The organism is Halomonas borealis (assembly GCF_004798905.1).
Taxonomy (GTDB): Bacteria; Pseudomonadota; Gammaproteobacteria; order Pseudomonadales; family Halomonadaceae; genus Halomonas; species Halomonas borealis.
Map to the genome: position 1 here is coordinate 227,948 of NZ_SDMO01000002.1, position 54,783 is coordinate 282,730.

Annotated in this window: 48 protein-coding genes, 4 pseudogenes and 1 other annotated feature (1 of these 53 running past the window's edge); of the genes and pseudogenes, 45 read left to right on the plus strand and 7 right to left on the minus strand. The window is 63.7% G+C overall.

Translation table 11 applies throughout. From position 1 onward, the window contains the following. From argC to glmS, 23 genes are all read left to right on the plus strand, one after another. A protein-coding gene (gene argC, locus ETC07_RS04025) for an N-acetyl-gamma-glutamyl-phosphate reductase (RefSeq protein WP_136247216.1) crosses the window boundary here: on the plus strand, positions 1-690 show its 3' portion. 345 nt of this gene lie to the left of the window's left edge; only the last 690 of its 1,035 coding nucleotides appear in the window; the start codon falls outside the window, past its left edge; its stop codon occupies positions 688-690. A gap of 132 nt (positions 691-822) precedes the next feature. Beyond that, the gene (gene erpA, locus ETC07_RS04030; protein WP_136247217.1) at positions 823-1,176 is read left to right on the plus strand and encodes an iron-sulfur cluster insertion protein ErpA; all 354 of its coding nucleotides are present in this window, start codon (positions 823-825) and stop codon (positions 1,174-1,176) included. A 111-nt stretch (positions 1,177-1,287) separates the two neighbouring features. Then, positions 1,288-2,049, plus strand: coding sequence for a transporter substrate-binding domain-containing protein (locus tag ETC07_RS04035; RefSeq protein ID WP_136247218.1), 762 nt, complete (start codon positions 1,288-1,290; stop codon positions 2,047-2,049). A 98-nt stretch (positions 2,050-2,147) separates the two neighbouring features. Further along, complete coding sequence (locus ETC07_RS04040; RefSeq protein ID WP_136247219.1) at positions 2,148-2,819, plus strand: amino acid ABC transporter permease; 672 nt, start codon at positions 2,148-2,150, stop codon at positions 2,817-2,819. Positions 2,820-2,831: 12 nt separating this feature from the next. Then, positions 2,832-3,605 carry an amino acid ABC transporter ATP-binding protein gene (locus ETC07_RS04045; RefSeq protein WP_136247220.1) on the plus strand — a complete coding sequence of 258 codons (774 nt, stop codon included), beginning with the start codon at positions 2,832-2,834 and terminating at the stop codon, positions 3,603-3,605. Between the two features lie 525 nt (positions 3,606-4,130). Then, positions 4,131-6,026 carry a tRNA uridine-5-carboxymethylaminomethyl(34) synthesis enzyme MnmG gene (gene mnmG / locus ETC07_RS04050; RefSeq protein ID WP_136247221.1) on the plus strand — a complete coding sequence of 632 codons (1,896 nt, stop codon included), beginning with the start codon at positions 4,131-4,133 and terminating at the stop codon, positions 6,024-6,026. Continuing rightward, a complete protein-coding gene (rsmG, locus tag ETC07_RS04055) occupies positions 6,023-6,676 on the plus strand; it encodes a 16S rRNA (guanine(527)-N(7))-methyltransferase RsmG (RefSeq protein WP_136247222.1) in 654 nt (217 codons plus the stop codon). The genes mnmG and rsmG overlap by 4 nt, the downstream gene beginning before the upstream one ends. A gap of 63 nt (positions 6,677-6,739) precedes the next feature. Further along, positions 6,740-7,510: a ParA family protein gene (locus ETC07_RS04060; RefSeq protein WP_136247223.1), complete on the plus strand. Its 771-nt coding sequence runs from the start codon at positions 6,740-6,742 to the stop codon at positions 7,508-7,510. A gap of 37 nt (positions 7,511-7,547) precedes the next feature. Next, on the plus strand, positions 7,548-8,474 hold the full coding sequence (locus tag ETC07_RS04065) for a ParB/RepB/Spo0J family partition protein (RefSeq protein ID WP_136247224.1): 927 nt from the start codon (positions 7,548-7,550) through the stop codon (positions 8,472-8,474). 228 nt (positions 8,475-8,702) lie between these two features. After that, a complete protein-coding gene (locus tag ETC07_RS04070; RefSeq protein ID WP_136247225.1) occupies positions 8,703-9,089 on the plus strand; it encodes an ATP synthase subunit I in 387 nt (128 codons plus the stop codon). Between the two features lie 14 nt (positions 9,090-9,103). Then, positions 9,104-9,928 (plus strand): F0F1 ATP synthase subunit A, encoded by an 825-nt coding sequence (atpB, locus tag ETC07_RS04075; protein ID WP_136247226.1) that lies wholly within the window; start codon positions 9,104-9,106, stop codon positions 9,926-9,928. A 58-nt stretch (positions 9,929-9,986) separates the two neighbouring features. Beyond that, positions 9,987-10,214, plus strand: a complete 228-nt coding sequence (atpE, locus tag ETC07_RS04080) for a F0F1 ATP synthase subunit C (RefSeq protein ID WP_136247227.1) — start codon at positions 9,987-9,989, stop codon at positions 10,212-10,214. 75 nt (positions 10,215-10,289) lie between these two features. Then, positions 10,290-10,760 (plus strand): F0F1 ATP synthase subunit B, encoded by a 471-nt coding sequence (locus ETC07_RS04085; RefSeq protein ID WP_136247228.1) that lies wholly within the window; start codon positions 10,290-10,292, stop codon positions 10,758-10,760. Between the two features lie 14 nt (positions 10,761-10,774). After that, positions 10,775-11,314, plus strand: a complete 540-nt coding sequence (locus tag ETC07_RS04090) for a F0F1 ATP synthase subunit delta (protein WP_136247229.1) — start codon at positions 10,775-10,777, stop codon at positions 11,312-11,314. A gap of 16 nt (positions 11,315-11,330) precedes the next feature. Beyond that, the gene (gene atpA, locus ETC07_RS04095) at positions 11,331-12,875 is read left to right on the plus strand and encodes a F0F1 ATP synthase subunit alpha (protein ID WP_136247230.1); all 1,545 of its coding nucleotides are present in this window, start codon (positions 11,331-11,333) and stop codon (positions 12,873-12,875) included. Positions 12,876-12,947: 72 nt separating this feature from the next. Next, positions 12,948-13,832: a F0F1 ATP synthase subunit gamma gene (atpG, locus tag ETC07_RS04100; RefSeq protein ID WP_136247231.1), complete on the plus strand. Its 885-nt coding sequence runs from the start codon at positions 12,948-12,950 to the stop codon at positions 13,830-13,832. Positions 13,833-13,897: 65 nt separating this feature from the next. Continuing rightward, complete coding sequence (gene atpD / locus ETC07_RS04105; RefSeq protein ID WP_136247232.1) at positions 13,898-15,274, plus strand: F0F1 ATP synthase subunit beta; 1,377 nt, start codon at positions 13,898-13,900, stop codon at positions 15,272-15,274. A gap of 24 nt (positions 15,275-15,298) precedes the next feature. Beyond that, positions 15,299-15,730 carry a F0F1 ATP synthase subunit epsilon gene (locus ETC07_RS04110; protein ID WP_136247233.1) on the plus strand — a complete coding sequence of 144 codons (432 nt, stop codon included), beginning with the start codon at positions 15,299-15,301 and terminating at the stop codon, positions 15,728-15,730. Between the two features lie 173 nt (positions 15,731-15,903). Beyond that, on the plus strand, positions 15,904-17,265 hold the full coding sequence (gene mgtE / locus ETC07_RS04115; RefSeq protein ID WP_136247234.1) for a magnesium transporter: 1,362 nt from the start codon (positions 15,904-15,906) through the stop codon (positions 17,263-17,265). Positions 17,266-17,347: 82 nt separating this feature from the next. Next, complete coding sequence (locus ETC07_RS04120) at positions 17,348-18,145, plus strand: undecaprenyl-diphosphate phosphatase (protein ID WP_136247235.1); 798 nt, start codon at positions 17,348-17,350, stop codon at positions 18,143-18,145. Between the two features lie 215 nt (positions 18,146-18,360). Continuing rightward, complete coding sequence (locus ETC07_RS04125) at positions 18,361-19,467, plus strand: FAD:protein FMN transferase (protein WP_136247236.1); 1,107 nt, start codon at positions 18,361-18,363, stop codon at positions 19,465-19,467. 45 nt (positions 19,468-19,512) lie between these two features. Further along, a complete protein-coding gene (gene glmU, locus ETC07_RS04130) occupies positions 19,513-20,880 on the plus strand; it encodes a bifunctional UDP-N-acetylglucosamine diphosphorylase/glucosamine-1-phosphate N-acetyltransferase GlmU (RefSeq protein ID WP_136247237.1) in 1,368 nt (455 codons plus the stop codon). Positions 20,881-20,890: 10 nt separating this feature from the next. Continuing rightward, positions 20,891-22,723, plus strand: a complete 1,833-nt coding sequence (glmS, locus tag ETC07_RS04135; protein WP_136247238.1) for a glutamine--fructose-6-phosphate transaminase (isomerizing) — start codon at positions 20,891-20,893, stop codon at positions 22,721-22,723. A gap of 44 nt (positions 22,724-22,767) precedes the next feature. Here glmS and ETC07_RS16505 read toward each other — a convergent pair. Beyond that, a pseudogene (locus ETC07_RS16505) lies at positions 22,768-22,908 on the minus strand (IS30 family transposase); the annotation flags it as partial. 39 nt (positions 22,909-22,947) lie between these two features. Between ETC07_RS16505 and ETC07_RS04145 the strand changes: the two are divergent. Continuing rightward, positions 22,948-24,182 (plus strand): annotated as a pseudogene (locus ETC07_RS04145) (IS3 family transposase). Continuing rightward, positions 23,235-23,351 (plus strand) — a sequence feature (AL1L pseudoknot). Its footprint overlaps the pseudogene before it by 117 nt. A gap of 32 nt (positions 24,183-24,214) precedes the next feature. On the opposite strand, the pseudogene ETC07_RS15855 reads toward ETC07_RS04145, so the two are convergent. From ETC07_RS15855 to ETC07_RS04165, 4 genes and pseudogenes are all read right to left on the minus strand, one after another. Beyond that, positions 24,215-24,364: pseudogene (locus ETC07_RS15855) on the minus strand (helix-turn-helix domain-containing protein); the annotation flags it as partial. A gap of 76 nt (positions 24,365-24,440) precedes the next feature. Next, positions 24,441-26,030 carry a BCCT family transporter gene (locus ETC07_RS04155; RefSeq protein ID WP_136247239.1) on the minus strand — a complete coding sequence of 530 codons (1,590 nt, stop codon included), beginning with the start codon at positions 26,028-26,030 and terminating at the stop codon, positions 24,441-24,443. A 218-nt stretch (positions 26,031-26,248) separates the two neighbouring features. Then, the gene (locus tag ETC07_RS04160) at positions 26,249-27,460 is read right to left on the minus strand and encodes a M24 family metallopeptidase (protein ID WP_205742500.1); all 1,212 of its coding nucleotides are present in this window, start codon (positions 27,458-27,460) and stop codon (positions 26,249-26,251) included. A gap of 44 nt (positions 27,461-27,504) precedes the next feature. Continuing rightward, positions 27,505-28,365 (minus strand): HalD/BesD family halogenase, encoded by an 861-nt coding sequence (locus ETC07_RS04165; RefSeq protein WP_136247240.1) that lies wholly within the window; start codon positions 28,363-28,365, stop codon positions 27,505-27,507. Positions 28,366-28,420: 55 nt separating this feature from the next. Here ETC07_RS04165 and ETC07_RS04170 point away from each other — a divergent pair, with 55 nt between their 5' ends. From ETC07_RS04170 to ETC07_RS04215, 10 genes and pseudogenes are all read left to right on the plus strand, one after another. Next, entirely contained in the window at positions 28,421-29,356 is a 936-nt protein-coding gene (locus tag ETC07_RS04170) for a LysR family transcriptional regulator (RefSeq protein WP_168709161.1), read from the plus strand. A 348-nt stretch (positions 29,357-29,704) separates the two neighbouring features. After that, positions 29,705-30,567: pseudogene (locus ETC07_RS16510) on the plus strand (IS30 family transposase). A gap of 89 nt (positions 30,568-30,656) precedes the next feature. Next, entirely contained in the window at positions 30,657-31,685 is a 1,029-nt protein-coding gene (locus ETC07_RS04180; protein ID WP_136247242.1) for a LacI family DNA-binding transcriptional regulator, read from the plus strand. 317 nt (positions 31,686-32,002) lie between these two features. Beyond that, on the plus strand, positions 32,003-33,610 hold the full coding sequence (locus tag ETC07_RS04185; RefSeq protein ID WP_136247243.1) for a sodium:solute symporter family transporter: 1,608 nt from the start codon (positions 32,003-32,005) through the stop codon (positions 33,608-33,610). A 221-nt stretch (positions 33,611-33,831) separates the two neighbouring features. Further along, positions 33,832-35,142 (plus strand): histidinol dehydrogenase, encoded by a 1,311-nt coding sequence (gene hisD / locus ETC07_RS04190; protein ID WP_136247244.1) that lies wholly within the window; start codon positions 33,832-33,834, stop codon positions 35,140-35,142. Positions 35,143-35,164: 22 nt separating this feature from the next. Further along, a complete protein-coding gene (locus ETC07_RS04195; RefSeq protein ID WP_136247245.1) occupies positions 35,165-35,917 on the plus strand; it encodes an SDR family NAD(P)-dependent oxidoreductase in 753 nt (250 codons plus the stop codon). A 74-nt stretch (positions 35,918-35,991) separates the two neighbouring features. Then, positions 35,992-36,963: an ester cyclase gene (locus ETC07_RS04200; protein WP_136247246.1), complete on the plus strand. Its 972-nt coding sequence runs from the start codon at positions 35,992-35,994 to the stop codon at positions 36,961-36,963. Further along, positions 36,960-37,973, plus strand: a complete 1,014-nt coding sequence (locus ETC07_RS04205) for a cupin domain-containing protein (protein WP_136247247.1) — start codon at positions 36,960-36,962, stop codon at positions 37,971-37,973. The genes ETC07_RS04200 and ETC07_RS04205 overlap by 4 nt, the downstream gene beginning before the upstream one ends. 18 nt (positions 37,974-37,991) lie before the next feature. After that, the gene (locus ETC07_RS04210; RefSeq protein ID WP_136247248.1) at positions 37,992-38,738 is read left to right on the plus strand and encodes an alpha/beta fold hydrolase; all 747 of its coding nucleotides are present in this window, start codon (positions 37,992-37,994) and stop codon (positions 38,736-38,738) included. Positions 38,739-38,741: 3 nt separating this feature from the next. Continuing rightward, on the plus strand, positions 38,742-39,467 hold the full coding sequence (locus tag ETC07_RS04215; protein ID WP_136247249.1) for an RraA family protein: 726 nt from the start codon (positions 38,742-38,744) through the stop codon (positions 39,465-39,467). A 311-nt stretch (positions 39,468-39,778) separates the two neighbouring features. Here ETC07_RS04215 and ETC07_RS04220 read toward each other — a convergent pair whose 3' ends face one another. Continuing rightward, the gene (locus tag ETC07_RS04220) at positions 39,779-40,624 is read right to left on the minus strand and encodes a helix-turn-helix domain-containing protein (RefSeq protein ID WP_136247250.1); all 846 of its coding nucleotides are present in this window, start codon (positions 40,622-40,624) and stop codon (positions 39,779-39,781) included. 146 nt (positions 40,625-40,770) lie between these two features. On the opposite strand from ETC07_RS04220, the gene ETC07_RS04225 reads away from it, so the two are divergent. The 8 genes from ETC07_RS04225 (at position 40,771) to ETC07_RS04260 (ending at position 49,988) form a co-directional block, all read left to right on the plus strand. After that, positions 40,771-41,298, plus strand: a complete 528-nt coding sequence (locus tag ETC07_RS04225; protein ID WP_136247251.1) for an ester cyclase — start codon at positions 40,771-40,773, stop codon at positions 41,296-41,298. A gap of 376 nt (positions 41,299-41,674) precedes the next feature. Beyond that, complete coding sequence (locus ETC07_RS04230; RefSeq protein ID WP_136247252.1) at positions 41,675-42,694, plus strand: ester cyclase; 1,020 nt, start codon at positions 41,675-41,677, stop codon at positions 42,692-42,694. Between the two features lie 168 nt (positions 42,695-42,862). Further along, positions 42,863-43,870: a nuclear transport factor 2 family protein gene (locus tag ETC07_RS04235; protein WP_136247253.1), complete on the plus strand. Its 1,008-nt coding sequence runs from the start codon at positions 42,863-42,865 to the stop codon at positions 43,868-43,870. Between the two features lie 421 nt (positions 43,871-44,291). After that, on the plus strand, positions 44,292-44,558 hold the full coding sequence (locus ETC07_RS04240) for a DUF997 family protein (protein WP_136247254.1): 267 nt from the start codon (positions 44,292-44,294) through the stop codon (positions 44,556-44,558). An 18-nt stretch (positions 44,559-44,576) separates the two neighbouring features. Beyond that, on the plus strand, positions 44,577-46,097 hold the full coding sequence (locus tag ETC07_RS04245; RefSeq protein ID WP_136247255.1) for a sodium/pantothenate symporter: 1,521 nt from the start codon (positions 44,577-44,579) through the stop codon (positions 46,095-46,097). 109 nt (positions 46,098-46,206) lie between these two features. Beyond that, a complete protein-coding gene (locus ETC07_RS04250; RefSeq protein WP_168709162.1) occupies positions 46,207-47,199 on the plus strand; it encodes a nuclear transport factor 2 family protein in 993 nt (330 codons plus the stop codon). Between the two features lie 246 nt (positions 47,200-47,445). Next, positions 47,446-48,312, plus strand: coding sequence for a DUF72 domain-containing protein (locus ETC07_RS04255; RefSeq protein WP_136247257.1), 867 nt, complete (start codon positions 47,446-47,448; stop codon positions 48,310-48,312). 329 nt (positions 48,313-48,641) lie between these two features. After that, a complete protein-coding gene (locus ETC07_RS04260; protein ID WP_136247258.1) occupies positions 48,642-49,988 on the plus strand; it encodes a sodium-dependent transporter in 1,347 nt (448 codons plus the stop codon). Positions 49,989-50,074: 86 nt separating this feature from the next. Here the strand turns inward: ETC07_RS04260 and ETC07_RS04265 are convergent, their stop codons facing one another. Then, entirely contained in the window at positions 50,075-50,284 is a 210-nt protein-coding gene (locus ETC07_RS04265; protein ID WP_136247259.1) for a PA3496 family putative envelope integrity protein, read from the minus strand. A gap of 200 nt (positions 50,285-50,484) precedes the next feature. Between ETC07_RS04265 and hexR the strand changes: the two genes are divergently transcribed. The 3 genes from hexR (at position 50,485) to ETC07_RS04280 (ending at position 54,414) form a co-directional block, all read left to right on the plus strand. Continuing rightward, positions 50,485-51,345 (plus strand): transcriptional regulator HexR, encoded by an 861-nt coding sequence (gene hexR / locus ETC07_RS04270; protein ID WP_136247260.1) that lies wholly within the window; start codon positions 50,485-50,487, stop codon positions 51,343-51,345. A 132-nt stretch (positions 51,346-51,477) separates the two neighbouring features. Further along, positions 51,478-53,676 carry a DNA helicase II gene (uvrD, locus tag ETC07_RS04275; RefSeq protein ID WP_136247261.1) on the plus strand — a complete coding sequence of 733 codons (2,199 nt, stop codon included), beginning with the start codon at positions 51,478-51,480 and terminating at the stop codon, positions 53,674-53,676. A 219-nt stretch (positions 53,677-53,895) separates the two neighbouring features. Continuing rightward, positions 53,896-54,414: an Hcp family type VI secretion system effector gene (locus ETC07_RS04280; protein ID WP_136247262.1), complete on the plus strand. Its 519-nt coding sequence runs from the start codon at positions 53,896-53,898 to the stop codon at positions 54,412-54,414. Positions 54,415-54,783 lie beyond the last annotated feature (369 nt).

Genomic DNA, 54,783 nt, shown 5'->3' on the forward strand with positions numbered 1-54,783 from the left:
CAGCCCCACGGCGCGCCCGAGCTGCTCGAGCAAGCCGTCTACGGCCTGCCGGAGGTCAACGCCGAGCGTATCCGCCAGGCGCGCCTGATCGCCGTGCCCGGCTGCTATCCCACCGCCGTGCAGCTCGGGCTGCTGCCGCTGCTGGAGGCCGGGCTGATCGACGTCGAGCGGGTGATCGCCGACTGCAAGTCCGGCGTGACCGGCGCCGGCCGCGGGGCCAAGGTGGCGTCGCTGATGGCCGAAGCCAGCGAATCGATGAAGGCCTACGGCGCCTCGGGGCACCGCCACCTGCCCGAAATCCGGCAGGGTCTGGGCGATGCCGCGGGTAGCCCGGTGGGGCTCACCTTCGTGCCCCACCTGACGCCGATGATCCGTGGCATCCATGCCACCCTCTACGGCCGGCTGACCGGCGACGCGGGCGATCTGCAGACGCTGTTCGAGCGGCGCTTCGCCGATGAGCCCTTCGTCGACGTCATGCCGGCAGGCAGCCATCCCGAGACACGCAGCGTCAAGGGCGCCAATGTCTGTCGCCTGGCCGTGCATCGCCCCGGCGACGGCGACACCGTGGTGGTGCTGGCGGTGATCGATAACCTGGTCAAGGGCGCCTCCGGCCAGGCCGTGCATAACCTCAACCTGATGTTCGATCTCGATGAGTTCGCCGGCCTCGACGCCCCGGCGATGATGCCCTGACACCACCGCACCCGCGCGGAGGCCTGCCCCGGAATCGCTCCGAAAGGCCTCCTCAATAGTTGACCCTTTTGCTAAGGGTTATGGATAATCGTCGTCCTGTACGACATTCACCGATTCCCGGGGAGGTCACCCATGAGCGGTGCCGCATCCTTCGTTCCCACCCCTCTGCTGCTCTCCGACAGCGCCCAGGCGCGGCTCCAGGGCCTCGGTGAAGCCGAGGGCAAGTCCGGCCTGACGCTTCGGGTCTACGTGACCGGCGGCGGCTGTTCCGGTTTCCAGTACGGTTTCGACCTCGCCGAAGAGGTCGCGGAAGACGATACCCTGATCGAGTTCGGTGAGGTGGCCCTGGTGGTCGACCCCCTCTCCTACCAGTATCTGGTAGGGTCCACCGTTGACTTCGAGGAAGGGCTGGCCGGCGCGCGTTTCCTGATCCAGAACCCCAACGCCACCACCACCTGCGGCTGCGGCGCCTCCTTCATGGTCTGACGCGATGCGTTGAAAGCGCCGCACCGCGTCACCTGCCGAGACTTGACGCTCTCACGACAACTCGCCATGGTTGATTAGGTACTTCATAACAATCACGCCATGGAGAGTCACATGAAGCGTCAACTGAAGGCGGTATCGCTGGCCTCTTGCGTTGCCCTCGGCCTTGCCAGCACGGCCCAAGCGCAGGACACGACCCTAGACGTCGTCACCGACCCGAGTTTCGTGCCGTTCGAAATGCTGGATCAGGAATCCGGCGAGATGGTCGGCTTCGACATGGACATCATCCGCGAAGTCGCCGATCGTGCGGGGTTCGACTACAACCTGCGCACCATGGACTTCAACGGCATCATCCCCGCCATCCAGACCGGTAACGTCGACATCGCCATCGCCGGCATCACCATCACCGATGAACGCGCCGAGATCGTCGACTTCTCCGCCCCCTACTACGACAGCGGGCTGCGCCTGCTGGTCGATGCCGACGACGACAGCATCCAGAGCATCGATGCCCTCGAGGGCCAGAAGGTCGGCACCAAGATCGGCTCCACCAGCTACGACTTCCTCCAGGAAAACCTGGGCGACTCCGCCGACATCACGCCCTATCCGGGTTCCAGCGACATGTATATGGCGCTGCTGGGCGGCAGTGTCGATGCCGTCTTCTACGACGCTCCCAACGTCGGCTACTTCTCCCAGACCCAGGGTGAAGGCCGCGCCAAGGTCGTCGGCCCGCTCTACGAGGGCCAGCAATACGGTATCGCGCTGGTCAAGGGCAGCGAGTGGGTCGAGCCCGTCAACGAGGCCCTGGCGGCCATGAAAGAAGACGGTACCTACGACGAGATCCACAGCAAGTGGTTCGGCGGCTCCAGCGCCGAATGACCCTCGCGCGAGGCTGAACGGGGTCGGGTCGATTGGCCCGGCCCCGTTGTGTTACGTCGCGGCTCACCTCCCTCCTATGCATCCCCACGGAGCCCCTTGTGGACGTCACTTTTCAATTCGACTGGCAGGCGGCTTTCGCCTCCATTCCCCATCTGCTGACGGGGATTCCCTATACCCTGCTGATCTCCTTCTCCGGGCTGGCCATCGGCTTTTTCATCGGCATCTTCTTCGGCCTGCTGCGTATCAGTCCCACGCGCTGGCTGAAATGGCCCGCCGTGGCCTACATCGAGATCTTCCGCGGCACCCCGGTCCTCGTGCAGGTGCTGTTCATCTTCTATGGCCTGCCGCAGCTGCTCGGCGGCCCCATCAATGCCCTGGTCGCCGGCATCGCCGCGATCGCCGTCAACTCCGGCGCCTATATCTCGGAGATCGTCCGCGGTGGCGTGCAATCCATCGAGCGTGGCCAGCGCGAGGCGGGCCTGTCACTGGGCCTGTCACGACACCAGACCTTCCGCTACATCATCTGGCCTCAAGCCCTGCGCCGCATGATCCCGTCGCTCGGTAACCAGGGGATCATCAGCATCAAGGACACCTCGCTGTTCTCGGTGATCGGCGTCGGCGAGCTGGTCCGCCAGGGCCAGGTCTATATCGCCACCACCTTCAATGCCCTCGAGGTCTACCTGATGGTCGCCATGCTCTACCTGGTGGTCACCCTCTCGCTGTCGGTGGCATTGCGCCTGCTGGAGCGCCAGGGCCTGGTCGGACAATAAGGAATGCACGAGATGACTCAACAGACGTCACAACCCGGCGGCGAGCCCATCGTGCGCCTGAACAAGCTCAACAAGTCCTTCGGGACCCTGCACGTGCTCAAGGACATCGACCTTGAGGTCACCCCCGGCGAAGTGGTGGTGATCATCGGCGCCAGCGGTTCCGGCAAGTCGACGCTGATCCGCTGCATCAATGGCCTGGAAGAGTTCCAGCAAGGCGAGCTCGAGGTAGATGGCAACCCCCTTAAACCTCACGGAAAGGCCACCAGGGCGCTACAGAAGATCCGTACCGAGGTCGGCATGGTCTTCCAGCAGTTCAATCTGTTCCCCCACCTGAGCGTGCGCGACAACGTGACCCTGGCGCCCATCAAGGTGCGCAATCTATCCCGCCAGAAAGCCACCGAGGCGGCCGAACGCCTGCTCGAACGCGTGGGCATCAGCGACCAGGCCGAAAAGCTGCCTACCCAGCTTTCCGGCGGCCAGCAGCAGCGTGTGGCACTGGCCCGAGCACTGGCCATGGAACCCCGACTGATGCTGTTCGACGAGCCGACGTCGGCGCTGGACCCGGAGATGATCGGCGAGGTGCTGGATGCCATGCGCGAGCTCGCCAACGAGGGCATGACCATGCTGATCGTCACCCATGAGATGGGCTTCGCCCGCGAGGTCGCCGATCGAGTGATCTTCATTCACAAGGGTGAGATCGCCGAGGAAGGACCGCCGAAGACGATCTTCGATGCCCCCCAGGCCGAGCCGACTCGTCACTTCCTGTCGCGGGTACTCAAGCACTGATAGCGACGATTTTTCTCGCTGTACCAGGCCCTGTCGTCATCGACAGGGCCTTTTTTTGGCCTGTGGACAAGATTCTTGGCGGTTCGCCGCTGCGTCCCACCATCACGGGCTGGGGATGGATCGGCGCGGTTGTTCACACCCACGGTGACAAGCCCGGTAGAATCGCGTGGATAAGCCGTGTTCAGCGAGGCTTGTGGTTAACCCGGGCATTTACCCACAGGCCTCCAACATCCCCTCCGCAGGAGATCCGCGCCTTTTCCGCTCATCAGTCAACACTGTAAGAACTTGATATTTGTTGTTTTGTTTCGGTTATCCACGGGAAATGTCCACACCAATAATAACTACAACAACAGAACCCCTTTTTATTTATATGCTTTTATATTTAGGTCAATCGAATGACGAACCCAGCTTGGCTTCCCCGGTGTGGAAAACCCTGACGATTACCCACAAGGACGTTATACTGGCCGGCTGATTACACCCCTGTATCCGCAACATTCGGCGCGACGGCGCCGATCGAGGTGAACCTTGGAGTACCCCGACCGCTTCGACGTCATCGTCATCGGCGGTGGCCATGCCGGGACCGAAGCCGCCCTGGCCTCGGCCCGCATGGGCCGCCGGACCCTGCTGCTGACCCACAACATCGAGACCCTGGGTCAGATGTCCTGCAATCCCGCCATCGGCGGGATCGGCAAGAGTCATCTGGTCAAGGAGATCGATGCGCTCGGCGGTGCCATGGGACTCGCCACCGACCGGGGCGGAATTCAGTTTCGGGTACTCAACTCCCGCAAAGGCCCCGCCGTACGGGCGACTCGCGCCCAGGCCGATCGCGTTCGCTACAAGGCGGCGATCCGCGGAATGCTGGAGAACCAAGCCAACCTGACGATCTTCCAGCAGGCCGCCGGCGACCTGATCGTCGACGGTGACACCGTGCGCGGCGTGACCACCGAGACCGGCGTGCGCTTCATGTCCGAGACCGTGGTGTTGTGCACAGGCACCTTCCTTGGCGGGGTTATCCACATCGGGCTGGACAATAGCCGTGGCGGCCGGGCCGGCGATCCGCCTTCCAATGCCTTGGCGGAACGCCTGCGTGCGTTGCCATTCCGCGTCGATCGGCTTAAGACCGGCACGCCACCGCGTATCGACGCCAAGAGCGTGGATTTCTCGATGCTCGAGGAGCAGCCCGGAGATACCCCGACACCGGTGATGTCCTATCGCGGCAACCGCGCCATGCACCCACGCCAGGTCAGCTGCCACATCGCTCAGACCAACGAGCGCAGCCACGAGATCATCCGCGCCAATCTCGAGCGTTCGCCGATGTTCTCGGGCACGATCGATAGCGTCGGGCCCCGTTATTGCCCCTCGATCGAGGACAAGGTGCACCGCTTCGCCGACAAGTCGAGCCACCAGGTCTTCATCGAACCGGAGGGGCTGGATACCCACGAGCTGTATCCCAACGGCATCTCGACCTCGCTGCCGTTCGACATCCAGCTGCAGGTCGTGCGCTCGATGAAAGGCATGGAAAACGCCCATATCACGCGGCCTGGTTACGCCATCGAATACGATTTCTTCGACCCTCGCGATCTCAAGCACTCGCTGGAAACGAAGTTTATCCACAACCTGTTCTTCGCCGGGCAGATCAACGGCACCACCGGCTATGAAGAGGCCGGCGCCCAGGGGCTCCTGGCCGGACTCAATGCGGCGCGCCGAGCCGGCGGGCTCGATGCCTGGTGGCCGCGCCGCGACGAGGCCTACCTCGGGGTGCTGGTGGATGACCTGATCACCCAGGGCACCAAGGAGCCCTATCGGATGTTCACCTCGCGGGCCGAATATCGGCTGCTGCTGCGTGAGGACAACGCCGATCTGCGTCTCACCGAGGCCGGGCGTGAGCTTGGGCTGGTGGATGAGCGTCGCTGGGCCGACTTCAGCGCCAAGCGCGAGGGAATCGAGGCCGAAAGCGCGCGGCTCAAGGCCAGCTGGGTACAGCCCGGCACCGAGGCCGCCCATAGCGTCGCCGAGCGGACCGGGCAGCCCCTGCCCCGCGAGTACAACCTGCTCGACCTGCTGAAGCGCCCGGAGCTCGGTTACTCAGACATCGCAGGCCTCGTCGGTGAACCGGTCGATGATGAACGCGTCGCCGAACAGGTGCAGATCCAGGCCAAGTACCAGGGCTATATCGATCGTCAGCAGGACGAGATCGACAAGCTCAAGCGCCACGAGGCCACCCCGCTGCCCGAAAACTTCGACTACGAGAGGGTCGAGGGCCTGTCCAACGAGATCCGCCAGAAGCTCACCGAGGCGCGTCCGGAAACCCTGGCTCAGGCCGGACGGATCTCCGGTGTCACCCCCGCGGCGGTCTCGATCCTGCTGATCCACCTCAAGAAGCGTCGCCTGCTGGACGACAGCCGGGTGGCCAACGGATGACCCCCGACGAGACGATCCTGAACGATCGCCTGGAACGCGGCCTGGCCGAGCTTGGCCTCGAGGTGGCAGACCGGCGCCGGGGGCAGCTGCTGGCCCTGGTGGGCCTGTTGCACAAGTGGAACCGCGCCTATAACCTCACCGCGGTACGCGATCCCGAGGAGATGGTCGCCCGGCATGTGCTCGACAGCGCCGCCGTGCTGCCCTTCGTGAAGGGCCCTAGCCTGCTCGACGTGGGGGCCGGCCCGGGGCTGCCGGGACTGGTGCTGGCGATCCTCGCCCCCGAGCTCGAGGTCACGCTGCTCGACAGCAACGGCAAGAAGGTACGCTTCCAGCGTCAGGCAGTGATGGAGCTCGGGCTCGAGCGTGTCAGCCCGGTCCAGGCGCGCGTGGAGGCCTTCGAGGCGCCGCCCGGCGGTTTCGATCAGGTGATCTCGCGCGCCTTCGCCAGCCTCGAGGACTTCATCGCCCTGAGCCGTGAGCTACCCGGCGAAGGTGGCCAATGGCTGGCCATGAAGGGCCCGGCCGTGGAGGACGAGCTCGCCGGCCTGCCGGAAGGGATCGCCGCGGTGGGGCGCCATACGCTGAGGGTGCCCTTCTCGGACGGCGACCGCCGCCTGGTCATCCTCGAGCGCACCCCCGGCGACCGCTAGCCACGCCCGGGGAGGCCGCCGGATGCTGCCGTGAACCCTGTCTGCTAACGCAAGGATGTCGCCGTGACCAAGATTATCGCCTTGACCAACCAGAAGGGCGGCGTGGGCAAGACCACTTCCGCCGTCAACCTGGCCGCCAGCCTGGCCTCCCTGGAACGGCGCGTGTTGCTGGTCGATCTGGATCCCCAGGGCCACGCCACCATGGGCAGCGGCATCGACAAGCACTCCCTCGATGGCAGCGTGCTCGATGTGTTGCTCGGCGAGCGTCGCCCCAGCGAGGTGATCCTCGACTGCCCCGAGGCCGGTTATGCATTGCTGCCTGGCAACGGCGACCTGACCGCCGCCGAGGTCGAGCTTCTCGACCGTGAAGAAGGTCGCGAGCAGGGCCTGGTCAAGGCCCTCGGCGAGGTCTCCGGCGAGTACGACGTGGTGCTGATCGACTGCCCTCCGTCGCTCAACATGCTGACCGTCAACGGCCTGACCGCCGCCGATGGCGTGTTGATCCCGTTGCAGTGTGAGTTCTATGCCCTCGAGGGGTTGTCGGCACTGCTCGATACCGTTGAGCAGATCAAGGCCAGCGTGAACCCGGATCTCGAGATCCATGGCATCCTGCGTACCATGTTCGATTCGCGCAACAGCCTGACTCGCGATGTCAGCAAGCAGCTGCGCGATTACTTCGGCGACGCCCTGCTCAAGACCACGATCCCGCGTAATGTCCGGGTCGCCGAGGCGCCGAGCCATGGCCTGCCGGTCACCAAGTATGCCCGCTTCTCACGGGGCAGCCAGGCGCACCGGGTGCTGGCCAAGGAACTGATCCGTCGCCTGTCGTTGTAGCCGATACCGCTTGGCGCTTACAGATGAGGGAAACTCGATGACGCGCAAACAACGCGCCCTGGGACGCGGGCTGGATGCCCTGATCGGTGCCGGTGCCCGTCACCGCGAAAGCCTGGATCTCCCCGGGGGAGAAGAGACGTCGCAGGTGGATGAGGCCAACGACGCCGAGCCGTCGGCGCCCGCCGGCGATGAGCGCCTGGAGCGCCTGCCGCTGGGCCAGCTCTCCCGCGGCAAGTATCAGCCGCGCCGCGATATCCAGCCCGAGGCCCTCGAGGAGCTGGCCGACTCGATCCGTGCCCAGGGCGTGATGCAGCCGATCGTGGTGCGTCCGGCCGGCGAGGCACGCTACGAGATCATCGCCGGCGAGCGTCGCTGGCGGGCCGCCCAGCTTGCCGAGCTGGACGTGATCCCGGCCGTCATCCGCGAGGTCACCGACGAGGTCGCGCTGGCCCTGGCGCTGATCGAGAACATCCAGCGTGAGAACCTCAACCCCATCGAGGAGGCGCTGGCGCTCAAGCGGCTGCTCGACGAGTTCGAACTCACCCAGCAGCAGGCCGCCGATGCGGTGGGACGCTCGCGGGCCCAGGTGGCCAACCTGCTGCGCCTGCTGGCGCTGGACCCCGAGGTCCAGACCCTGCTCGAACGTGGCGATCTCGACATGGGCCATGCCCGGGCACTGTTGGCGCTGTCTGGCCCCAAGCAGCGCCAGGCCGCCCACGAGGTGGTCAACAAGGACCTCACCGTGCGTGCCACCGAGGCGCTGGTGAAACGACTCGCGGAAGGGCAGCCGGCCAAGGCCGAGGCGCCGCCCCAGGCCCCCGATGTGGCGCGCCTGGAATCACGCCTGGCCGACCTTCTGGGGGCGCCGGTGAACATCCAGCACGGGCGTGGTGGCAAGGGGCGAGTGACCATTCGCTACGCCAGCCTCGACGAACTGGATGGCATCCTCGAGCACATCAAGTAAACGGCGGGGACCAAGTTAGGTTGCTAAACGGTTTGGCGAAACTTATCGACTTTTCGTCATAAGCTGGCTCGATTTCGCGCGATATCGGGTCGTGATCGGTTGAAGGCATCGAGGGGGTTCCCTATAATCCCGCCGGGCCCGTCGTTGGGAAGCCGCGAACGGCGGGTCGAAAAGTCACGGGAGGCTGAACGTCGACCCGAATGTCGACTAGAGTGCACGGAGGCCTCCATGGCAGCCAGGTACAGGCGCCCGATCTTCGGATGGTTGATGGTCGCGCAGATGATGATTCTGGGTGCGCTGTCCGGTCTGGGGTGGCTCCTGGGCAACCTGGGAGACGCGGTCTCGAGCCTGCTAGGCGGCGGTGTCGCGCTCATCGCCAATGGCTACTTCGCCTGGCGAATGTTTCGCCACCGTGGCGGCCGGCAGGCGCGCCGGATGGTGATCGGCCTGTATCGTGCGGAAGCAGGCAAGTTTGGTTTGACGGTGGCTCTGTTTGCGACGGTCTTCATCGCAGTGCCCCCCTCAAATCATGCTTTATTCTTTGGCGTTTATGTGGTGATGCTGTTCGTTCACTGGCTGGCCGCCTGGCTGGGCACGCGACCATTACCCCACTGAAATCGAGGCAGCTCATGGCAGGCAATAACCCGACTCCTGTGGAGTATATCCAGCACCATCTGCAAAATCTGACATATGGCTACCACCCCGAGAACGGCTGGTCCATCGCGCACTCCGCTGCCGAGGCCCAGGACATGGGGTTCTGGGCCATTCACCTGGATACCATGGGCTGGTCGCTGGCCATGGGGGTGTTGTTCATCTGGCTGTTTCGCATGGTCGGCAAGGCGGCGACCACCGGCGTGCCCGGCAAGCTGCAGAACGCCGTCGAGATGATCTTCGAGTTCATCGAGTCGACGGTGAATGGCGCGTTCAACGGCAAGAACCCCCTGGTTGCCCCGATCGCCCTGACGCTGTTCGTGTGGATCTTCCTGATGAACCTGCTCAAGCTGGTGCCGGTCGATTTCGCGCCCGCCCTGTTTGCCCGCTTCGGGGTCGAGTACATGAAGCTCGTGCCGACCACCGACGTCAACGCGACCCTGGGCATGGCATTGGGCGTGTTCTGTCTGATCATCTACTACAGCATCAAGGTCAAGGGCCTCGGTGGCTTCGCCAAGGAGCTGTCGCTGACTCCCTTCAACCATTGGCTGCTGATCCCCTTCAACCTGGTGATGGAAATCATCGGCCTGCTCGTCAAGCCGCTCAGCCTTGGCCTGCGTCTCTTCGGTAACATGTTTGCCGGCGAGGTGATCTTCATCCTGATCGCCCTGCTGCCGTTCTGGGTGTCTTGGACCCTCAACGTCCCTTGGGCCATCTTCCACATCCTGATCATCACCTTGCAGGCGTTCATCTTCACCGTGCTGACGGTGGTCTACCTGAACGCTGCTCACGAGCATCACTGAATCGCGTAATATCCGATAAACCCTTGAAACTTAACTTCAACTCGTAAGGAGTATCATCATGGAACTCGTCTACATCGCCGCAGCCCTCATGATCGGCCTGGGTGCTCTGGGTACCGGTATCGGCTTCGCCCTGCTGGGCGGCAAACTGCTCGAAACCACCGCGCGTCAGCCGGAGCTGGGCAACCAGCTGCAGACCAAGACCTTCCTGATGGCGGGCCTGCTGGACGCCGTGCCGATGATCGGCGTGGGTATCGCGATGTACCTGATCTTCGTTGTCGCCGGCTAACGATTGGCATACCGAGCGTACTGCGCTCGGTTTGCTTGTTTCCGGTCGCCACGAATCTGTCAGAGGTACGCCCCTGTGAATATCAACATGACGCTTATCGGGCAGATGATCGCGTTCGCGATTTTCGTCTGGTTTTGCACAAAGTACGTGTGGCCGCCGATCAGCAATGCGCTCCATGAGCGCCAGAAGAAGATTGCCGACGGCCTCGACGCTGCCAGCCGTGCTTCTCGTGACCTCGAACTGGCCGAACAACAGGCCAACGAGACCCTGCGTGAAAGCAAGGAGCAAGCGGCCGAAATCCTGGAGCAGGCTCACAAGCGGTCCACTCAGATGATCGACGAGGCGCGCGACCAGGCACGCCAGGAAGGCGAGCGCATGATCGCTCAGGCCAAGTCCGAGATCGATCAAGAAGTGAACCGCGCGAAGGAAGAGTTGCGCGGCCAGGTCTCGCGGCTCGCCATCGTCGGCGCGGAGCGGGTCCTGGAAGCCTCCATCGACGAGAAGCAGCACGGCAAGCTCGTTGACCAACTTGCCGAAGAGCTTTGAGGAGGAGGTGACCCATGGCGGAACTGTCTACCGTCGCTCGCCCCTACGCCAAGGCGGCCTTCGAACACGCCGTCGGACGTAAGGCGCTCGAGGACTGGGCCGGCATGCTTACCACCGTGGCGCATGTCGTCGAAGACGACGACATGCGCCGTCGAGTGCTGGGCAATCCGCGACTCTCCAGCGCACAGAAAGTGGATGCGATCGTCGAGATCTGCGGCGATGCCGTCGATGACGATATGCGCAACTTCCTGAGCCTGGTCGGCCAGCGAGGCCGCCTGACGGCCCTGCCGGTCATCGTCGAGCAATTCGCGCTGCTCAAGGCCCAGGAGGAGAAGCGCATGGACGTCGATATCGTCTCTGCCTTCCCGCTGGACGAAGCGCAGCAGGACAAGCTCGCGAGCGCGCTGGCCAAGCGTCTGAACCGCGAAATCTCCATTACCACTCAGGTGGATTCCACCCTCCTGGGCGGCGTGATCCTGCGTGCCGGCGACACCGTCATCGACGGTTCGGTACGTGGTCGACTCAACCGCCTCCACGAGGCCCTTTCCGCCTGAGTCTGAGGGACATGGCATGCAGCAACTGAATCCTTCCGAGATCAGCGACATCATCAAGCAGCGTATCGAGAAGCTGGATGTCGCGACCGAAGCCCGTAACCAGGGCACCATCGTCAGCGTGTCTGACGGTATCGTGCAGATCCACGGCCTCACCGACGCGATGTTCGGCGAGATGCTCGAGTTCCCCGGCGGTGTCTACGGCATGACGCTGAACCTCGAGCGCGACAGCGTCGGCGCCGTGGTGCTGGGCGACTACCTGCAGCTCGAAGAGGGCATGACCGCCCAGTGCACCGGGCGCATCCTCGAGGTGCCGGTGGGCCCCGAGCTGTGCGGCCGCGTGGTCGATGCCCTGGGTAACCCGATCGATGGCAAGGGCGACCTTGGCACCGATCAGACCGACGCGGTAGAGAAGGTCGCCCCGGGTGTCATCACCCGTGAGCCCGTCGACCAGCCGATCCAGACCGGTTTCAAGGCCATCGATGCCATGGTGCCGGTCGGTCGTGGCCAGCGTGAGCTGATCATCGGCGACCGCCAGATCGGCAAGACCGCGATCGCCGTCGATGCGATCATCAACCAGAAGGGCACCGGCGTCACCTGTGTCTACGTGGCCATCGGTCAGAAGCAGTCGACCATCGCCAACATGGTGCGCAAGCTCGAAGAGCATGGCGCCATGGAGCACACCATCGTGGTCGCCGCCGGCGCCGCCGATCCGGCCCCGATGCAGTTCCTGGCGGCCTACGCCGGTTGCACCATGGGCGAGTACTTCCGCGACCGCGGTGAAGACGCCATGATCGTCTATGACGATCTCTCCAAGCAGGCCGTGGCCTATCGTCAGGTCTCCCTGCTGCTGCGTCGTCCGCCGGGCCGCGAAGCCTTCCCGGGTGACGTCTTCTACCTCCACTCCCGCCTGCTCGAGCGTGCCGCTCGCGTGAACGCCGACTACGTCGAGAAGTTCACCAATGGCGAAGTGAAGGGCAAGACCGGCTCGCTGACCGCGCTGCCGATCATCGAGACCCAGGGGGGCGACGTCTCGGCGTTCGTGCCGACCAACGTGATCTCGATCACCGATGGCCAGATCTTCCTCGAGACCGATCTGTTCAACGCGGGTGTCCGTCCGGCCATCAATGCCGGCCTCTCGGTGTCGCGTGTCGGTGGCTCCGCCCAGTCCAAGATCATCAAGAAGCTCGGCGGCAGCGTGCGTCTGGCACTGGCCCAGTACCGTGAGCTGGCGGCCTTCGCCCAGTTCGCTTCCGATCTGGATGCGGCCACTCGCAAGCAGCTGGAGCACGGTCAGCGCGTCACCGAGCTGATGAAGCAGGCTCAGTATGCGCCGATGTCCGTGGCCGAGATGGCCGTTTCCCTGTATGCCGCCAACGAGGGCTACTTGGAAGAGGTCGAGGTCAGCAAGGTGCTGGACTTCGAGCGTGCCCTGCAGGACTACATGAAGGCCGAGCATGCCGAGCTGCTCGACCAGATCAATGAGTCCGGCGCCTACAGCGACGAGATCAAGAGCGGCCTCAAGGCCGGTCTCGATAAGTTCAAGGCCACTCAGAGCTGGTGACCCCTGACGGCCCGTTTCCTTCGGGGAGCGGGCCCTGGAGCTTTCTGAGGGCCACGAACGGAGTAGATCGCTATGGCAGCTGCAAAAGAGATACGCACCAAGATCGGCAGCATCAAGAACACGCAGAAGATCACCAGTGCCATGGAGATGGTCGCTGCGTCGAAGATGCGCAAGGCGCAGGACCGGATGAAGGCCAGCCAGCCCTACGCCCAGCAGATCCGCAAGGTGGTCGGCCATGTCGCCGATGCCAACCCCGAGTACACCCATCCGTGGATGCTCGAGCGTGAGGTCAAGCGGGTCGGCTACATCGTGGTGTCCAGTGACCGCGGGCTGTGCGGTGGCCTGAACGTCAACATGTTCAAGGCCGTCGTCAAGGATGCCCAGGCCTGGCGCGACAGTGGCGCGGAGCTCAACTTCTGCGCCCTGGGCAGCAAGGCCACCACCTTCTTCCGCAAGTACGGCGGTAGCCTGGTCGCGGCCAGGAGCGGCCTGGGTGAAGCGCCGCAAGCCGATGACCTGATCGGCAGCGTGAAGGTGATGCTGGACGCCTATGACGAGGGCAAGCTGGATCGTCTGTACGTGGTGTACAACGAATTCGTCAACACCATGACGCAGAAGCCGGTGGTTCGCCAACTGCTGCCGCTGTCGGCCGATATGGGTGCCGAACAAGCGCAGAACGAAGAACACAAGCGTCCCGGAAGCTGGGACTACCTGTATGAGCCGGATGCCAAGGAGCTGCTGGACAGCTTGCTCGTGCGTTTCGTCGAGGCGCAGGTCTATCAGGCGGTAGTCGAGAACGTGGCCTGCGAACAGGCCGCGCGGATGATCGCCATGAAGAGCGCTACCGACAATGCCGGCAATCTGATCGACGACCTGGAGCTGGTGTACAACAAGGCCCGTCAGGCGGCCATTACCCAGGAAATCTCCGAGATCGTCGGTGGCGCCGCCGCCGTATAACGCCGAGGAAGGGCGATCCCTTCCGGCAACCGGGTTTCATTTGCAGGTATTTGAGAGGAACCAAGATGAGCGGACGTATCGTACAAATCATCGGCGCGGTGATTGACGTAGAGTTTCCGCGGGACGATGTTCCCAAGGTCTACGACGCGCTGAACGTCTCGGAAGCCGAGACCGTTCTCGAAGTTCAGCAGCAGCTGGGCGACGGCGTGGTGCGTACCATCGCCATGGGCTCCACCGAGGGGCTCAAGCGTGGCATGGATGTCACCAACACCCAGGCCGCCATCTCCGTGCCGGTCGGCAAGGAGACCCTGGGTCGTATCATGAACGTGCTCGGCGAGCCCATCGACGAGGCGGGCGAGATCGGCGAAGAAGAGCGCATGCCGATCCACCGCAAGGCACCGGGCTACGCCGACCAGGCCGCCACCAGCGAGCTGCTGGAGACCGGCATCAAGGTCATCGACCTGGTGTGCCCGTTCGCCAAGGGCGGCAAGGTCGGCCTGTTCGGCGGCGCCGGCGTCGGCAAGACCGTCAACATGATGGAGCTGATCCGTAACATCGCCACCGAGCACAGCGGTTATTCCGTGTTCGCCGGTGTCGGCGAGCGGACCCGTGAGGGTAACGACTTCTATCATGAGATGACCGAATCCAACGTCATCGACAAGGTGTCGCTGGTCTACGGTCAGATGAACGAGCCGCCCGGGAACCGCCTGCGCGTGGCCCTGACCGGCCTGACCATCGCCGAGAAGTTCCGCGATGAAGGCCGCGACGTGCTGTTGTTCGTCGACAATATCTACCGCTACACCCTGGCCGGTACCGAGGTGTCTGCACTGCTGGGCCGCATGCCGTCCGCGGTGGGCTATCAGCCGACCCTGGCCGAAGAGATGGGCGTCCTGCAGGAGCGCATCACCTCCACCAAGGACGGCTCCATCACCTCCGTGCAGGCCGTCTACGTGCCCGCGGATGACCTGACCGACCCGTCTCCGGCCACCACCTTCTCGCACCTCGATGCCACCGTGGTACTGGCGCGCTCGATCGCCGAGCTGGGTATCTACCCGGCCATCGATCCGCTGGATTCCACCTCGCGTCAGCTGGATCCGCTGGTCGTCGGCGAGGAGCACTACAAGACCGCCCGCGGCGTTCAGGGCGTGCTGCAGCGCTACAAGGAACTCAAGGACATCATCGCCATCCTGGGCATGGATGAGCTGTCCGACGAGGACAAGCTGGCCGTCAACCGGGCGCGTAAGATCCAGCGCTTCCTGTCGCAGCCGTTCTTCGTCGCCGAGGTCTTCACCGGTGCGCCCGGCAAGTACGTGTCGCTGAAGGAGACCATCCGTGGTTTCCAGGGCATCCTGGACGGCGAATACGACGAGCTGCCCGAGCAGGCCTTCTACATGGTCGGCACCATCGACGAGGCCGTCGAGAAAGCCAACCAGATGAAGTAATCCCTCCACCTGGGAGACGTCATCATGACGAAAACCTTCAAGTGCGAGATCGTCAGCGCCGCGGCCTCGATCTTCTCCGGCGAAGCCGAGCAGATCGTGGCGGCCGGTCGCGAGGGGGATCTCGGGGTGCTGGCGGGGCACACGCCGCTGCTCACCGAACTGGCCCCCGGCCCGGTGCGCATCGTGCGTGGCGGAGGTGAAGAGGATCACTTCTATGTCTCGGGCGGCTTCCTCGAGGTGCAGCCCGAGGTCGTGACCGTGCTCGCCGACACCGCCGTGCGTGCCGATGACCTGGACGAGGCCGCCGCCGAGGAGGCTCGCCAGCAGGCCCTCAAGGCCATGCAGGATAAGTCCGCCGAGCTGGATTACAGCCGCGCCACGGCCGAACTGGCCGAGGCCGCGGCCCAGCTGCGGACCATCCAGCAGTTGCGTCGCAAGGTAGGCCGCAGCAGCTAGGCCGATGCTTCGCTCGCGCGATGAAAACGCCCCCCGACGCTGTCGGGGGGCGTTTTTTTGTGAGCCCCGTGACGCCAAGGAGCGACAGCTGACGCCTTCCCTGCCCTGTGCGATCATGGCGCCTCAGACCGGGTGGCGCTTGCGTTCGCGCCGGCACAGCAAGGACCAGGATCATGCCACTCAGCGATGCCCTGAATCGTCATAAGGAAGCCCTGCTCGCCGCCCTCGAGGTGGACGATCGTTCGTCCCTGGCTGCCCGCTTGCCCGAGCTGCGCTCCGCGGATATCGCCGAGATCCTTCAGGACCTGCTCGAAGGCGGCCAGACGCTGCGAGCCCGAGCCCTGTTGGACGGTCTGCCGATTGAGCGACGCGCGAACGTCATCGGGTATCTGTACGGCGAGGAGCAGCTGGCGATCGCCGCGGGCATGAGCGATGACCGCCTGCAGGCGGTACTCGAGGAGATGGGCGGTGACGAGCGGACGGACCTGTTCAAGGCGCTCGATGACGATCGGCGTGAGACGCTGCTACGGCGCATGGCTCACCGGGAGCGCGAGGAGCTCAAGCGCCTGGCGAGCTACGCGGAGGGCACCGCCGGCGCGTTGATGACCGCCGACTATGTGGCGATTCCCGCCGGGATGACGGTCTCGCGAGCGATGATGCGGGTCCGCCAGACCGCCCCCGATGCCGAGACGGTCTATCAGCTCTACGTGGTCGATCTCGAGGGCCGCCTGGCCGGTACCCTGTCGCTTCGCCAGCTGATGGTGGCGCGGCCCGGGGCCCGGGTCGACGACATGATGATTCATGGTGTCATCCATGCCGCGGTGGAGACGCCTCAGGAGGAGGTGGCGCGGATCGTGGCCCGCTACGATCTGCTGGCGCTGCCGGTGGTCGACGAGGCACGCCGCCTGGTGGGGATCGTCACCCACGATGACGCCCTGGACGTGATGGAGTCCGAGGCCACCGAGGATATCCACAAGGGGATGTCGATCGGCGCCCTGGAGGGCGGTGTCAGCCGCGTGCCGTTATGGAGCCTGTATCGCAAGCGCGTCACCTGGTTGGTGTTGCTGGTGTTCGGCAACCTGCTATCGGGGGCCGGGATCGCCCACTACGAGGCCATCATCTCGGCCCAGGTGGCACTGGTGTTCTTCCTGCCGCTGCTGATCGGTAGCGGCGGCAACGCCGGCGCCCAGGCCGCCACCCTGACGGTACGCGGCATGGCCACCGGCGATGTCGGGGTTCGCGACTGGAGCAAGCTGTTCGGTCGCGAGCTGTTGGTCGCCGGCGCACTGGGGGTGACCATGGCGCTCGCCGTGGCGCCGATCGGGGTGTTCCGCGGCGGCGAGGCGGTGGCCATGGTGGTGGCGATCAGCATGATCGCCATCGTGCTGTTCGGCAGCCTGCTGGGGATGTGCCTGCCCTTCGTGCTCGATCGCCTGGGCTGGGACCCGGCCACCGCCTCGGCGCCGCTGGTGACCACCCTGATCGATGCCAGCGGGGTGCTGATCTACTTCGGCATCGCGAGCCTGGTGTTGTGACGGAACGGATCACCCCGGCCAGGGTCTGTTGTCCTTTGATCCGCACCGATAATCCTTCATTCCGCTGACCGAGATCGCTTCCATGGATTGGCTACAGATCATTGTGCTCTCCCTCGTGCAGGGGGTGACCGAATTCCTGCCGGTGTCCAGCTCCGCGCATCTTATTCTGGTGCCGGTACTCTCCGACTGGCCCGACCAGGGGCTGGCATTCGACGTGGCCCTGCATCTGGGTAGCCTGTTGGCGGTGGTGCTCTACTTTCGCCATGAGCTCGTGAGCATGACGGCCAGCTGGGGGCGCAGCGTCACCGGTCGGGGCACCGATGACGATGCTCGGCTGGCCTGGTGGGTGATCCTGGCGACCATACCGGTCGGGCTGGCGGGGCTCGCCTTCGCCGATACCATCTCGCAGGTGATGCGCTCACCGTTGGTGCTGGCCGGAGGCCTGATCGTCTTCGGGGTGGTGCTCGGCGTGGCCGACTGGCGCCATCGCGGCACGCGCAGTGAGTATCGCTTGAGCGGGCGTGATGCCCTGTGGATCGGCCTGGCTCAGGTGCTGGCGCTGATTCCCGGCACCTCGCGCTCGGGCATCACCATGACCGCGGCGCTGATGCTGGGCCTGTCCCGGGAGGCGGCGGCGCGTTTCTCCTTCTTGCTGTCGATCCCGGTGATCGTGCTGGCCGGTGGCCTCGAGGCCCTGGAGCTGACGAAGGCCTCGACGCCGGTGGCCTGGAGCGACCTGGCGGCGGGTACCGTGTTGTCGGGTATCAGCGCCTATCTGTGCATCCACTTCTTCCTCGCCTTCATCCGTCGCATCGGCATGCAGCCCTTCGTGCTCTATCGGCTGTTGCTGGGGGTGGCCCTGATCTGGCTATTCGGCTGAGGACACACGGATTTATTGCTGCGCTCGACGACCCACATATCCGTGGGAAGTGCGTCGGTTCGCCGGGAGCGAACCTAGCGATCCTGGCTGCCGGCGCCGCTCGCGTTCTTCATGCAGCAGGCTACATTCCAGGCGCTGCGCTCCGGCGGCAACCAGCCTCTCTTCGCTCGCGACATAAATCAGCGCAACCTTTTCGTTCATTTGTGGGAGTTTCCATGTCACTGCCTCGCTGTCGCTTCGCCTTCCTGATGCTTGCGCTAGTCGCCCTGATGGCCGGCTGCTCGGAGCGGACCCTGGAGACGCCGGTCACCTTGAAGGGCGACATCTTCGGCACCTTCTATCAGGTCGAGATCGCCGATCCGATCACCGCATCACGCCGCGATGAGCTGGAGGAGGGCATCCTCGACGAACTCGAGCGGGTCGATGCCTCGATGTCCACCTATCGTGACGATGCCGAGCTGGTGGCCTTCGACCATGCGCCGCTGGATGAATGGCAGACGCTCTCGGCGCCGTTGATCGAGGTGCTGTCGATCGCCCGCCAGGTCGGCGAGGCCAGCGGTGGGGCCTTCGATGTCACCGTGGGCGGGCTGGTCAACCTGTGGAGCTTCGGCCCCGAGGCGCGCCCCCGGGAGGTACCCGAAGACGACCTGATCGAGGCACGACTCGCCGAGGTCGGCATGGAGACCCTCGAACTGGATGCTCCACAACGCCGGGCGCGGCGCCTGAAGGATGTCTTCGTCGACCTCTCCGGCGTGGCCAAGGGCTATGCCACCGACCGGGTGGCGGCCTACCTGGCCGAACAAGGCATCGACGATGTCTTGGTCAATCTTGGTGGCGAGCTGAAGGTCGCCGGGCATCGCGATGGTGAGGCCGAGCCATGGCGCATCGGCGTCGAGATCCCCCGCGACGGCCGCCCCCAGGCCAAGTACGTTCTGCCGCTGGAGGGTGGCTCGGTGGCCACCTCCGGCGATTATCGCAATTACTTCGAGGCGGACGGGAAGCGCTACTCGCACACCATCGATCCGCGCACCGGCCGGCCGATCGAACACCGCCTGGCCTCGGTGACGATGGTGGATGTCTCCAATACCCGCGCCGATGCCTGGGCCACGGCCATGTCGGTACTCGGCGAAGACGAGGGCATGAAGCTGGCCGTCGAGCATGACCTGGCGGTGCTGATGCTGGTACGCAACGTGGCCGGGGATGGCTGGATCAGCCAGGCGAGCCCGGCCTTCGCGGCGCGCTTCGGTCACCACAAGCTCGCGGAGATGGGCATCGAGATCGTCGATGAAACGGCCGTCGGCGTGGCAGGCGAGGCCCCCTAAGCACTAGAATGGCCCGATTCAACGATTGATCGACAAGGAGTCACGATGAGTCTCGACGTGGTGATACTGGCGGCCGGTCAAGGGACCCGGATGCGTTCGACCCTGCCCAAGGTATTGCATCGCCTGGCCGGCAGGCCCCTGGTGCGCCATGTGATCGACACCGCCGCCGGCCTCGAGGCCGAACGGACCCACGTGGTGGTCGGCCACGGTGCCGAACGCGTGCGCGAGGCGCTGGCCGACTGCTCGCTGCGTTTCGCCCGTCAGACCGAGCAGAAGGGCACCGGCCATGCCGTGGCCCAGACCCTGGAAAACCTCGGTGACGGCAAGGTACTGGTGCTCTACGGCGACGTGCCGCTGACCCGTCTCGAGACCCTGCGCGACCTGCTCGCGCGGGTCGACGAGCAGCACCTGGGCCTGCTCACCGTGACCCTCGACGACCCCACCGGCTATGGCCGGATCCTGCGTGACGAGGCCGGCGAGGCGGTGGCCATCGTCGAGCACAAGGATGCCTCCGAGGACGAGCGCCGGGTGCGCGAGTGCAATACCGGCATCATGGCCCTGACTGCGGCCCAGCTGCGCCGCTGGCTGCCACGGCTGTCCGCCGACAACGCCCAGGGCGAGTATTATCTGACCGATGTCATCGCCATGGCCGCCGCCGAGGGGGTGAAAATCGCTACCGCCCAGCCGGCGCAGGCGCTGGAGGTCGAGGGCGTCAACAATCGTGCCCAGATGGCGCGCCTGGAGCGCGCCCACCAGCATGACATCGCCGAGTCGTTGATGACCGCCGGGGTGGCGCTGGCCGATCCCGGGCGCCTCGATGTACGCGGTACCCTGAGCTGCGGCCACGATGTCGAGATCGATGTGGGCTGTGTGTTCGAGGGCGATGTTGTGTTGGGCGAGGGTGTGCGTGTCGGCCCCTACTGTGTGATCCGCGATAGCCATGTCGGTGCCGCGACGCTGATCGAGCCGCACAGTGTGCTCGAAGGCGCGGTGATGGCCGGGAGCAACCACATCGGTCCCTTCGCGCGCCTGCGTCCCGGCTCGCGTCTGGCGGTGAAGGCCAAGGTCGGCAATTTCGTCGAGACCAAGAATGCCGAGGTGGGTGAAGGCAGCAAGATCAATCACCTGAGTTACGTGGGTGACGCCCGCCTGGGTCGCGGCGTCAACGTGGGGGCCGGTACCATCACCTGCAACTACGACGGCGCCAACAAGCACCGCACCGAGATCGCCGACGACGCCTTCATCGGCTCGAATACCGCCCTGGTGGCACCGCTGCGCATCGGCCGCGGCGCCACCGTGGGCGCCGGCTCCACGCTGAGCCGCGACGTGGCGGATGACACCCTGGCGGTGAGTCGCGGACGCCTGATCAGCAAGGACGACTGGCAACGGCCGGTCAAGCAAGACGACCTCTGAGGAGCGAACCATGTGTGGCATCGTCGGCGCCGTCGCCCAGCGCAACGTGCAGGGTATCCTGCTGGAAGGGCTCAAACGGTTGGAGTATCGCGGCTATGATTCCTCGGGCATGGCCGTGTTGGAACACGACGGTCGGCTCGCCCGTCGTCGCGCCTTGGGCAAGGTGGTGGCCCTGGAGGACCAGCTCGCGGCTTCGCCCCTGGCCGGCCACAGCGGCATCGCCCACACCCGCTGGGCGACCCACGGGCGGCCCAGCGAGGAGAACGCTCATCCGCATCGGTCCGGCGAGCGTCTGGCGCTGGTGCACAACGGCATCATCGAGAATCACGAGGCGCTGCGGGCCGAGCTCGAGGCCGAGGGCTATGCCTTCACGTCCGAGACCGATACTGAGGTGATGGCGCATCTGATCGCCCGCGAGGCCGAGCAAGGCGACCCTCTGGGTGCCGTGCAGCGCGTGCTGGCACGGCTCGATGGCGCCTATGCGCTGGGCGTGGTCCACGCCGATGCACCCGGCGTGGTGATCGGCGCCCGTCAGGGCAGCCCGCTGGTGGTCGGTGTGGGCATCGAGGAGGCCTTCCTGGCTTCCGACCCGCTGGCGCTGCTGCAGGTCACCGACCGCTTCATCTACCTGGAAGAGGGCGACGTGGTACGCCTCTCCGGTGGTGGCAAGGTGGAGGTCTTCGACGCCGATGGCACGCCGGTCGAGCGCCCGGTGCAGACCTTCGAACACGGCGATGGGGCCGCCAGCAAGGGTGACTATCGTCACTTCATGCTCAAGGAAATCCATGAGCAGCCGGCGGTGATCGCCGCGGCCCTCGAAGGGCGGCTCGGCGATCGCGGGGTGCTGGTGGAGAGCTTCGGCCCCGAGGCCGAGGCGCTGTTCGGCGAGGTGCGCCAGATCCATCTGGTGGCCTGTGGCACCAGCTATCACGCCGGGATGGTGGCGCGCTATTGGCTGGAGCGCTACGCCGGGGTACCGGTACAGGTCGAGGTGGCCTCGGAGTTCCGCTATCGCCGGGTGGTGGTGCCCGAGGGGACGCTGTTCGTGACGCTATCCCAGTCCGGTGAGACCGCCGATACCCTGGCGGCACTGCGCTTCGCCAAGCGGCTGGGATACCTGGGTAGCCTGGCGATCTGCAACGTGCCGGGAAGCTCGCTAGTGCGTGAGTCGGACCTGACGCTGATGACCCACGCCGGCCCCGAGATCGGCGTGGCCTCGACCAAGGCCTTCACTACCCAGCTGACGGCGCTGATGCTGCTGACCCTGGCGATGGGACGCGTGCGCGGGCAGGACGCCGACGAACAGGCGGCGCTGGTCGAGGCGTTGCGCCGCCTGCCGAGCCAGGTGGCCGAGGTGCTGGCGCTGGACCCGGCCGTCGAGGCGCTGTCTGCGGCCTTCGCCGAGAAGCATCATGCGCTCTTCCTGGGCCGTGGCCCCCATTTCCCGGTGGCGCTCGAGGGCGCGCTGAAGCTCAAGGAAATCTCCTACATCCACGCCGAGGCCTATCCGGCCGGCGAGCTCAAGCACGGCCCGCTGGCGCTGGTCGACGGCGAGATGCCGGTGATCGCGGTGGCGCCCAACGATGCGCTGCTCGACAAGCTCAAGTCCAACCTCCAGGAGGTTCGGGCCCGGGGCGGCGAGTTGTTCGTGTTCGCCGACGAGAGTGTGGCGCTCGAAGACGGCGAGGGCATTCGTGTGCTGCGGCTGCCCCATGTCGAGGAGGCCCTGGCGCCGATCCTCTATACCGTGCCGTTGCAGCTGCTCTCCTATCATGTCGCCGTGCTCAAGGGTACCGACGTCGATCAGCCTCGCAACCTCGCGAAGTCCGTGACCGTGGAGTGAGGCGCAGGCCCCAGGTTATTGATGTGTGGAGAAAAAACCTGAATTCAGGCAATAAGCGAAGCACCTGCGGTATCCAGGCCTCCTGAGTATTCCCCCAGAAACACCTGCGCCGGTGTCCGATAGCCAAGCCGTTTTCGGGGGCGGTCATTCAGCTTCATGACCACTTTGCGCAGCTTGGCATCTGAACCGTACCGGGATTCCCGGAGGCTCCAAACCTTGAGAGGATGGAGCCATGGAACACTTCCAAGCGATATGCCCCTGAGGTTCGCCAGCGGGCGGTCCGCATGGTCTTTGAACACGAGGCCGACTACCCCTCGCAGTGGGCGGCCATCGGCGCCATTGCCCCCAAGATCGGCTGCACACCGGAGACGCTGCGTAGCTGGGTCCGTCAGGCCGAACGCGATGCGGGACGTCGGGAGGGCGCGACCACTTCGGAGTGGGAGCGGATCAAGGCCCTGGAGCGTGAAAACCGGGAGTTGATGCAGGCCAATGAGATTCTGCGTAAGGCGTCCGCCTATTTTGCCCAGGCGGAGCTCGACCGCCGCGGCAAATGATGATCGAGTTCATCGATGATCACCGGGAGTCGTACGGGGTCGAGCCGATCTGCCGTATCCTGCCGATCGCCCCGTCGACCTACTACGAGCACAAGATCCGTGACGCCCAGCCTGATCGCGCACCACCCCGCATCCAGCGTGATCGCTGGTTGAGCGCCGAGATCCAGCACGTCTGGGACGAGAACTTCGGTGTCTATGGCATCCGCAAGGTCTGGCGCCAATTGCATCGAGAAGCGATCCCCACCGCTCGCTGCACCGTTGAGCGTCTGATGCGTCGGATGGGGCTGCGAGGCGTGGTGAGAGGCAAGTCGGTCCGTACGACCGTGCCAGAGCCCAACAAGGCCTCTCCGTCGGACCTGGTGCGACGGCAGTTTCAGTCGGCTCAGCCGAATGCGCTGTGGGTGTCGGACTTCACCTATGTCGCGACCTGGCAGGGTTTCGTGTAGGTCGCCTTCGTCATCGATGCCTTTGCCCGCCGGATCATCGGCTGGCGAGTCTCCCGCTCTCCCCGCACCGACATAGTGCTGGATGCGCTGGAACAGGCGCTTCATGAACGGCCTCAGCGACTTGGCGGCGACTTGATCCACCATAGCGATAGGGGCGTGCAATATGTCTCGATTCGAGACAAAGAGCGCTTAGAGGGCGCCGGCATCGCCCCGTCTGTCGGGAGTGTCGGCGACTCATACGACAACGCTCTGGCTGAGACGGTGATCGGGTTGTTCAAGACGGAGGTGATCCGCCGAAGCGGGCCATGGCGACACCTGGAAGCCGTTGAGTTCGCCACTCTGGAGTGGGGCGACGGGTTCAACCATCGACGACTCCTGGAGCCGATCGGCAACATGCCGCCGGCCGAGCGAGAAGCGCTGTATTATGAGCAACAGGGTCAGGCCAAGAAGGTGGCCTGACTCAAACCAACGGGTCTCCGAGAAAACCGGTACGGTTCAATCGTATGGCGAGCGAGTTCCCGCGACACGGAGCTTGGTACACGACCCAGATGATGGGCGATGGCCCGGATCGAATGCGTGGCTCGCATCCTCATGATGTCGGCTCGGTCTTCAGCAGAAAGATGGCGATAGCAGTGGCTCATGGCAACACCGTACCTGATGGGTCACGTGTTGCACTTGCTCGTTGAGACCGCTACCGCCAACCCAGGATAGCAAAACTTATCGCTCAGGAGCTTTAGTATTTGACAATGCTATACCGGTGGGATCAGAAGACTTTTTATTATCAACTTCGTGAGCAATAGCATTTCCATCAAGACTGAACGCTATACGAGCAAGAGAAACTGCTCCAATTCCTACAATAATCATTCCAAGAAAGCCACCAAGGGTAGAAATCATCTTCAGTCCATCGAGCCCCCCGGTACTAGTCAGCGTCAGTGAGATCACCGAAATAATGCCACCCCATAACAACTTGATATAATATGGTGAGGAGTTAACTTCACTATTGTTGCTTTTTGCAGCACAAATTCCGGAGATGGCATCTACGGCCGAATCTGCAGCAGTGACATAAGAAACTATCGACAAGCACAGGAATACAGCCATCAAGACTTTCGCTCCAGGTAACTGCTCAAGCATTGCCCAAATAACATCACCGGCCCCTTCTTGAGCCAACACTTGGCTGAGTGACTGCGTGGCCATCTCGACATGGATCGACAAACCGCCGAATACTGAGGACCAAACAATAACGAAGCAAGATGGTAAAAGAAAATTGAACACCAAAAACTCTCTGACAGTGTAGCCCCGTGCGATCTTTCCCAAGAATATAGCGGTGATGGGCGCCCAAGCGAACCAGTTGGCCCAAAAGAACAGTGTCCAATCACGAGGCCAGCTATCTTCCAGAACAGTTCCAGTGTCCAGACTAGAAGAAATGAAGTTACTCAGGTAGCTTCCCAAGGCATCCACCCCAGAATTGGCTATGAATGAGCTTGGCCCCATGATGAAAATAACTACTGCCAGCAGAATGAGTGCCCGGGCATTCCAGCTGGATAGAAACGTGATCCCCTTTAACAATCCGGAAGCAGCTGAAATAGCTGCCCCTGCCATGACGACGACACAAAGCATGCCGACCATGGTTGACGTAACATTAATATCAAATAAGCGCTGGATTCCACCACCCAGCATCATGGCTCCTAGCCCTAGCGAAGCCACTATACCAGCCACCAGGGAAATAAGAGCAACCGCATCAACCAACTGACGTACTACAGGTGTCATTTTTAATGGTAAGCCCGCACTCATGGCTGATGATATGCTAAAAGGCATTTTCATATTATAATGAGCAATAGCAAAAATAAGCGCAGGAATCGCGTAGATAGCGTAGGTAGTAAAAGACCAATGCATGAATAGCGAGGACAAGCCAAAAAGTGCGCTTTTGTTGGACATGGCCTCGACACCTGATGACGGTGGTGGCGTCATAATAAAGAAAATTGGCTCGGCCGCAGCGAAGAACAGCAATCCAATTGCAATCGAGCTACAAAGGGTAATAGAGCACCATTTCCAACGAGTCAAAAGGGGCTTGGCTGACTCACCGCCTATACGCAACTTTGCAAGCGGTGATAAAAAAATCAAGAATGCCATAATGACAAGAACAAATGCAGTTAATGCGTAAAGCCATCCGAAGTTGGTGATCAACCATTCATGTATAGCCTCTGTGAAAGACAGTAGAAGACCGTCACCAAAAACCGCCATCCCGGTAAGTGTGCCCAACACGAGCAAAGAGGGGTAAAAAGTTAAATGTCGTAGATTTTGATGCATACGCTTCTCCTCACCACAAGCTCAAAAGCCTAGTCAGCCAAAAAAAATCAGCTGATCGGCAATTCAAGCATGTTGGTTAATTATCATGGTTTTAACTTATCGTTTTTATATAAAAACCAAAATCCAGCCACTTTTTGGAAAGTGCGGGAAACAAAATGTTAGGGTGCAAGGGCGTTAAGCAATGCCCATGCTATAATGCATTTGAATCATAGCGTCGCTCATTTCGGCATCAGCCGACTTTCATAACCATAAACAGATAGGCGCTCAACCCCAGAGTCTTTTATCAACACCTGCTCTTCAAGCTTGACACCTTCCCCACCGTCTTTGTGTCCGATGAACGCCTCTACGCAGATCGTCATGCCCGGCTTGAAAACACCATTATCGCCCACTTCTTCCCAATCCATTAGATGCCTGATTATGGGATACTCTCCCGCCATTCCATTGCCATGAGCTAAAGCAAGGTAACGATGTGGGACATATTCCTCGGGGATGGGCCATGCCTTTTCAGAAAACTCGCGAAAACCAACACCGGTACCAAGCAGCGCGATATTGTGTTCCAGCATCTCGTGGGCATAACCATACAGCTTCTTCTGCTCGAGAGTAGGATCAACATCACCACACAAGAAGGTTCTGGAAAAATCGGTGTAATAGCCAAAGCAACCGATTGCATCGGTATCCAGTGCGACCAGCTCTCCAGCCTTGATGGGTTTATTACTCGCTTCCTGAAACCATGGATTGGTATGACTTCCCGAATTGAAGAGCCGGGTCTCCAGGTACTCGCCCCCTTCCTCGATTAGTTTCTGATGCATTCTTGACCAGACCTCATTCTCGGAGCGCCCCGGTTCGAGATATGCTTCCATCTCCCTGACAGCGGCTTCGGTACAACGGACAGAAGCTCGTATCAACTCCAATTCATTATCCGTTTTGATGCAACGAGCCTGATCAAGCGGCGGCGTCGCATCCATGACACATAATCCAGCTTTCTCGAGCAGCGGGACCATTTCGGCCGTGGGCCGGTCGATGGCCAGCCGGTGATTGCCACCTGCATGCTGCTTCATCAGACCAGCCATGTCGTTGACGAAGTCCTGCAGATGCCCTTGATACTTGGAGGTGGTATACAGTGGATGTAGGGCATGGGACGGGCGTACTTCATGGACGGTATCCAGTCCCCGGGATAAATGCTCACAGCCATAATATTCGAAAAGAATGACAGGACCTTCCGCTGGCACGAAGACATAGCGTCCCGGGTTACGCCCTGTGTTGATTTGCATGTTTCTCGAACCACAGGCATAACGCAAATTGATAGAATCGAAGAGCACGGCCGCACCGATTTCGTGAGCTTTCAAAGCATCACGGAAGCGTTGAAGCCGCTCTCGCGCCGCCGCATGAGCTACCTCTTCTGTCGGCATGGTCAAAGCGTTACCTATCATCCGTATTTCTCTCTTGGTTGGCTTGGTAATTAGGCGGATTCAGCCTAGCGGTGATCACGCTGCTCATCGGCATCGATATGCTCCTGCATGCAGCGCCCATAGGCCTGCCGAGTGCTCTCGGCTGTACCAATATAGCCCGGCCCTTCCGAGTAACCGAATATTGCAGTATGGCGATCACCCTGTCCTTCGCGCACACGGTGCAGAGAATACTGCCCCTTGAAGAGCTGAAGGTCGCCGACATTCAGTTCCAGTTCCCTGACAAGGGAGCGGTCACCGTCGAGCACTGAATGAACATCTTGGTAATTTTCCTCATGGGGCGTCCGGATGCCCGGACAGTACTCGAAAATACCGCCTGATTCCGGCCGGACCGTCATCAAGGTGACGATGAATTCATTCGCATCGAAATGCCATGGCAGGCTGGTATCACTCGGCATGACATTTACCACTAGGCCTCTCATCGGGTCAGCAAACTTGAAGAGTTTCTCCTTTCCGAAGCAGTCGGCAAGAAATTGCATGAAGGAAGGACTGCTATACAGCTGTTGAATGAGCGTGCTTTCCGGAATCAGGTCGCGGGTCACGAAACCATTGGTTGCCTGCTGTAGATTCCGGCGAGGGTGATCTTCAGGAAAGCTATCATCAGATGAGACATATGGCGTCATCGTCGTGCTTTTTACTTGCACCTCAGGAGCCAGCTCAAGACTTTCGTTTCGCAGATGCTCTTTCAGCTGATGACGGATGAACCCCGTAAGCCGGGCGCAACCCGTTCCAGCTAAGCCGGCACGGGCATTTTCAACTGCCTTTATGTAGCCAGGGGATCCCCGGCTTAGTAGCGGATAATGTTCAAGGTCAATGAGGGTTTCAAGGACATGATCGCGCTCGTCGGCCAAGGGTTCGACCTTTGCCATGACTCTCTCCTATTGCGGATAGCTATGTACTAACGCAATGGTAAAGACAGGTTTCATGGAAATAAAATTGATATTTAAGGCATTAACTGACAGAATTTCTAATATGTTTATTGAACGTCACCATATCCGTCTTCTCCTCGATCTCGCTCGACTGGGCTCCTTGTCCCGGGCTGCCGGGGCTCAGAACATCACTCAATCCGCAGCCAGCCAACGTCTGCATGAAGCGGAACGCCGCCTGGGGATTGCTCTGACCAGCAAGCAAGGACGTTCCCTCACGCTGACGGAAGCTGGGCAACACCTGGTCGCCAAGGCGCAAAAGGCCGAGCACATCTTGGTGACGGCCGAGTCCGAGGCGCTCTGGATTGCTCGCGCCAGCGGCCGGCGGTTACGGCTGATTCTGACTGTTTTTGATCGCTTCGACTTCCTGCCACAGCTGGTCAGCATGCTATCCACGCAAGATATCACCCTCTCCATTCTGAGAAATGATGTTGACCAGGCAGGCACCCTGTTATCAGATGGTTTTGCGGATCTGCTGCTCACCCCGGCTCCGATGGCGCCGTTGGGCTTTTCCTCTTATACGTTGTTTCGAGACCAGCTGGTGGGAGTATGTGCGCCAGATCACCCCTTGGCGAACCACCACATCCTACAGCCCAAAACCTTCATCCCCGAGCGGTACCTTACCTACAGCGACCAGCCGGGCTCGGGCTTTGAATATGAACAGTTTTTCCAGCCCGCCGGGGTGATGCCTGGCCGAGTGGAGCGCATCGAGTCAGTGGCCATGCTGACCGATGTCGTGGCATCCGGTCATGGCGTTTCAATTCTGCCTGCGCTTGCCACCCGAGCCGATGCTGATGCCGGTCGAATCGTGAGCCGTCCCTTATCGGAATCGACGCGTCTTGAGTGGAGCCTCATTTATCGACCTGGTATTGACGAGATCATTACCGCCATGAAGCTGGTAGACATTTTCAGGGAATGCTTTCAAAAACAATAGGTTATTTAGGATTTTAGGGTTTGAATCCGCCTGGCCGGGCCATTCTTGCGATACACTAAGAGTCGGCCCCTCTGATCGCAGAATGAATTGAGATATGCCTTTGTAACAAAATGATGGCGTTTTGTTTGTTGTATCGGCATTCCTCTCTACTCTCGTATTCAAGTAATCGGAACTTTTTAAGACCATTTCCTGTTTTTAGCGCATTCGGCCAAAATCTTACTTTCCACTATTTGGATGCTTGATATCTCTGGGTTCATAGAATAACCGCAGCACTTTGGACCACACGGTCGAGGCAGGAGGGCCAGCGCCGGTACCCTTCTCGGCTCACCGACCAAAGTGAAGCAGAGCATGGGATACCGACAGCTGACCCAGACCCAGCGATACCAGATCCACGCCTGTTATGACTTGGGCATAAGCCAGCGCCAGATCGGCAGAGAGCTGGGCCTCCACAGCAGCACGATCAGCCGTGAGCTTCGCCGCAACGCCGCCGCCAAGTGGACGAAGCACCTGCCGAGCGTGATGGCCGCCGTTGGTGTCAGTCATCAATGGATCTACTCCTTGATCTGGGATGGCAAGGCACGGGGTGGTGATCTCTGACGGCATCTCGGTCAGCCCAAACGTCGCAGTAAGCACCGTGCACAGGCCAAGAGCGCCGGGCTGGGCAAGATCCCGAACCGAGTCGGGATCGAGCACCGCCCGGATGAGGTCGATGACCGGCGCTTCATCGGTTACTGGGAGGGCGGCACCGTGATACAGGGCCACAAGCAATCGGGCCTGGTCACGCTGGTCAAGCGTCGCAGTGGCTATCTACTGGCGGCACGACTGCCCAAGATCTCGGCCGAGCTGACGCAAGCGGCCATGATCCGCCTGTGGAAGCCGCGTCGGGGAGCGGTTCGGACCATCACGCCGGACAATGGCTCGGAATTCGCCGGCCACGAAGCTGTGGCCAAGGCGGTGGCAGCGGCGATGTACTTCTGTGATCCCTACTGCTCTGGGCAGCGTGGGACCAACGAGAACACGAATGGCCTGATACGGCAGTACTTCCCCAAGGGAACGGATTTCCGCCAGGTCACCGATGCCAAGCTGCGCAAAGTGGTCATGAAGTTGAATGACCGCCCCCGAAAATGGCTTGGCTATCGGACACCAGCGCAGGTGTTCTGGGGGAATACTCAGGAGGCCTGGATACCGCAGGTGCTGCGCTTATTGCTTGAAATCAGGACTCCACAGTTGCTCGGGGCCTGGCGAAATGCCCCGGCATTGCTGATATGATTGGTTACGTATTCTTAGTGAGCCGCTGCCGATGAAGAGGAAGTCTGCCGTCACATCGCGGGATGTCGCCGAGCGAGCCGGGGTCTCGCAATCGGCAGTGAGCCGCTGCTTCTCGCCCAAGGCCAGCATCTCGGAGAAGACCAAGGTCAAGGTGCTCAAGGCGGCCAAGGAACTCGGTTACCGCCCCAATAGCATCGCCCGTTCGCTGATCACCCGCTCGTCGCGGACCATCGCCCTGGTGCTCTCGCACCTGGACAACATGTTCTATCCGCTGGTGGTGGAGAAGGCCTCGTTGCGCTTCCAGGCCGAGGACTACCACCTGCTGCTGTTCGTGGTGCCGGAGGAAGGCGACTTCGCCGGGGTCATGGACAGCATCCTGCAGAGCCAGGTCGACGGCATCCTGATGATGTCCGCCTCGCTGACCTCGTCGTTGGCTCACGAATGCGTCGAGACCGGCATTCCGGTGGTGCTGATCAACCGCAATGTGGACTTCGCGGGGATCAGCCAGGTCTACAGCGACAACTACCATGGCGGTTACTGGGTCGGCAGTTACCTGGCCATGGGCGGCCACGAGCGGGTCGCCTACCTGGCGGGGCTCGAGACCTCATCGACCAGCCGCCACCGTTACCAGGGCCTGGTCGATGGCTTGGCCTCGCTGGGCCAGCAGTGCCGGGTAGTCGCCAGGGGCGACTACGACTTCGAACAGGCGAGGGAGGCGACGCTGCAGCTGTTCGCCGAGCCGCCCTATCCCGACGCCATCTTCGCCGCCAGCGACCACATGGCGATCTCCGTGATGGAGACCCTGCGGCACGACCTGGGGCGTCGGGTGCCGGAGGATGTCTCGGTGATCGGCTTCGACGATACCCCGATTGCCGCCTGGCCGAGCTATCGCCTGACCACCGTGCGCCAGCCGGTGGATCGAATGGTGGAAGAGGCCACCACGCTGCTGCTCAAGCAGATTCGCCAGGGCGACTTCAACGCCGAGAACCGGGTACTGCCGGTCACCCCCATCCTGCGCGACAGCGCCCGTCAGCCCGCTCGGGAACTGGCCACCGAGTAACTCCTCCTTTCCCTTCCTAGCGTGTGTGAGTGCGGCATTATTTCCCCAGCGGGTCGGCCGGTACCGTTCCCAGGCGGGCGCTTGGGCGGCGCTAAGCACTCGGTTCTCAGGCCTGCCGCCTTCTTCCATCTTTAGTCGCATGGGCGGAGGCGTTCCATGGCGTGAGTCGTGTATTAACTTTCTGATATGAATAGAGTTTAAAGTTCCAACCTGCTATCTGGTCGGTGAATTTCTGGACTCCATCGCGTTTTGCAAACGTATTCATATCGTGGCATTTTCCCCGTGGGCAATGACTGACAACGACAATGGATATTCCCATGGAAAGTTTCGGGCTACTCAACTGGACGATCCTGATCACCTATCTCATCGGCAACCTGGTGATGGGTTCGCTGCTGAGCAAGAAGGTCAATACTGCCGAGGACTACTATCTGGGTAACAAGACCATCCCCTGGTGGGCCATCGGCCTGTCGGTGATGGCGACCTATGTCAGCGCGATGTCGTTCCTGGGTGGCCCCGCCTGGTCCTATGGCAGCGGGCTCGGCGTGATGATGATCCAGATCAACTACCCGCTGGTGGTGTTCCTGGTGATCACCCTGTTCCTGCCGTTCTTCTACAACAGCGGCGTGGCTTCCATCTACGAGTACCAGGAGCGGCGCTTCGGCAGGAAGGCGCGCGGGGTGATGTCGATCATCTTTATGATGACCCAGACGCTTTCATCGGCGGCGGTGCTCTACGCCACGGCGCTGGTGCTGAGCTTCATCACCGGCGCCGATGTCATCACCGCGATCCTGGTGATCACCCTGATCGCGCTGGTCTATACCCTGATGGGCGGGATCAGCGCGGTGATCTGGACCGACGTGCTGCAGGCGGTGATCCTGCTGGTGGGGGCGGCGATCATCTTCTATGCCTTGCTCGACCACATGCCGGACTCGCTGATGTCGACGCTGAGCGAGCTCAAGGCCGAGGGCAAGATGAACATCCTGGACTTCTCCTTCGATCCCCGGCTCGAGGCCACCGTCTGGTCCGGCGTCGTGGCCATGGTGCTCTATCACGTCACCGTCTATGGCGCCAACCAGATGGTGGTGCAGCGGGCACTCGCCGCCAGGAACATCGGTGACGCCAAGAAGTCCTTCCTGCTCATGGGCTTCGCGGCCTTCTTCATCTACTTCCTGTTCCTGCTGCTGGGGGTGCTGTTCTATAGCTACTACGGTGGCCGCGAGTTCGAGAACAGCAACACCATCGTGCTGCAGTTCGCCGCCGACTATGGGCTGCCGGGCCTGCTGGGCATCGTCGCCGCCGCCGTGGTGGCCGCCTCGATGTCGAGCCTGGACTCGGCGCTCAACTCGCTCGCCACGGTGACCACCCTCGACTTCTACGAGAAGTACTTCAAGAAAGATGCCTCCTCGGCCCATTACCTCAAGGCTTCGCGCTGGTTCACGGTGGGCTGGGCGGTACTGATCATCGTGCCGGCGATCCTGTTCGCCCAGAGCGAAGGCTCGGTGCTGCAGCTGCTGACCAAGGTCGGTTCCTACTTCGTCGGTGCCAAGCTGAGCATGTATGCCCTGGGCTTCTTCTCCCGGCATACCACCGAGCGCGGCCTGCTGATCGGGGTGGCGGCCGGCTTCGTGGCGGTCTGGTATGCCGCTACCCAGACCGAGATCGCCTGGCCCTGGTTCTGCGCCATCGGCGCCGTGGTCAACATGCCGGTCGCCATCATCGCCAGCCTGCTGCTGGATGGCCGCCAGGGCGAGCTTTCGGCCTATACCATCCAGGGCCAGAAGGCGATGTATCGTGACCAGAACCTTCCGGCCAAGGACGGGGGCTGGTACCTGATTCCCGGCAAGGTGGATCGCATCAGCTGGCTGCTGGTGGTGTTCTTCCTGGCCACGCTGGTGTTCTTGTACCTGTTCGCGGCCCTGATCTAGGCAAGCCCTGAAACAATGATGGCGCGGGCTGCCCGAGATGATGGGCCGGCCCGCAGATGGCTCGAGGTTGGGTGACGACAGGATGAGAGACTAAATTTGCATTCGTATGCATTAGATGCCAGATTACGCTGAGTATCCGATGAATCCTGTGTCAGCGCCCGGGCAGCGAACGAAGGCGCCAGGACCCGACAGCCAAGATCCCGACATTCCGAGGTGAAATCATGATCCGTTATCTCAAGTCCGGCGCCACCATGGATGTTCGCGCCGAAGCCGACCGCAAGGTGCGCGACGTCGTCGAGACCACCCTGGCCGACATCGAGGCGCGTGGTGATAGTGCGGTGCGTGAGCTCTCCGAGCGCTTCGACGACTGGTCGCCGCAGAGCTTCCGCCTGAGCCAAGCAGAGATCGACCAGGCGATCAGCGAGGTCGATCCCCAATCCCTGGAAGATATCCGCTTCGCCCAGGCCCAGGTACGCCGCTTCGCCGAGGCCCAGCTGGCGTCCATGCAGCCGGTCGAGATCGAGAACAGCCCCGGCGTGATCCTCGGCCACAAGCATGTGCCGATCGAGGCGGTGGGTTGCTACATTCCGGGGGGCGGCTATCCGATGGTGGCCTCGGCCCACATGAGCGTGTTGACCGCCAAGGTCGCCGGCGTCAAGCGTGTGGTCGCCGCCGCGCCGCCCTACAAGGGCAAGGCACACCCGGCGATCGTCGCCGCCATGCACCTGGCCGGGGCCGACGAGATCCTGGTGCTCGGTGGCGTCCAGGCGGTCGGCGCCATGGCCATCGGCACCGAGAGCATCGACTCGGTCGACATGCTGGTCGGCCCGGGTAATGCCTTCGTCGCCGAGGCCAAGCGTCAGTTGTTCGGCCGCGTCGGCATCGACCTGTTCGCCGGCCCCACCGAGACCCTGGTGATCGCCGACGACAGCGTCGACGGTCTGCTGTGCGCCACCGACCTGCTGGGCCAGGCCGAACACGGCACCAACTCGCCCTGCACCCTGCTGACCAACTCCGAGGCCCTGGCCCGCGATACCGAGAAGTCCATCGCCGAGCTGCTCGAGAAGCTGCCCACCGCCGAGGCCGCCCGTCAGTCCTGGGAGAACTACGGCGAGATCATCGTCTGCGACAGCCACGAGGAGATGCTCGAGGTCGCCAACAAGATCGCTTACGAGCACGTCCAGGTGATGACCGAGAACCCCGACTGGTACCTCGACAACATGGTCAACTACGGCGCGTTGTTCCTGGGCCCACGCACCAACGTCGCCTACGGTGACAAGGTGATCGGCACCAATCATACCCTGCCCACCAAGCAGGCGGCGCGCTACACCGGTGGCCTGTGGGTCGGCAAGTTCCTCAAGACCTGCACCTACCAGCGCGTGCTCACCGACGAGGCCTCCGCCCGCATCGGCGGCTACTGCTCACGGCTGTGTGCCCTCGAGGGCTTCGCCGGCCACGGCGAGCAGGCCAACGAGCGGGTACGCCGCTATGGCCAGCGCGACGTGCCCTATGCCGGCCAGGTGGAAGCCTGAATCGATCATGCAGGAGGCAACCATGACGCTACCCCAGACACCGAGCCAGCGGCTGGATGGCCGCACGGCACTGATCACCGGGGCCAGCAAGGGCCTGGGGCTGGCGGCGGCCTGCGCCCTGGCCCAGGCCGGCGCGCGAGTGATCCTGGTGGCCCGTGACCCCGCGACCCTCGACGAGGCGGTGGCGGCGCTGACCGCCGCCGGCCACGCGGTCGAGGCGCTGGCCCTGGACGTCACCGATACCGGAGCGGTGAGCGAGGCACTGGCCGGACGGCGCATCGATATCCTGGTCAACAACGCCGGCACCAACCGGCCCAAGCCGATCGGCGAGGTTAGCGAGGCCGACTACGCCGCGGTGATGGACATCAATGTGCGGGCCGCCTACTTCCTGGCCCAGGCGGTGATCGAGTCGATGCCGGAAGGCGGTTCGATCATCAACATGTCCTCCCAGATGGGCCATGTAGGCGCCGCCAACCGTAGCCTCTACTGCGCCTCCAAGTCGGCGATGGAGGGCATGACCCGGGCCATGGCCGTGGAGCTCGGGCCCCGCGGTATTCGCGTCAACAGCGTCTGCCCGACCTTCGTCGAGACACCGATGACCCGGCCGTTCTTCGAGCAGCCCGGATTCCGCGAGGCGGTGCTGGGCAATATTCCGCTGGGCCGGCTCGGCCAGGTCGAGGACATCATGGGTCCGGTGGCCTTCCTCGCCTCCGACGCCGCCGCCCTGATCACCGGCAGCGCGCTGATGGTCGATGGCGGCTGGACCGCCCATTGAGGGGGGGCTGCCCCCCCGACAGCCGCTACCCCCCGAGATTGTGCAATGAGTGGCATGCCCACAAGGAGACAGCCATGAGCCTGACCGGTTTCGACGCGCAGTTCGTCGATCTGCGCGACTACATCTTCAAGATCACCGAGTGGATCTGGGAGGGTCGCGGCATCGATCTGATTCGCGACTACTACGCCGAAGACTGCCCGGTGAAGACCCCAGGCGGGGCCTTCAGCGGCGTCGAAGGCGTGATCCGCGGCACCCTGGAAACGCTCCAGGAGTTTCCCGACCGCACCCTGCTCGGCGAGGACGTCATCGATAGCGAGGATGCCCCGGGCACCTACTACTCCTCGCACCGCATCTTCTCGCATATGACCCACAAGGGAGAGGGCGCCTTCGGGGAACCGACCGGCGTGCGGGCCGGCGTCATGACCATCGCCGACTGCCTGTGTCGGGAGGATCGCATCGTCGACGAGTGGCTGGTCCGCGACCAGGCCGGCCTGGCGCAGCAGCTGGGGCATTCCCCGGTGGTGCTCGGCGAGGCCCTGGCGGCAAAGGCCACGCTGCCCGACGCCGAGGCCCTGGTGGAGCGCTGGCGTGGCCCCGAGGGTGATATGGACATCGACGCCCTGGGGCCGGTGGCCGTGCGCTACCGGGACCTCTGGCAGAACGCTCGCCTCGAGCGGCTACGCGACGGCTACGCGCGGGCCATCGACGCCAAGGTGCCCGGGGCTCGTACCCTGCGCGGCCACGATGACCTGGAGCGTTTCTGGTTCGGCTACAAGGCGGCCTTCCCTACGGGGCGGTTCCGCATTCACCACTGGATCGACCGTGAGGACGCCGGCGAATCGCGTCGCGTGGCGTTGCGTTGGTCGCTTTCGACCACCCATCAGGGCGGCGGCGTCTTCGGTGCCGCCAGCGGCGCCCCGGTGGTGCTGCTCGGCATCACCCACGCCGAACTGCGCGGCGACACCGTGGTGCGCGAATGGCACCAGCTCGACGAGATCGCCATCCACGCCCAGATCGCCCAACACCGCCGAGAGGAGGCCTCATGACCTGGACCCTCGACACACTACGCCAGCGCCGGGTGCGTTACGACGACCTGGTGCCTTGTCGTAACGCCTTCATCGATACCCGCTCGCCAGGCTCCGATCGCAAGGAGAACTTCACCATCATCGGCCCCGGGGTGGCGGAGAGCTCCGACCAGCACGTGCATATCTCCGAGCCCCACGGCTTCAACGTCGGCGGCGCCCGCCAGCCGGATGGCTGCCTGAACTCCCAGCACTCTCACGAGGGCGCCGAGGTATTCGTGGTGCATACCGGGCGCTGGCGCCTGCTCTTCGGCCCGGAACGCGAGGAGGGCACCCTGGATATCGGCCCGGGTGACGTGGTCAGCGTGCCGACCCAGATGTTCCGCGGCTTCGAGAAGCTCGATGCCGGCACCGGCTTCCTGTGGGTGCTGCTGGGCGGTGACGACCCGGGCCGGGTGCGCTGGGCGCCGAGCGTCTTCGACCTGGCCGAGCACCATGGCCTGGTGCTGCTCAAGAGTGGCCGCCTGGTGGATCGCGCCGCCGGCGAGACGATTCCCGACGACGAGGAAGTCGAGACCGCCCCCGGCGCCGCGGAGATCGCGCGGTTGGTGACGCCTTCGCCGGAGCGTCTCGCCGAATGCATGGTGCGCCACGAGGCCTTGCAGGGTAACGCCCGTGCCGTGCTCGCCGCCCCCGGCGTCGAGGAGTGTGGCGTCATCGCCCCGGCGGCCAGCGGCGACGGTTTCGGCCCGGGGCCGATCAGCGGCTGGTGGCCGCATGGCTTCCAGCTGCGCGTGCTGCGCCTCGCCGACGGCGCCGCGACCCCGGACTACCATTGCGACGAGCCCGAAGTGCTGTTCGTGCAGTCCGGCCGCGTGCGGCTGGTCAGCGACGCCGGGGAGCTGGTGCTGGACACCGGCGACACCTTCACCTCGCCCCACGGCTGGGGGCATCGCCTCGAGGCCGATGCCGACGCCGAGGTGGTCGTGGTGCGCGGCGGCGATGCCCCCGCCGGCCCGCGTCGCGCCGCCTGACGGTTCGGAGGAATACGTATGCCAAGCGAGACCTCGCGTCAGCCGCTGCTGCTGATCCCCGGCACCCTCTGTGATGAGCGGCTGTGGGCGCCCCAGCTCGCGGCGTTGGGCGAGCGGGCCGATATTCGGGTGCCGCGCCTCGACGCCAGTGATGACCTGGAGGCCCTGGCCCGGGACATCCTCGATCAGGCGCCCTGGCCGCGCTTCAGCGTCGCCGGCCTGTCGATGGGCGGCATCCTGGCGCTGGCGCTGATGCGCCTGGCGCCAGAGCGCATCGAGCGGCTGGCGCTGCTCGACACCAACCCCTTCGCCGAGGCCTCCGAGCGCCAGGCGCAGCGGGCCGACGACATCGCCCAGGCCGAGGCGCTGGGCATGGCGCGCTATGCCGGCGAGGTACTGGCGCCGCTGTACCCGGCCGAGGGCGCCGCCGAGGACCCCGAGCACAGCGCGCTGGTGGTGGCCATGGCCGAGCGAGAGGGCCTCGAGACCTTCCGGCGCCAGGCCATCGCACTGCGCGACCGCCCGGACGGCAGCGCCGCGCTCGCCACCATCGCCGCGCCGACCCTGGTGCTGTGCGGCGACGGCGACCGGCTGTGCCCGGTATCCCGGCACACCTACCTGGCCGAGCATATTCCCGAGGCCGAGCTGGTGATCCTCGAGGGCGTCGGCCACCTGAGTACCCTGCAGGCTCCCGAGGCGGTCAACCAGGCGCTGTCGCGCTGGCTCGACCGCGCTCCCCAACCGATGCCCTCGCGGCAGGAGTGAAAGATGTCTCTGGATGAGAGTCACAACGATGGCGTGAGCGCCGAACTGCTGGCCGAGCTGCGCCGCTTCGACACCCCCACGGTGGCCAATGCCCTCGACCTGGTGCGCGGCACCCGCAGCGCCGAAGGCTTCAGCCGGTTGCCGCTGGTCGCCGCCGACCCCACGGCCGCGCCGCTGGTGGGCTTCGCCCGCTGCGCCAGGATTCGTGCCCTGACGCCTCCCGAGGAGGCCCCGGCGGCGATCCGCGAGCGACGCCTCGCCTACTACCGCTACGTCGCCGACAGCCCCGCCGACTCGCTGATGGTGATCGAGGACGAGGACGGCGAGGACGCCGTGGGCGCCTACTGGGGCGAGGTCAATACCTGCCTGCACAAGCGCCTGGGCGTCGATGGCGTGCTCACCAACGGCGTGATTCGCGACCTCGACGACCTGGAGCCCGAGTTCACCGTGCTCGGCGGCCGCGTCGGCCCCTCTCACGCCTATGTGCGGGTCACCGCCGTCGACGTACCGGTCAGGGTCTTCGGCCTGGATATCGCCCCGGGCGAGCTGATCCATGCCGACAAGCACGGCGCGGTGCGCCTGACCCAGCAGGAGGCACGGGCACTTCCCGAGGCCATCGCCAAGATCGTCGAGGCCGAGGCCGAGTTGCTGACCCGGGCGCGCCAGCCGGGCTTCGACTACGACGCCATGCTCGAGGCCTGGGCAGCCTTCGAGAAGCGCCGCGTCTAGGCTCTGTCCGAACACTGGCTGCGCTCGGCCATACGGCGTTAAACGTCGACTCAAAGTCCTCATTGTCACCCCGTAAGCTCCGGCTTTTGACGAGCGACATCCTGTCACTCGCTCTTCGAGCAGCGGAGCTGCCCAAATCGGCCATCCCTGCCGATGTGTCGCCGATGGTTGCCTTGCGCCCCACAGGGATGTGGGAAGTGCGCGGGCCCGTCTGGAGCGGGCCTAGGCCCTGGCTTTCGCTCGCCGACGTTTCAGACAAAGCCTGGGACACGATGCGTCTCCCTCGGCGTGACGTGAGGCCCCAGGAAAGCCTAGCGGAACAGGGTCTTCCTGATCTTGTGCCGGTAGTCCCGGGGGGATTCGCCGGTGATGTTCTTGAAGCGCTTGCTGAAATGGAAGGGATCGCAATAGCCCAGTCGCTCGGCGATCTCGGCGATGGAGGCTTCGCCATTCACCAGTAGCGACATCGCCTGTTTCAGTCGCTGCTGGTCGATGTAGGCCTTGGGATTCACCCCCAGGGTCTTCTTGAACAGGGCACTGAAGCGGTTGCGCGACAACGAGCAGTGGCGCGCCAGGTCTTCGACTCGCTGTGGCTGATCGAGTCGCTGGTTGATCAGCCGCAGGGCGGGTTGTAGCCGCTCGATGCCGATCAGGCGCCGCTCCCGCTCGGGCAGTGGCTGCGAGACGGCCAGGGTCTCTTCCAGGAAGCGATAGGCGGCGGCGTGACGGGCCACCAGGCCGGCCACGCCGTTATCTTGTCGCGCCAGGGTGGCGGTCAACGCCTCGACGGCGCCTCCCACCCGCGTGGCATGCTCACCGGCGATCAGGCTTGGCACCCGGTAGAGAGAAAACACATCCAGATTCTGGTGAAGCCGGAAGTCGAGATGCAGGCCGTCAGCCGTGGTGCCGGGATCAAACGTCAGGGCGTGGCGGATGGCGGCGGGGACGACCAGCAGTTCTCCCGGCCCCGCTACCACCGGCTGGCCAGGCCGGGCCGCGTCGAAGTGGCAGTGATACTTGCCCCGCCATACATGCAACACGACCCAGAAAGGCAGCACCCGCCACCCCGTATTGATGCAGTGGCTGCTGCGATGAGCCGACCAGTCGATGTGGTAGTCGAGCGCGGCATTACTCGCAAGCAAGATGGGGTCTGGCATCGGCGGCTCATCGCTCGGGCGAGGATTGGAGAAAAGCGAAAGGTGCAAATATACATCTTATGAGAGCGTTCTGACATGTCTTGGCAAGGCCAAGCTACCTAGACTGACGGGGCTGATCTCGCCACCTACAAAAGAGGAGCGTCACCATGACCGCCATGCGCCCGCCCCAGGCTGCCCTGACCCGAGACAACGACCTGTCCCGGACCGCTGACACCCTTGGCACCATCGACGCGATGGTGGATGGATTGAACGACCACGATATCAGTCAGATGGGGCGCTTCTTCAGCGAATCCTTCCGCTGGATGGGCAATGCCGGCTGCGGTTTCAAGCAGGGGCTCGAGGAGTTTCAGGAAAACTGGCAACGCCCCTTCCAAGCGGCCTTCTCCGACAAGGTCTGCATCGATGAGGCCCGGGTGACGCAGGGCGAGTGGTGCGCCGCCTTCGGCCGCCAGGAAGCCGTGCATTCCGGCGAATTCATGGGCATCGCGCCCACCGGCAAGCGTGTGGTGATCCGTTACATGGACTTCTGGAAGGTCGTCGACGGCAAGATCGTCGATAACTGGGTCATGGTCGACTTCCCTGCCGTCATGCAACAGCTCGGCGTCGATCCCTTCGGCGGACATGGCTGGGACACTCGGGATAGCGCCGCCAGCCCCGAGCGTTACGGGGATTGACCCCTTCGGTGATCCTTCGGGATCCCTAGGCTTTATCTGAAGCGTCGGCGAGCGAAGGTTAGGGCTAGGCCCGCTCCAGACGGGCTCGCGCACTTCCCATCTTCATGTGGGGCGCAAGGCCAGAATCAGCGACACATCGGCAGGGATGGCCGGTTTGGGCAGCTCCGCTGCTCGAAGAGCGAGTGACAGGATGTCGCTCGTCAAAAGCCGGAGTTTACGGAGTGACAATGAGGACTTTGCGTTGATTCTTACCGCGGTATAGCCGAGCGCAGACAGTTTTCAGACATTGCCTAATGTCCGGGCCATGGGCGGATCACTGATCACCCGCTGGCTCACCGGCGATCATCGCCTTCATCTGCAAGCGAGAGACGAACGGATGGACCAACATGCCCGCAACAAGGCCGTCATCGAACGGCTGCGCAGTGCCCTCTATGACACCGATGTCGAGGCCCTGCCCGGCCAACTGGCCGAACTCTTTTCGCCGGACTGCGCGATCTATCTGGCACATCCCCTGGGGGAAATGCAGGGCCCTCGGGCGCTCTATGAGCGAGGCTATGCTCCTTTGCTGGCAGCCATCCCCGACCTGGAGCGCCGTGACTACATCACCATCGCCGGAGAGGATGGCGGCAGCCAGTGGATCGGCTGCGGCGGCTTCTATACGGGAGTCTTCGAGCAGCCCTGGCTGGATATCCCCCCGACCCAGCATATCGTGACCATGCGCTATGCCGAGTTCTTTCGTCTCGAGAATGAGCGGATCGTCGAGATGCGTTCCCTCTGGGACATTCCGGAACTGATGATGCAGGCCAATGCCTGGCCCATGGGGCCGAGCCTCGGCCGGGAATACCTGGTCCCGGGGCCGGCGACCCAGGACGGCCTGGTGGCGGGGCCGCGCGATGAGGAGCGTGCCGCCCAGAGCCTGAAGATGGTCAACGACATGCTCAACGGGCTCGCCAAGCATGCCGAAGGTGGTGTTCAGGCCATGGGCCTGGAGGACTACTGGCATCCCAAGATGGTCTGGTACGGGCCGGCCGGCATCGGCTCGGGGCGGCGTGTGTCGGGCTTTCGCCATTGGCATCAGCGGCCCTTCCTCAACGGCATGCCGGACCGACGTTCCCTGGGCGAGGACATCGCCTTCGCCGAGGGCGATTACGTCGGCCTGTTCGGCTGGCCTGCCCTGGAAGCCACCATCAGCGCAGACGGTTGGCTGGGTATCGCGCCATCCGGCCAGCGGGTGACCATCCGCAGCCTGGATTTCTGGCGCTGCGAGGGCGAACTGATTCGAGAGAACTGGGTGCTCGTCGACCTGCTCGATATCTATCACCAGGTCGGCGTGGATGTGCTGGGGCGCATGCGCGAGATGACGCCGCAGCGCCAGGCGTTGCCGCCGCGCCTCTGAGCCTCGCGGGGCGCCGCTGGGCGACGCCCCGACGCCCGTCACCACTCATGGCAGCGGGCACGTCTTACGGGCTTTGCCCTTGCCCAGGCGCGATGCCGGAACGCTCGGCATCGTGAACTTCGCCAGCGACGTCAAGCGAGCGTCGTGCTGAGATCTCAGGAGATCGACATGACATGCCATCAAACGAACAAGGCCCTGGTTCTCGACTTCTACCGCGAACTCGACGCGGCATCCGCCGAGGGCGTGGCGGAGGTGATCGACCGCTATACCGCGTCCGACTACCACTGGCGTGGCGTGCACCCCTTCGACGAGCAGCGCAGCGCCGAAGCCGTTGCCGAGGCCTTCTGGCGACCCTTCCTCTCCGCCTGGTCGTCGGTCCAGCGCCGCCAGGACGTGTTCTTCGCCGGCACCAATGAACACGATGGCAGCGACTGGGTGGTCAGCATGGGCCACCTCATGGGCCTGCGGGATCGCCCCTGGCTGGGGATCCCGGCGACCCGCCGGATGGGCTTCCTGCGTTATGCAGACTTCCACTGCATCGAGGATGGCAAGATCACGCGATCCGGTTTCTTCTGCGACATCATCGGGGTGATGCATCAGGCCGGCATCAATCCGTTGCCGCCCCAGACCGGCGCTTCCTTCGTCTACCCGGGCCCCCGGACCCACGACGGCCTGCTGTTCGCGACCCAGGATCCGGCAGAAGGCGACAAGACCCTGGCCTTGGTCAATCGTATGGTCGATGACCTCACCTCCCTCAACCAGAGCGGCGATGACATGCCATCGCCGGAACTGCTGGCGCGTACCTGGCACGATGACATGGCCTGGTATGGTCCGGCGGGCATCGGTGCCACCTACACCATCCATCGCTATCAGGAACAACACCAGTATCCGTTCCGCCAGGGTCTCAAGGACAAGGTCTTCAACGGCCATGTGGCGCGCTTCGCCGAAGGCGACTATGCCGGCTTCTTCGGCTGGCCCAACCTGACCAATACCCCCGCCGGAGGCTTCTTGGGGCTCCCCGCCAGCGACGTTCGCGCCGACATGCGGGTGGTGGATATCTATCGTCGCGAAGGCGACAAATTGGCCGAGAACTGGGTGCTGATCGATCTGCCCTACTGGCTCAAGCAACAGGGGATCGACATCCTCGAGCGTACCGCGGAAGTGGCGGTGCGCTGAGTCGCAAAGGCTGAATCACTCGGGCGCACGAGCGTCTTTCGGCGCCTGGATTAGGCTAAAGTTGGATGTCTCTCCCGGGCGACAATTGAACCATCGATCCCACGGGATTGGTGGTTTTTATTTTGTTTTTCAGATGTTTACTGAGTTAATGGAAAGGGATTATGTATCCCTGAGCCAAATTGAATACGTAGTCATTATGTGCCATGGTTCATCCCGCTACTCGCGTACGGCGGGCAGTGCCCGGCGATGGTGCCGTTCCCGAGTAAATGGCCTCTAAGACGCGACCTCGAACGCGCAGACGACCGGCGAATGCCGGGAGGCATGGCCCTCATCGATATCCTCTGTCCATTCGACAGGCGACCGGCGATGAGCCTCGAGGCCGCTTCGGCCTTCGCCACTCCATCTTCCCAGGAGTCCTCTCATGAACCCTGATGCGAACAACAACAGTGATCGTCGCTATTACCTGCGGACCCGCCGGGAGGCGGCGGTCGCCGGCCTGATCTGGCTGGTATTCCTGGTCTGGACGGTGGGCGTTTCCTATTGGCTGGGCTACGTCCACAACGATTTCTCCACCGTGATGGGGCTGCCGACCTGGATCTTCTGGGGCGTCCTGGTGCCCTTCGGCGCCGCCACCCTGGCCAACAGTCTCTACGCCTTCTTCTACCTGGAAGATGACCCGCAACAGTAACAGGACGGGAGTGACGACATGTATTCGGAAAACTCGACCCAGGTAGCGCTCATCATCGGCCTGTATCTGGCGATCACCTTCCTGTTCGCCTTCATCAGCGGTCGCCGCAACAAGCAGGGCGACTTCATGGAGGAGTACTTCGTCGGTGGGCGCCAGATCGGGCCCTGGGTATTGGGCCTGACCTGGATCGCCACCATGGCCAGTGGCGGCACCTTCATCGGTGTGCCGGGCCTGTTGTACAGCTACGGCTGGAGCGTGTTCCTGTGGATCGCCGGCTTCATGGTGGTGATCACCACCGGTTTCGGCATCCTCGGCAAGCGGATCGGCCAGATCGGCCGCAAGACCGGGGCGCTGACCTTCCCGGACCTGCTGCGTGACCGCTTCGAGAGCCCGGCCATCGGTATCCTCTCGGCGCTGATGATCGTGGTCCTGTACCTGGCCTTCATGGTGGCGCAGTACACCGCCGGCGCCCGCGTGCTGGAGGCGGTGGTCGGCCTGCCCTACCACTGGGGGGTGATCGGCTTCGCCGTCTCGGTGGCGCTCTATACCGCCTATGGCGGTTTCCGCGCCGTGGCCTGGACCGACAGCTTCCAGGCCGTCGTCATGCTGCTGGGGGTCATCCTCACCGCCTGGTTCGCGGTGGATCTGGCTGGCGGCCTGGAGAAGATCAATACGGCACTGATCAACGAGTCCAAGGAACTGGTCTCGGGGCCGGGGCCGGATAACTTCCTGCCGCTGGTCACCGCGCTGTCGTTCTTCATCCTGATGCCGCTGTCGCAGCTGGGCCAGCCGGCACTGGTCAGCCGTTTCCTGACCTTCACCGATACCCGGGCCCTCAAGCGCGCGGCGCTGCTGACCGGGCTCTATGTGTGCCTGATGTATCCGCTGATCATGCTGGTCGGGGTCACCAGCCGGGTGCTGCTGCCGGAGATCGAGTCGCCGGACCATGCCCTGACGGCGACGGTCATGATGGCGCTGCCGGCGGCCCTGGCGGGCTTCATCATCGCCGCGCCGGTGTCGGCGATCATGTCCTCGCTGAGCTCGTTCCTGCTGGTCACCGCCGGCGCCGTGGTGCGCGACATCTATCAGCATAACGTCAATCCCGACCTGAGCGGCGACAAGGCCAAGACGCTGACCCACGTCATGACCTTCGTCATCACCCTGATCGGCGTGGCGCTGGCCTTGAATCCGCCGGAGTATCTGCAGCTGATCGTGGTCTTCGCCGGGGCCGGCCTCGGCGCCACCTTCGCCTGGCCGACCATCCTGGCGATCTTCTGGCCGCGCATGAACCGTGTGGGCTGCCTGGCGGGGATCATCGGTGGCTTCGGGTCCTTCGTCATCCAGTACACCACCATGGGCAGCAGCAGCCTGCTGGGCGTCCACCCCTTCGTCTGGTCGTTTTTGCTGTCGCTGGCCTTCTGCGTGGCAGGCAGCTGGCTGGCACCGCGCCAGAGCAACGAGGTGCTGGAGATCTACTTCGGCGAGCGTAGCCGACACGGCGGCAAGCTCCGACACGCGACCTACGACGCCGTGCAGTGAGGCCGAGAACAGGGCGGCCGCCGGTTCGCCGGCGGTCGTGTATCGCGTGCCATGGCGGGTGCCGTGGCCGAGCCATGAACAGATGAAGAACCATCCCAGGAGACAGCCCATGCGAGGCTTCGACGATCACTTCAAGGACTTTCCCGATTACATCTACGGCATCACCCGCGAGATCTGGGAAGACCGCGGGGTCGGCCCCAAGCTCAAGCGCTACTACGCCGACGATGTGCTGGTGCGCGCGCCGAGCGGCATCATCACCGACAACGGTGGCGTGACGGCGGCCACCCTGCAGACCCTGCATGAATTCCCCGACCGCCAGCTGGTGGGCGAGGACGTGATCTGGACCGGCGACGACGAGAGCGGCTACTTCTCCTCGCACCGCCTGATCTCGGTGATGCGCCACACCGGCAACGGTGCCTACGGCGAAGCCACCGGCAAGGTGGTGCGCTCGCGGATCATCGCCGACTGCGTGGTCAACGAGAATCAGGTTCGCGAGGAATGGCTGGTGCGTGACCAGGCCGCCTTCGCCCGCTGCCTGGACATCGAGCCGCGGGAGCTCGCCCGGCAGCAGGTCGAGAACGACCTGCGGTTGTTCGGCGAGGTGCGTTACTTCACGCCGGAGAGCGACGTGCCGGGCCCCTATCGGGCGCAGTTCGATGACAGCGAAGAGGCCGAGCGCTACGCCGCCGGCTGGCAGCGCATCTGGGCGGACAAGGACGTCGCCGGGATCTTCGACCTGTATCACCCGGGGGCCACGCTCAATATTCCCGGCGGCGACAGCATCAACGGCCATGGCGATATCGACCGCTTCTGCCTCGGTTACCTGGCGTCCTTCCCCGATGCCGACTTCCGGGTCGAGCACCTGATCGTCAACCGCGACCCGGGCCAGCCGGTGCGCCTGGCCATGCGCTGGACGATGCGTGCCACCCATTCCGGCTGGGGCCACTTCGGCGCACCGACCGGCGCGCCGGTCTACATCATGGGCCCGGCCCATGCCCATCTGGTCGATGGCCGGGTCACCCAGGAATGGATCACCGTCGATGAAGTCGCGGTCTGGAAGCAGCTGCTGGCCCACCAGGTGGAAAGCGACGCGCTGTCCTGATACGCACGGCTATCCTGTTCCATCGATCGACGCTAGACTCCTGGCGGCCTCCCGGGCCGCCAGACGGCATCGCCGTGCCTCTCCATAGCGGCACCCTGCGACGCCTCCCGGACCGCTCCATCGACGCTCGCGATCGTTCCGTCGCCGGGCAGAGGCCTTGCGCCCGCCAGGTCTCTTGCACGCGAGGTCTCCGACCCCGCCCGGCGGGTCGGTTCGTTATCGCGACGATCGCCAGGATGAGATTCGATGCTGCCGCCACAACGCCTGTATCTGGGCCTGCCGATGTGGGCCAACCCCGAGTGGCGCGGCGGCCTCTATCCTCCCCATGGGGGTAACGAGACGCTGCTGAGCGACTACGCCGGGGTATTCTCCAGCGTGGAGGGCAATACCACCTTCTACAGTGGGGCGCCGCGTGCCGAGACGGTCGATGCCTGGGCGGGTCAGGCGCCGCCCGGCTTCCGCTTCTGCTTCAAGCTGCCGGCCATGCTGACCCACGAGCGTCGGCTGGTGGGCATCGACGCGGCGTTCGACGACTTCCTGGCGGCACTGGCGCCGCTGCACGATCGGTTGGGCCCGCTGCTGGTGCAGTTGCCGCGCGACTTCGGCATCGAGGAGCTGCCCCGGCTCGAGGCACTGCTGGAACGCTGGCCGGCTTGGCTGCCTTGCGCGGTGGAGGTCCGTCACCGTGAGTTTTTCCACAAGGGGACGGCCGAGACGGCGCTCAACAGGTTGTTGATAAGTCACGGGGCGAACCGCGTCATGCTCGACGTTCGCCCGCTGTTTGCCACCGCTGCCGGTGATCATCCGGGGCTGCAGAGGGCCCATCACGAGAAGCCGAAGCATCCGTTACACGTGATTTCTACAGGAGAATTTCCCGTGGTGCGTTTCATCGGTCATGTTGATGAGTCCATCAACATCGACTACTTTACCCCGTGGATCGATCGTCTGGCGTTGTGGATAAAACAGGGGAAAACCCCTTTCCTCTTTGTGCATACCGCCGACAATCGCCGGGCGCCTCAGCTGGCCCGCCGGCTCTTCGAGTCGTTGGCGGAACGGGCCGATCTGCCGCCGCTGGCCGCCTTTGCCGGCGAGCGACAGGCCGCTCTGTTCTGAATCGCCGAGTGCCACCCCATGCGGCCGGGTATTGGCCGTCATGGGTGGTCTCCGGGTAGCTGATCGGATATGTTACGCCTCGCTCGTCACTTGCCATCGGATATCGGGGTCCTTCGCGCCTAACCCCTGTGATGTGTCGCGATATCTCCTTGCGGTTTCCACCGTCATACCCCGAGTGGAAACGTAGCCTTGGTAGTGATCCTGCTTGGCATACGTTATGCCCTTGAATGCGATGTGCCGAGATCCGGCACAGCGTGGACGTGGCGACAACAATCAGAACGTCATCGCATCCGATCGATCGATGGCGACACGACCCTTCAAGGTGAATTATGTCCCTCAAGCAAAAGCAACACGCGAACTGGTCGTCCCGGCTGGGCTTCATCCTCGCGGCCACCGGCTCGGCGGTCGGCCTGGGTAATATCTGGAAGTTCCCCTATATGGTGGGCGAGAGCGGGGGCGCGGCCTTCGTGCTGGTCTACCTGCTGAGCATCGCCCTGATCGGCCTGCCGATCCTGGTGACGGAATGGATGATCGGCCGCCGCGGGCAGAACAACCCCGCCAACGCCATGGCCGACCTGGCCACCTCCGCCGGCCGGTCGAAGGCCTGGATGCTGGTCGGCATCAGCGGGATCCTCGGCGCCTTCATGATCCTGTCCTTCTACAGCGTGATCGGCGGCTGGTCGCTGTACTACACCTTGAACTCGGTCACCGGCGCCTTCAGCGGCCAGGGCGCCGACGGCATCGGTGCGCTGTTCAATGACATGCTGGGCAACCCCGGCCTGCTGCTGGCCGGCCACTCGGTCTTCATGCTGCTGGTCATCGGCATCGTGGCGCGCGGCGTGACCAAGGGCCTGGAAAGCGCGGCTCGCCTGCTGATGCCGGCGCTGGGCGTGCTGCTGGTGGTGCTGGTCGGTTACGGCATGACCACCGGGCACTTCGGCGAGGCTGTCTCCTACCTGTTCAACCCGGATTGGAGCAAGCTTTCCGGCGAGACCGTACTGGCGGCCCTGGGCCATGCCTTCTTCACCCTGTCGCTGGGCATGGGCATCATGATGGCCTACGGCTCCTACCTGGGCGAAGAGGTCAACCTGCTCAAGACCGCCCGCACCGTGGTGATCATGGATACCGTGATCGCGCTGGGTGCCGGCCTGGCGATCTTCCCGCTGGTGTTCGCCAACAATCTCGACCTGGCCTCCGGCCCGGGCCTGATCTTCGTCACCCTGCCGCTGGCGTTCGGTCAGATGGGCGGCGGTATCGTGCTTGGCCTGATGTTCTTCCTGCTGCTGACCTTCGCCGCCGTGACCTCGGCCATCTCGTTGCTCGAGCCGGTGGTGGAGTTCGTCGAGGAACGCACGCCGTTGTCCCGCGGGGCGTCTGCGGTGGTGGCTGGTGCGGCCGCCTGGGCGCTGGGCATCGCCGCGTTGCTGTCGTTCAACCTGTGGAGCGGCCCGGTGCTGTTCGACCTGAACGTCTTCGACCTGCTGGACAAGCTGACCAGCAAGTTCATGCTGCCGCTGACCGGCCTGGGCGCCATCGTCTTCACCGGCTGGTTCCTCGACAAGGAAAGCGTGCGCCGCGAGCTCGGCATGGATGTCTACGACTTCAGCCTGTGGAGCCTGATCACTCGCTTCATCGCGCCGATCGGCGTGGCGGTGGTGTTCTTCACCAGCCTCTGAGGCGACGACGATACCGGGGCTCGCTCCCCGCGCTCGAGAGCCCCGCCCCGTGCGGGGCTCTCTGCGTTCGGGGAGCATGGCCGGGGTCAGTGCACCTCGTCGGCGTCGTCTCCGGGCAGTTCGGCGATGTCTTGGCTGAGGCGCTTGAACTCCTCGTGAAGCTCGATACCGCGCCGGGCGCGCAGGTTGCGCTGGGCGGCGTCGCGGGAGCGATGCTCGTGTTCGACGACTTCCATGCTCATGAAGATGTCGAGGAGTTCGCTCTTGACGGAGGATAAGCGTTCGACATTACGCATGATCGATTCTCCTGTCTGCCTTGAGGATGCCGGCAGCGTTGGCGAACGCGGCACGGCACGGCAATGTTTACTATACGCCTCTTGACAGGATGATGAAGATAAGAATGTCAACGATACTCTCGCTGTCGCGCTGCCCATGAGCATTCCGCTTGGGGCATACTGTGGGCGGACCCCGTGCAACCGCCGACCAGGAGTGCCATGTGAGCCTTGGCCTGTTTGATGAAATGAGACGCCGCATGACGGATCTCCGTCGCTCCGAGCAGAAGGTGGCCCGCTTCGTGCTGCGCAACCCCGATGAGGTGATCCACATGCGCATCGTCGACCTGGCCACCGAGGCCAAGGTCAGCGAGCCGACGGTGGTGCGCTTCTGTCGGGCCCTGGGCTGCAACGGCTTCCAGGACTTCAAGCTCAAGCTGGCGCAGATGCTGGCGACCGGCAGTCAGTTCGCCCAGTTCTCGATGAACGACAGCGACTCGGTGGCCGAGTTTTCACAGAGCATCTTCGATTCCACGGTAGGCACCCTGCTGTCGGTGCGCGACCGCCTCGACAACGATGCCCTCAGCCACGCGATCAATGCCCTGGGCATGGCCAATCGGGTGGAGTTCTACGGTTTCGGCGCCTCCGGGGCGGTGGCCTTCGATGCCCAGCACAAGTTCTTCCGCCTGCAGATCTCCACCGCCGCCTACAGCGACCCGCACATGCAGAACATGTCGGCGGTGACCCTCAAGGAGGGCGACGTGGTGGTGGCGATCTCCCAGACCGGCCGCACCCGGGCATTGGTGGCCAGCGTGCGCCTGGCCCGCGAGGCCGGCGCCACGGTGATCGGCCTGTGCCCCAGCGATTCGCCGCTGGCCGGAGAGGTGACCCTGCCGCTGCACATCGATGTCCACGAGGACACCGAGATCTATACCCCGATGAGCTCGCGCGTCGCCCACCTGGTGTTGATCGACGTGCTGGCGGTGGGAGTGGCCAAGTCGCGCGGGCCGCGGCTCGCCGAGCAGCTCAAGTCGGTGAAGAAGAGCCTCAACCCGCTGCGTTACCCGGAGCCGGACGAGTCCTGAGTTGCGCGATCGGCGCGGAAGCCGTGGGGCTGCACTCCTGGGGCCAAGGCCCGGTCAAGCACGAGGCCTTCGAGCGTCGCGCCCCTGTGGTAAGCTGTCGGGCCATTTCCCGAGCAGCGATGCCTTCCCGCTATGGACGACGTCACGGCGATTCTCGACCACATGAACCCCGCCCAGCGCGATGCTGTCAGTGCCCCGCAGGGCAACATGCTGGTGCTGGCCGGCGCCGGCTCGGGCAAGACCCGGGTACTGGTGCATCGCATCGCCTGGCTGATGCAGGCCGAGGGGCTCTCGCCCTACGCCGTGCTGGCGGTGACCTTCACCAACAAGGCGGCCCGCGAGATGCGCACCCGCCTGGAGGCGCTGCTGGGCATTTCGCTGCGCAACGTCTGGGTCGGCACCTTCCACTCCATCGCTCACCGCCTGCTGCGCACCCATTGGCACGACGCGCGCCTGCCCCAGCACTTCCAGATCATCGACGGTGACGACCAGCTGCGCCTGATCAAGCGGTTGATCAAGGACCACCGGGTCGACGACGAGCGCTTCCCGCCACGCCAGGTGCAGTCGTTCATCTCCGGCTGCAAGGAGGAAGGGCTGCGCCCGCACCAGGTGGATGCCCACGGCGACGCCTACATGGCGCAGCTGGTCGAGCTCTACGAGCACTACCAGCTGACCTGCGAGCGCGGCGGCCTGGTCGACTTCGGCGAGTTGCTGCTCAGGGGCCTCGAACTGCTGCGCGACAATCCGGCGCTGCTGGCCCACTACCAGGAGCGTTTCGGCCACGTGTTGGTCGATGAGTTCCAGGACACCAACACCCTGCAGTACGCCTGGCTGAAGCTTCTCACCGGCATGACCACGCCGATGACCGTGGTCGGCGACGACGACCAGTCGATCTACGGTTGGCGGGGCGCGCGGATCGAGAACATCCGCCGCTTCGAAGAGGAGTTCCCGGCCACCAAGACGGTCCGCCTGGAGCAGAACTACCGCTCGACCAGCGCCATCCTCGACGCCGCCAATGCCTTGATCAGCCACAACACCGAGCGCATGGGCAAGGAGCTTTGGACCGACGGCGAGCGCGGCGAACCGATCTCGCTGTACGGCGGCTTCAACGACCTGGACGAGGCGCGCTTCATCGTCGACACCCTGCGCGAGAAGGTCGAGCAGGGCATGGTGCGCCGCGAGATCGCCATCCTGTATCGCTCCAACGCCCAGTCGCGGGTCATCGAGGAAACGCTGATCCGCCAGGGCGTGCCTTACCGCATCTACGGCGGGCAGCGCTTCTACGAGCGCCTCGAGATCAAGAACGCCCTGGCCTACCTGCGGTTGCTGCTCAACCGCGACGACGATGCCTCGCTGGAACGGGTGATCAACGTGCCGGCGCGCGGCATCGGCACTCGCACCGTCGAGGTGCTGCGTGAGCGGGCGCGTCATACCAGCATCTCATTGTGGCAGGCGCTGCACGACGCCCAGCTCGATGGCTCGCTCAAGGGTCGCGCGGTGTCCTCGTTGAAGGCCTTCGCCGACCTGATCGAGCGGCTCGACGACGAGACCTCCGGCATGGCGCTCCACGAGATCATCGATCACGTCAACGAGCGCACCGGGCTGGTCGAGCACCATCGCAACGAGAAGGGCGAGAAGGGCCAGGCACGGGTCGAGAACCTCGAGGAGCTGGTCACCGCCGCCAAGGCCTTCACCCAAGGAGACGCCCTGGAGACGGTGGAAGCGGGCGAGGGCATGGCCGCCCTGGAGGCGTTCCTCGCCGAGGCCGCGCTCAACGCCGGCGAACACGAGGCCGACGAGTTCGAGGACTGCGTGCAGCTGATGACCCTGCACTCGGCGAAGGGCCTGGAGTTCCCGGTGGTGTTCGTGGCCGGCGTCGAGGAGGGGCTCTTCCCGCACAAGATGTCGATGGAAGAGCCCGGCCGCCTGGAGGAGGAGCGTCGGCTATGCTATGTCGGGCTGACCCGGGCGATGCAGAAGCTCTACCTCACCCACGCCGAACTGCGCCGGCTGCACGGCAAGGAGACCTTCCAGCGGCCATCGCGCTTCCTGCGTGAACTGCCCGAGCATTGCCTCGAGGAGGTACGCCTGCGTGGCCAGATCTCGCGCCCGGTCACCGCCTCGCGCCCCGGGCCGCGCCAGGAGGACGTCGACGGCGGCGCCGACTTGCCCTCGCTGTCGCTCGGCCAGCGAGTCCGCCACCCGGTATTCGGCGAAGGCGTGATCCTCAACGCCGAAGGCAAGGGCGAACGCGCTCGAGTGCAGGTCAGCTTCGAGGACGAGGGCGACAAGTGGCTGGTGCTGGGCTTCGCCAAGCTCACGCCGTTGTAGCCGGATGTCGCCAAGAGCCCATCCCGATCAGGCAAGAAGTTGCTCACTGGGCAACTTCTTGCTCGATCTGGGCAAGAAGTTGCCTAAATTTGATGAGTCTTTCCGTCGGTGATTTGTTCAACCATCTGATTAATTGGAAGAAACGGAGTGGTGGCACAGGCCGTGCTTCTATTTCGGGTGTCCATCGGACATCGTTACTCAACGTCAAGGAGCAGACCCATGCCTACACCGTGTTATATCAGCATCGAAGGCCAGACCCAGGGCAACATCACCGCCGGTGCCTTCACGCCTGAGTCCGTCGGCAACATCTATGTCGAAGGCCACGAAGACCAGATGCTGGTGCAGGAATTCAAGCACATCGTCACCGTGCCGACCGACCCGCAGTCCGGTCAGCCGTCCGGCCAGCGTGCCCATAAGCCGTTCATCTTCACCGTGGCCCTGAACAAGGCCGTGCCGCTGATGTACAACGCCCTGGCCTCCGGCGAGATGCTGCCCAACGTCGAGCTGAAGTGGTACCGCACCTCCGTGGAAGGCAAGCAGGAGCACTTCTTCACCACCTCCCTGACCGATGCCACCATCGTCGACATCAACCTGCGCATGCCGCATGCCCAGGACTCCAACAGCTCCGAGTTCACCCAGCTGATGGACGTGTCCGTGGCCTACCGCAAGATCGACTGGGAGCACACCGTCGCCGGCACCTCCGGTTCCGACGACTGGCGCGCGCCGGTCGAGGCCTGAGGCCCCGCACCACCCTCGGTGTCCGCCTGGCTCGTGCCGGTGGGCACCGTGTTCGTCGCCAGGGCTTCGGCCCTGGCGGCGGCAGACATCAGCGTTTGCCGAGGGCTCGGCCCGCGAGCGTTGATGCCTGCCGCCGATGGCGCGTCTCGGCGATATGCTCGCGTCACCACCCCTCGTCGCCGCTCCCCGCGCGCCGGCGGCCCCAGGAACGGATACGGCCTCCAGGAGGGATGCCATGACCCAGGCCAATGGACTGCAGTTTACCCTGAGCCTCACCGGCATCGACGCCGACCCGGCGGTGATCGACTTCACCCATGAGGAGGCGCTGTCGGCGCCCTTCCACCTGCGGGTGCGTTTCGCCAGCCGCGC

Coding starts and splice junctions, on each gene's coding strand:
- ETC07_RS04110 (WP_136247233.1), top strand. CDS start 15,299: ATGACGAAAACCTTCAAGTGCGAGATCGTCAGCGCCGCGGCCTCGATC.
- glmS (WP_136247238.1), top strand. CDS start 20,891: ATGTGTGGCATCGTCGGCGCCGTCGCCCAGCGCAACGTGCAGGGTATC.
- ETC07_RS04125 (WP_136247236.1), top strand. CDS start 18,361: ATGTCACTGCCTCGCTGTCGCTTCGCCTTCCTGATGCTTGCGCTAGTC.
- atpE (WP_136247227.1), top strand. CDS start 9,987: ATGGAACTCGTCTACATCGCCGCAGCCCTCATGATCGGCCTGGGTGCT.
- ETC07_RS04205 (WP_136247247.1), top strand. CDS start 36,960: ATGACCTGGACCCTCGACACACTACGCCAGCGCCGGGTGCGTTACGAC.
- ETC07_RS04165 (WP_136247240.1), bottom strand. CDS start 28,365: ATGGCAAAGGTCGAACCCTTGGCCGACGAGCGCGATCATGTCCTTGAA.
- ETC07_RS04045 (WP_136247220.1), top strand. CDS start 2,832: ATGACTCAACAGACGTCACAACCCGGCGGCGAGCCCATCGTGCGCCTG.
- atpB (WP_136247226.1), top strand. CDS start 9,104: ATGGCAGGCAATAACCCGACTCCTGTGGAGTATATCCAGCACCATCTG.
- ETC07_RS04260 (WP_136247258.1), top strand. CDS start 48,642: ATGTCCCTCAAGCAAAAGCAACACGCGAACTGGTCGTCCCGGCTGGGC.
- ETC07_RS04210 (WP_136247248.1), top strand. CDS start 37,992: ATGCCAAGCGAGACCTCGCGTCAGCCGCTGCTGCTGATCCCCGGCACC.
- ETC07_RS04070 (WP_136247225.1), top strand. CDS start 8,703: ATGGCAGCCAGGTACAGGCGCCCGATCTTCGGATGGTTGATGGTCGCG.
- ETC07_RS04090 (WP_136247229.1), top strand. CDS start 10,775: ATGGCGGAACTGTCTACCGTCGCTCGCCCCTACGCCAAGGCGGCCTTC.
- ETC07_RS04215 (WP_136247249.1), top strand. CDS start 38,742: ATGTCTCTGGATGAGAGTCACAACGATGGCGTGAGCGCCGAACTGCTG.
- mgtE (WP_136247234.1), top strand. CDS start 15,904: ATGCCACTCAGCGATGCCCTGAATCGTCATAAGGAAGCCCTGCTCGCC.
- hisD (WP_136247244.1), top strand. CDS start 33,832: ATGATCCGTTATCTCAAGTCCGGCGCCACCATGGATGTTCGCGCCGAA.
- ETC07_RS04240 (WP_136247254.1), top strand. CDS start 44,292: ATGAACCCTGATGCGAACAACAACAGTGATCGTCGCTATTACCTGCGG.
- ETC07_RS04120 (WP_136247235.1), top strand. CDS start 17,348: ATGGATTGGCTACAGATCATTGTGCTCTCCCTCGTGCAGGGGGTGACC.
- ETC07_RS04035 (WP_136247218.1), top strand. CDS start 1,288: ATGAAGCGTCAACTGAAGGCGGTATCGCTGGCCTCTTGCGTTGCCCTC.
- ETC07_RS04245 (WP_136247255.1), top strand. CDS start 44,577: ATGTATTCGGAAAACTCGACCCAGGTAGCGCTCATCATCGGCCTGTAT.
- ETC07_RS04185 (WP_136247243.1), top strand. CDS start 32,003: ATGGAAAGTTTCGGGCTACTCAACTGGACGATCCTGATCACCTATCTC.
- glmU (WP_136247237.1), top strand. CDS start 19,513: ATGAGTCTCGACGTGGTGATACTGGCGGCCGGTCAAGGGACCCGGATG.
- atpD (WP_136247232.1), top strand. CDS start 13,898: ATGAGCGGACGTATCGTACAAATCATCGGCGCGGTGATTGACGTAGAG.
- ETC07_RS04220 (WP_136247250.1), bottom strand. CDS start 40,624: ATGCCAGACCCCATCTTGCTTGCGAGTAATGCCGCGCTCGACTACCAC.
- ETC07_RS04250 (WP_168709162.1), top strand. CDS start 46,207: ATGCGAGGCTTCGACGATCACTTCAAGGACTTTCCCGATTACATCTAC.
- ETC07_RS04230 (WP_136247252.1), top strand. CDS start 41,675: ATGGACCAACATGCCCGCAACAAGGCCGTCATCGAACGGCTGCGCAGT.
- ETC07_RS04180 (WP_136247242.1), top strand. CDS start 30,657: ATGAAGAGGAAGTCTGCCGTCACATCGCGGGATGTCGCCGAGCGAGCC.
- ETC07_RS04155 (WP_136247239.1), bottom strand. CDS start 26,030: ATGCATCAAAATCTACGACATTTAACTTTTTACCCCTCTTTGCTCGTG.
- ETC07_RS04225 (WP_136247251.1), top strand. CDS start 40,771: ATGACCGCCATGCGCCCGCCCCAGGCTGCCCTGACCCGAGACAACGAC.
- ETC07_RS04235 (WP_136247253.1), top strand. CDS start 42,863: ATGACATGCCATCAAACGAACAAGGCCCTGGTTCTCGACTTCTACCGC.
- atpG (WP_136247231.1), top strand. CDS start 12,948: ATGGCAGCTGCAAAAGAGATACGCACCAAGATCGGCAGCATCAAGAAC.
- uvrD (WP_136247261.1), top strand. CDS start 51,478: ATGGACGACGTCACGGCGATTCTCGACCACATGAACCCCGCCCAGCGC.
- ETC07_RS04195 (WP_136247245.1), top strand. CDS start 35,165: ATGACGCTACCCCAGACACCGAGCCAGCGGCTGGATGGCCGCACGGCA.
- rsmG (WP_136247222.1), top strand. CDS start 6,023: ATGACCCCCGACGAGACGATCCTGAACGATCGCCTGGAACGCGGCCTG.
- atpA (WP_136247230.1), top strand. CDS start 11,331: ATGCAGCAACTGAATCCTTCCGAGATCAGCGACATCATCAAGCAGCGT.
- ETC07_RS04280 (WP_136247262.1), top strand. CDS start 53,896: ATGCCTACACCGTGTTATATCAGCATCGAAGGCCAGACCCAGGGCAAC.
- ETC07_RS04255 (WP_136247257.1), top strand. CDS start 47,446: ATGCTGCCGCCACAACGCCTGTATCTGGGCCTGCCGATGTGGGCCAAC.
- ETC07_RS04265 (WP_136247259.1), bottom strand. CDS start 50,284: ATGCGTAATGTCGAACGCTTATCCTCCGTCAAGAGCGAACTCCTCGAC.
- ETC07_RS04170 (WP_168709161.1), top strand. CDS start 28,421: ATGGAAATAAAATTGATATTTAAGGCATTAACTGACAGAATTTCTAAT.
- ETC07_RS04065 (WP_136247224.1), top strand. CDS start 7,548: ATGACGCGCAAACAACGCGCCCTGGGACGCGGGCTGGATGCCCTGATC.
- erpA (WP_136247217.1), top strand. CDS start 823: ATGAGCGGTGCCGCATCCTTCGTTCCCACCCCTCTGCTGCTCTCCGAC.
- ETC07_RS04200 (WP_136247246.1), top strand. CDS start 35,992: ATGAGCCTGACCGGTTTCGACGCGCAGTTCGTCGATCTGCGCGACTAC.
- ETC07_RS04160 (WP_205742500.1), bottom strand. CDS start 27,460: ATGATAGGTAACGCTTTGACCATGCCGACAGAAGAGGTAGCTCATGCG.